This window comes from Nostoc sp. C057 (assembly GCF_013393925.1).
GTDB lineage: Bacteria > Cyanobacteriota > Cyanobacteriia > Cyanobacteriales > Nostocaceae > Nostoc > Nostoc muscorum_A.
Map to the genome: position 1 here is coordinate 7,424,973 of NZ_CP040281.1, position 57,671 is coordinate 7,482,643.

The window sequence follows — 57,671 nt, forward strand, 5'->3', positions numbered from 1 at the left end:
TCTCCTTCTTGTGGCGTATCGACAATATCGCTTAAACGTTCTAGAGATAAGGCTGTTTCTTGGAAGCTTTGCCAGAGTTGAGCTAAACGCAATATTGGGCTGGTGACGTAACCCGATATAATTCTAAAGGCAATTAGTTCGCCTAAAGTTAATTCTTGTTGCAGTACTAAATAAGCTCCTACCCACAAAACCAGTAAACTGCTGAGTTTGTTGAGAAAGTTACTGGTGGAGTTAGCAAGAGTAGAAGTTACAACTGTTTTAAAACCAGCAGCGACAAACCGAGCGTAACGCTCTTGCCAAGAAAAGCGCGATCGCAATTCGATATTTTGCGCTTTTACGGTTTGAATTCCTGACATCACCTCCACTAAATAAGATTGAGTTTCGGCGTTGCGTTCGGCTTTAGCACGTAACTGTCTACTAATGGTGGGAGAAGCAATTAAGGTAATCACGATAAACACAGGAATTGTGCTTAAGCCTACCAAGGTGAGTTGCCAACTGTAAATTAGCATTACACCGATATACACCACCGAGAACAGAGCATCTAATCCCACTGTTAAGGCAGTACCAGTTAAAAATTGGCGAATATTTTCTAATTCGTTGATGCGAGTGGAAAGTTCACCCACCGGTCGGCGTTCAAAATAACGCAGTGGTAAACGTAATAAGTGGTCAATAATTTGCGACCCTAAACCCATATCGATCCGGTTAGTGGTATCGACAAATAAGTAAGTTCGTAAGGTAGTCAGTACTGCTTCAAATAATCCGACTACTAATAGTAAAATCCCCAAAATATGTAATGTACCAATACTATTTTGAGTGATAACTTTGTCGATAATTAACTGAACTACCAGAGGATTTGCCAAAGCTGCCAACTGCACGAAAAAGGAGGCGATAAAAACCTCGATCAACACTCGACGGTGCTTTGACAAATATGGCAAAAACCACCTTAAACTAAAACGTTCTTGGGGCGTTTGGTTGGTAGCACTGAGCAGTAAGACTTTAGCTTGGGGCGGAAAGTTGGTTGGATCAACATCTAATTGTTCAACCAATTGAGCAGGTTTACAGCGCACAATTCCTTTGGATGGGACACCAACAACCACGGTATTTGCATCTGCCGCATATAAAACTGCAAAATTATCACCATAGCGAATCAATGCCGGTGTAGGAATACGGGTTACTGAGGAGACTGGTATTTCTATTAACTGCGCCTTAAGTCCGATTAATTCTGCCAGGTAAGCAGTAACTTGAAACGATATAAGACCCTGACGTTTGACTTGCTCAGTTAAGATGCGGCGAACCACTTCTCGACGAAACGGTATTTCTAGGTGCTTCGCGATCATTTGGAAGCAGGCGAAGGCTGTATTTAATTCTCCCTTACCACTAAAAAACGGGTATTTTTGTTTTGACGAACTCTTTGAGGTATCGGGGACTGTCTGGGGAACGATTTCGTCTGATGCGTAAGGGATATCTAATTCATCGTCATCTTGGCTATCTACTTGGGTGTTATTTACCGCCAGTACTATCTGATGACTGTCTTCTAATATTAAATCTGAGGGATGGATACCAACCAACCTGGAAGGGTTTTGACCTATGACCTGAATCTTGTCTCGATCGTCGTCTGCTTCTAGGCGATCGCCAGGTGATAAATTCGTGATTGTACCGCCGCCACTTACAAACCAGACCTTTGCGCTATCCAGTTGGTTAAATGCAGTTTTTCCTGGAGGTAAGTAATGGATTTTTGCCTGTGGTAAGGCTTTTTCTGTAAGTTCTCTGAGATTTAAAGTTGCGATCGCTTGCTTTTGCCAATAGGAGCCGAGAATATCAAAAACTTCTATCAAATAACTGCGATTCTTGCGAGCTTCGGCAAAAGCTGGGTAGGAAGCGAGAAAACTAAAATATGCCGATGCACTCAAGGTTAAACATACTACTTCGGTAGAGGCGATCGCAGTCTCGCAGGCAACATCACGCAACAAACTAATTTCGCCGATAATTTCTCCAGGTTGCAGCAATTTTAGGGTAATTGGCATTTGCGTCTGGGGATCGTATCCCAAGAGGCGCACTTGTCCCTCATAAATAATGGTGATGCGTTCCGGGAGACTTTCTTTACCAATGATTTTTTGACCTATGCGATAGCGCCAGGCTTGCAGTTGTTCTGATAGATTAGCGATCGCTCCATCGGGTAACTGTTCAAACCCTTCTATGGTAGTAAGAAATTCGGGAAAAGTGTTCTTAATATAAGTCATATAAAACAACTAAAAGTGAGGAATTAAGTCGAAAATATTAGGGAGTATCTCTTTTACTAACAGTGGTAGTGTTTGGTTTTATGCTAGTAGTGGCAAGACTTCTGTACAATTCAGGTGCCTAAATATGTAATAGTACAGAGGATAGTTTCGTCTAATTTCAGACCTATATTTATATCACACGGTTACGATTGTTATGCGTTTCTCAAACCAAAGCATAATGTAAATAGATCGAGGACAAGTTATCACTTGGTTAACAACACATAATTTATACAAACTTAAAATCAATACTTAAGCACCGCAAATATGCAAGATGGATACTCTACTCATCAAACCAAGACACATAAAGGTGGTTGTTAAATTTAGTGTCGCATATTTTAATTTATGATAATCAACATGAAAATATCACAGATGCCTTTCTAAGTAAATACCCTAGTTAAAAATCATGTAATAAAAAAAACTTTAAATTTATGAATTATTTTTTACATATTCAAATCACTAATGGCGAAGGATAGGAACCTTCCTTGTTAAACAGTGCCATACCCGAATTTATGAAAGAAGAATTATCTCTTACTTTTTTGGTAGCTTAATTTAATAAAAATTAACTACAAAATCAAAGGTGAAGATTTATTATGACCCTAGAGGAATCAACTATTAAATTTATGAAGGAAAGACAATAATTGCCTTCAGTAAATTCACTAGTTTAATCCATATTGAGTCTCGTTAATAGCTGTGCATAAAAAAACCTCATTTCGCAACTGGGATGAAGTTGTTTGATTTATCTAAGTAATCACTCGTGCTTAATATTAGACAGTAATGTCACTCAAATTTAACTGTACAATCATGCCGTTGTAATCTTTATCACCACCATTTAGTAGATCCTCAAAACCAAAGGTGTTATTCCCCAACAGGCGAAGGCCAGTGTAAGTTATTACCCGCAAATAAAACAACCCCATCCCGCAAGTGAGATGAGGTTGGAAAGCTATCACTACACAATTCAGAAAAAACTTTGAGCTGGTCAAAATAGCTTTTATATCTGGCTTAGAGACTTAAGTTTTGTACCTCGCTGAGTTACTTCTTTCCTATGGTTTCTGAAATAATTTGATCTATGCAAGACTTCATTTTTTCAGACACAGATCGTACATGGGGTTCTTTAAAAATGGAATTATGAATCCCAGAAATATCATAAATATCCACTCCCCCTAATGCCAATTTACCCCAACCCATTTTGGAATCAGCCTCTCGTTGTCCAACTACAAGACCATCTTCTGTTCGGAATACGGTTGCTTTACCTGAGTAAACTTGTAGAACATATTTTCTTAGCGCTTGTATAGTGGCATGTTCCACCATAAATTTCCGGTTGGAGTAAGGTAAGGGGCGACCGAGAATCAAGTGAAAGTGAAAGACAAAGCGCCAGAGTATCTCTTTGATTTGATACTTAAACCGTTCTGTATTTCCTTTTACCTGCTCAATAAGATAGTTAGATGCAATTGCTAAAAGACTCTTCCAATCACGAGAGGCTGGCTTTTGCAATGATAGAGATTCAGTATTTTTTGAGCCATAAGTATCAAATAGAACTAGTAAAGCTACTTCCTTACCTTGTATGGTCAATTGCCGAGCCATCTCGTAAGCAATTAAACCCCCAGAAGAGTATCCACCGATTAAATAAGGCTCACATGGCTGAATAGTCTGGATTTGTTGAATGTAGTGCGCTGCCATGTCTTCAATTCGGGTGTAAGGAAGCTGTTTTCCATCTAACCCTTGTGGTTGTAGTCCATAAAATGGTTGATCTGATCCTAAATGCACAGCCAATTCACGGAAACGTAGAACTTCTCCACCCAAACCATGTACACAGAAGAAAGGAGGCTTAGAACCGTTGGGCTGAATAGCTACTAAAGATGACCAAGGAATTGATGTTTCAGATTTGACATCAGCTGTTAGCACCGCCGCAATCCCAGGTTTTGAGCATATTTCTCGCTCAACAATATTAGCTAACTGCTCAATAGTTGGGGCTTGCAAAAGGATAGATAGAGCTAGATTTTTGCCCACTATCTTTTCAATCTGAGAAAATAGACGTACTGCCAGCAGTGAGTGTCCACCCAAATCAAAAAAGTTATCTGTTATTCCAATCGGATGAATTCCTAAAACATTTTCCCAGATTTCTGTTAATTGAAGTTGTAATGGATTTTCTGCTGTAGCAAATATTTTTTCTCTTACAGTATTAGTTGGATTGAGAGCAAGTAAAGCTTGACGATCAACTTGACCATTAGCATTCAACGGCAGAGAATCAACTATGACAAAGGTAGGCAACAAATGCTCCGGTAGCTTTTGCTGGAGAAAACTCAGTAGTTGCTCACTCCCAATTGTCTCGTCTTGTTTGGGAACAAGATAAGCAACTAAATGTTTGTCCCCAGAAACATCTTCTCTGGCAATCACCGCAGCGTTCTGCACGCCTGGATATTGAGCCAAAATTGTCTCAATTTCTGCCAACTCAATCCGAAAACCGCGAATTTTAGCCTGATTATCTCGGCGGCCAATAAACTCAATATTGCCGTCACTTAAGTAGCGTCCAAAGTCGCCACTTCTGTAAAGGTATGACCCGGATTCGCTGCTAAAGGGATTGGGGATAAATTTCTCAGATGTTAATTCGGAACGGTTAAAGTAGTCTTGTGCAACACCGATACCACTGATGTAGATTTCGCCAGTAACGCCAATAGGGAGGGGTTGCAATCGCCGATCAAGAATGTAGATTTGGGTATTAGCGATCGCTTTTCCTATAGGAATTTCTGGCCGAGTGTTACTGGCTTCACTGGCAGTTGCCGGATCGTAAACCGTGGCGGTTAAAGTCGTTTCTAGCGATCCATAGCCATTAAGCCAACGTACTTGCTTGCCAACTTTTTCTACCCAAGTTAAATAAGCATTGCGTGAGACTTTTTCACCACCAACCATGACTAAGCGCAAGCTGGCTGGCAAGGTTTGTGGAGATAGAGACGGCTCTTTAACTAACTGATGCCAAAAATACGTAGGTAGATTAACAACGGTAATCTGTTGTTGAGCAATGAATGGGAAAAACTGCGCTGTCGATTGTAACTCTTGAGACTGGATAATTGCAGTAGCACCAGCAATCCAAGTGGGGAACAATGATTCTATAAAAGAATTGCAAGTGATACTAGGTAAGAGTAAGAGGCGATCGCTCTGGGTCAATTCCCAAGTGTCACTGATTGCTAGGCTGTGGGTGACAAGATTACGGTGGGTAATGGCTATACCATTGGGTTTTCCATTGCCGCCGGACACATACATTACACAGGCGAGAGTCTGATTTGTGGTATAGTAATCTTGATTTTCTGTTGTGTGTAGTGCGATACCTTCCCAATTATTATCCAAACAGATAACTTGTACCTGATGCTCAGAGAACTTCTCAACCAATGAGCTTTGGGTTAACACTACGGATATTTGGGCATCTTTTAAAATCAAAGACAGACTATCTTGCCCAGATGTCGGAGCTATAGATACGTAAGTTCCCCCAGCTTTCAAAATACCCAACAGCCCCACAATCATCTCTAGCGAAGGTTCTACATAAAGACCGACAAGTACCCCCGATTTTACCCCTAGAGTTTGCAAATACTCGGCTAATTGATTTGCACGCTGGTTGAGTTCCTGATAGGTTACTTGCTGATTTTCAAAACTTACTGCAATATTATCTGGAGTTCGTTTAGCTTGAGCCTCAAACCACTGATGGATACAAGTATTCTGAGGATAATCAGCCTGTTTGCCATTCCAGTCAACCAATAATTGATGCTCAGGTGCTGTCAACAGAGGTAATTCAGATATCGGCTGATTGGGATTAGCAACAATACCTTCGAGTAAAGTTTTGAAGTGTCCCAACATTCGCTCTATGGTACTGGGATCAAACATCTCGGCATTGTAATCAAATACCATGCCCAGACCATTATCCTGTTCCCGCAAGACTAATGTCAGATCGTATTTGGTTTTACCATGATATATGTAACCAAATAGAGAAGTAATAGTCAAATCAGGTAGTTGCAATCCTCCCATCCCACGACCATTTGACCAAGGAGGATTGAGGGAGAACTTTACTTGAAATAAAGGCGAACTGTTCCGACTTTGTTGTTCTGGTCTAAGTTCTTCAATTAGTCTCTCAAATGGTAAGTCTTGATGGGTATAAGCCTCTAAGCAATCCTTACGCACGCGGTCTAACAATTGTCGAAAAGTTGGATTTCCTGCTAAGTTACCCCGCATTACAAGAGTATTAGAGAAAAATCCAATCAGCCGCTCGGTTTCTACTTGTCCCCGACTTGCACTTGCAAAGCTAATCAGTAGGTCTTCTTGCCCAGAATAACGGTAGAGCAATAGCTCAAACACTGTCAGTAGAGTCATGAACAGGGTAACACCCCATTTTTGACTCAGGTCTGTCAGGGCATGGTTCAGCGTCTTTGATAGCAGCAGGGCAGCGCGATCGCCTCGATATGTCTGCACACCATGAGGACGCGGATGATCGTAAGGTAACTCAATGATCGGTAAATTGCCTTCTAGCTTTTGCTTCCAGTAGTTTACCTGTGACTCTAAAACCTCTCCTTGGAGCCACTGATATTGCCAATTGGTAAAATCGGCATACTGCACTGGTAAAGGAGTTAAGGGAGAAGCCTGTCCTGCGGACAATGCTTTATAGATGGTAGTGAAGTCTTGATAAAATATATCGGAAGAAGCTCCATCACAAACTATGCAGTGCATATTCCAGATTAGCAGATGCTCGCGATCGCTCAATCGCAGCAGCAGCAACCGCAAAATCGGCCCATTGGCGAGATCAAAGGGTTGATGAGCTTCTTTAGTTGCCAGTAGGAGAGCTTCAGCCTCCCGTTGTTCATCTGGTATTTGCCGCAAGTCAATTATTGGCAGCGTCAAGGAAACATCGGTGGCAATAACTTGAGTAGGCTTGCCATTTACGGCTGGAAAAGTTGTCCGCAGAACTTCATGGCGGCGGACGACTTCTCTCAAACTTTCCTCTAAGAAAGCAACATTGAGATTCCCCGTAAAACGCACCACAACGGGCATATTATTGGAGGAACTATTAGGTTCAAATTGATGCAGGAACCATATCCGTTGCTGACCAAAGGAAAGCGGCAAGTTGCCATTCCGTTCACAAGCGACAATTGGGGGAATCTGTGAACTCGCGGCTGTAGTAATTTGTCGGAGAAAGTTGATGATTCCGGCTTTTTGAGTTTTTAACTCGGTGAGCAATTCCGGTGTGAGACTATCTTTTGCCGCCCGATAGCGTAAGCGTTCGCCCTCTAACCAAAGTTTGACATCGCGCTGACGTAGTTCAGAGAGTAGTTCATCTAATGTTTTCATAGCTCACCTTCCTCATAATCATCAGCGGTTTCACTATCAGCAGCCTGAATGCCTTGGGTTGCCCAACGCAGAGTTTCCACTCGTTCAGCCAAATCTGCTACCGTTGGTAATTCAAATAAATTGGACATGAGGATTTCTACCTGCAAAGCTTGGCGCAGTCGAGAAACCACTTGAATTCCTAGTAGAGAATATCCACCCAATTCAAAAAAGTTGTCGTAAATCCCAACCTGCCTGACATTTAAAACCTGTGTCCAGATATCTGCAATCTGCTGCTCAATTGGAGTGCGAGGCGCTACATAATTTGCTTCCAGTTCTGGACGGAAAGAATCAGGCTTTGGTAGTGCCCTACGATCAACTTTGCCGTTAGCATTTAGCGGCAAGGCTTCCAGTGCCATAAAAATTTTGGGCACCATATACTCAGGAAGCTGCTGTTTTAAGAATCGACGTAACTCGGAGATTATTTGCGGGCTATCTTGGCCAATTTCTGCTACAAAATAACCAACCAACACTTTCTCACCAGGAGCATCTTCTCTAACAATTACTACTGCTTCTTTTATTGCCGGATATTGCAAAAGTGCGATTTCAATTTCACCCAATTCTATGCGGAAACCGCTTACTTTTACCTGATTATCAATCCGGCCCAGGTATTCAATCTTTCCATCTGGCAAATAGCGAGCTAAGTCTCCACTTTTATATAACCGTGATTGAGTATCTGAGCTAAAGGGATTGGCAATAAATCTTTCAGCCGTCAGATCCGGGCGATTGAAATATTCTCGTGCTAAACCATCGCCACCAATATACAACTCACCTGTGATTCCAATTGGGACGGGTTGCAAATGGGAGTCTAATATATAAACTTGGGTATTAGCAATGGGGCGACCAATAGGAATAGAAGCCCCTGGCTTTAGTGGTGCTGTAATTTCATAACAGCAGGTAAAAGTTGTACTTTCTGTCGGCCCGTAACCATTAATTAGTTTACAGTTTTCTACTGTGTTGAGAAATTTCTGGACATGGGTAACGGATAAAACATCACCACCTGCTAACAGTTGACGTAAGGGTTTTAAAGCATCAATTTTTTCATCGACTATCAGATGGAATAAACCCGCCGTTAGCCATAAGGTTGTCACCTGGTATTGCTGAATAAATTGCCCTAATTCGTCTAAAGATGGCGTATGGGGAGGGAATATTATTAGTTTTCCACCATTAAGCAAACAACCCCAAATTTCAAAAGTTGAAGCATCAAAAGAGATAGGACTAATTTGTAGAAATACTTCTTTGTTAGTGAGGCTTACATAGTTAGTTTCTTTGACTAATCTAACTACGCCTTGATGGATAACACTAACACCTTTGGGCTGACCTGTAGAACCAGATGTGTACATTACATAAGCCAAGTTGTCAGCCTTGACATTACTAATTAAATTCTCTGGCGTTGGTTGGTTGATAGTATCCCAGTCAGTATCTAGACAAATTACACTTGCTGCGTGAGCAGGTAGTTTGTCAATTAGCTGTTTTTGGGTCAACAGTAATTTGATCTGGGTGTCTGAAAGCATGAAAGCCAAACGTTCTTGCGGATACCCAGGATCTAGGGGGATGTAAGCTCCACCTGCTTTCAGAATCCCTAAAAGACCTACTACCATTTCTAAGGAGCGATCGACGCAGATTCCCACAAGAACATCTGCACCTACTCCTAATGTTTGCAGGTATTGGGCTAATTGGTTGGCGCGAATATTTAACTCTCGATAAGTAAGTTGCTGTTCTTGAAATACCAACGCCACAGCATCAGGGGTGCGTTCTACCTGCTCCTCAAATAACTGATGAATGCATTTATGTTGGGGATAGTCTGTTTGTGTCTGGTTCCATGTTGCTAATAACTGTTGTTCTACTGCTGGTAAAATTGGCAATTTAGCAATACTTTGATTGGGGTTAGCAACTATACCCAATAACAAAGTTTCAAACTCTGCCATGCGGTGGCGAATAGTGTCAGCGTCAAATAAATTAGTGTTGTACTGACATTCCAGGGTCATCTGACCATGTAATTCTGTAGCATTGATGAACAGTTCAAAATTCTCGAAGGAACGGGGGTTAGAGAAAAATTCTACTTCTAACCCAGTGAAGGGGAGTTTATCACTGTCTAAACCCTGATCGATATTAAATGTAATTGGAACTAAGGGAATACGGCTAGAATCCCGTGCCAAAACTAATTTTTTGACCAGACTACCAAAGGTAAATTGTTGATGATCGTAAGCATCTAATACAGCCGATCGCCGCGATCGCAAATAGTCGCTGAAAGATTTTTCGCCATCAATCTGGCTACGCAATGGTAATAAGTTTACACAGTGTCCTACGAGATTATATTGCCCCAATGCAGCTTGTCCGGCGGCTGGAATACCAACAACCAAGTCGTTTTGTCCCGTCAGACGGTGCAGCCAAACCTCAAATCCTCCCAGGATAGTAGTCATAAAGCTACAACCGAGTTTTGTCCCTAGTTGTTTGAGGTTGGCAACTAGTTCGGGGCTTAAATGCCAATCTTCACGGGCGGCGTTAAAGGTTCTGAGTGGTGGACGGGGGCGATCGCTGGGGAAATCTACAACAGGTACAGAGTCAGCAAATTGTTCCAACCAATATTTTCCTGTGGCGATCGCTTCTGGACTATCCGCCTCTTCTTCCTGCAAAATCGCATATTCACTTAAATTGTCTGGTTCTTCTAATTCAGGAACAATACCCTGTTGCAAGCCAGAATAAAGTTTACCCAAATCTGGCATCAGCACTGCCCAAGACCAACCATCACAAATAATATGATGTGCTGTCAAAGTAGCTAGATGCTCCTGCGGCTGCAATTTGACAATTTTTGCCCGAAATAGCGGCCCATGTTCCAAATCAAAAGGTTGCTCTACCTCTTGCCGCAAGATACTAGCTAATTTTTCCTGTTGTTCTTGTGGTTCCAGGCTAGAAATATCAATAACAGGGATTTCAATTTGCCGAGAAGCAACAATGCAGAGTGTATTGCCATCGGTGCTAAAAGTTGTCCGTAGTGCTTCATGACGTTGTACTAACTTTTCCACCGCAGACTGGAAAACTTTGACATCAAGTTCGCCTTTTAGTCGCAGAGATTGGGACTCGTTATAAGCACAATTGGCAGCATCCCCCATTTGTACAGAAGCCCAGATTTCTTTTTGTGATTCTGTGGCAGGGGCGGTTAGAAGTAATTCTCCATCTGCAAATGGATCAAAATCAACCGCAGTTAAACTGGATTGGTAATCTACAGGTAATAAGCTCATAAAATTCTATTATTTTCTCAGTTTATTCAAAGTAAAATTTAATTTTTTCTTGGCAAAATATTGACATTTAAATTGATTGTTTAGCCAAAATTGTAGACTTTAAAAAATTACGCATTGGAACCTCTAAAAATCTATATGTCAATGATGCGACCAATATGATAATCATAAGAAATACTCCTAGAGATGTCAAGGCTTCAGATTCTGTGAATCCCTTGCCAAAAGCATGGTGGAATTTATAAATCCACAATGTTTTTAACAATTCTTGAACAAACCAATGAACCATGTAAATCGAGTAAGATATAGTCCCGAAATACAGCATCAAACGGGAATTTAAAATTTTTGATATTACACTATTGTTGTTGATAGATACCGCTAAAATTAGGATAGAAAAAGCTGGCAAAATTAGCCAATCATGAAGACTACGCCAATAATTCCAGTAGTAATTCATAATCAGAACTATCCAAGTTATAGCTATAATTGCTAGTAAATTAAGATTAAAATAATTTCTATAATTACCTCTGCGATAGACTTTATAAGTTATAATGCCGAGTATGCACTCTAGCCCGCACCTAGCTATGGAAGGTATGCCAATAATACTATCTAGATTTCCACGGGTAAAAGCGATTAGTAGTAATATACTGAAGAGAGCAAAAGCATAAATTTTTAAATCATTTTTCTCATTATTTCGTAATAATAAAAATAAGAGAAAGGGAAATATGCAATAAATAACAAACTCTACACTAATTGACCAAGCTGGCTCATTCCAATAAGTATCACACCAAAATAAAGGTGGACAATTTAAGTCGAATGCTTGGAGAATAAAAATATTAGCAAAAAGGGCAGTTAAGTTAAATTTGCCAGTAAAAGCAGAATTATTTAGTAAAAATATTTTTAAAATTTCTAGTCCGATAAATAGAGATAAAACAAATATATGTAGAGGATAAATTCTGGCAAAACGCGACAATAAATATGAACGATATTTAGATGAATTAACTTTTAATGAAAAATCTTCAATATAAACGTGGGTCATGATAAAACCACTCAGAATAAAGAAAAAATCAACCCACAAATATCCATTACGAAAAAAATTGCTATATGCTGATAAAGTTGAACCAGTTTTAGGTAAAGTGTAATATGAAAAATGATGTACAACAACAACCAAAGCTGCAATACCGCGCAGAGCAGTGAGCGAATTGATTTGGTTATACATTGATATTTTTGGCATTGAATTATCTCAAGAATATAAACAGTTAGATATTTTTAGGATAATATTGATGGGTTCATGGAATTTTTGAAATGCAAGTATGCTAAACATTGTTCACCAGATTATGGTTTTGGTGGGCATTGCCCGCGCTATTTATAAAAATTATTTTGCTATATCAAATCTGTCAAAACTTTAGCTTTTAATTTCTACTATGATCTAGTTAGGGCTTACTTGAACCAGGTTTAAGTAGATTATCAGTTAATATAAAAAGCCCTAATCGATGCGTATTTACTATTTGCAAACACAGTTAATTTTTGGTGTTGCTGAATTGGAGTAGGAATTGACATTTTTTGATATGGCTTCATACTTTCAATCAGCAACGCCAAATTTTTAAAGCATTTAGGAAACACTTGCTACTTGTAAATATTTCCCAGGTCGCTCGGTATCGGGGATATACCAGGCGGGGTTGCCTTGGGGATCTCGTCCTAATTTGGCATTAGGTTGCGGAGGACGATTACGTAGGCTGTTATTGGTAACTTCGCTGTTTGTTACTTCTATGGGCGGTGCAGATAAAAAACCAGCAGACTGCATTTCGGCAATACTTTCTTTAAAGGCTGCCATTACAAAAGCTAGATCGGCTTCGGAATGGGCTGTTGTCAAGAAGCAAGGACGGTGATCCCAAGTATGCACTCCCTTATCCCGCAGTAAATAAAATAGTAAGTCTCCATAAGGAAACTCTGGTGCAGATTTCACCATGAACAGGGAGCCGAAGTTATAAGCTGTAAACGGAGCCTGAACTTTCTGGAAATAGCCCATAAGTTCCGCTACAAATTTATCGGTTCTTGCATTAAGATTTTGCTGCAAGCTGGGGCCACTATGTTTTAAATGTTGAAGTACTGCTTTGGCGGCCGCTAGTGCTAAAGGATGACGGACAAAAGTGCCGGCAAAGTAAGTCACACCAACTTCTGGAACTGAGTCATCCCCAAACTGCCAAAATCCACCATCTAAAGCATCCATATATTGCGATTTGCCAGCAATGACTCCAATCGGTAGCCCACCGCCCACAATCTTGCCGTAGGTTGCTATATCAGCTTTGATACCAAAATGTGCCTGAGCGCCACCTGGATGAATTCTAAATCCGGTAACGATTTCATCAAAAATTAGAGCAATACCAGCTTCTTCTGTGAAATCACGCAATTGCTGAAGGAATTCCTTGGGCTGGTATTCAGGGCGACGGCTTTGCACAGATTCAACCATGACTGCTGCTAACTCATCAGCCCGACTTCTAAGAATTTCTAGAGACTCTGGCGAATCGTAGTCCACCACCAAAATGTTCTCTACCATTTCGGGTGGGATACCAGGAGCAGCCGGAATTGACCGGAGTTTTTTTGTCCCCCGAACAATTACTTCATCCAAAATACCGTGATAAGCTCCAGAAAAGATGGCGATTAAGTTACGCCCTGTGATGGTGCGTGCCATCCGCATCGCTCCCAAAACCGCTTCCGAACCTGTGTTGCAAAAGGCTGCTCGGTCAAAGTTGGTCAACTCACACATCAGCTTTGCCACTTCTCCAACTAAGGGAGTCTGCGGCCCAATTTCCATGCCTAGTTTCAGTTGTGCTTCAATTGCTTCGGTAATGAAAGGTGGCGACCAACCAAACAAATTCAAACCAAAACCATTGCTTAAATCGACATATTCATTGCCATCAAGATCCCAAAGTTTAGAACCTGATGAACGAGACACTACGATGGGATAAACCATCTCTTTCATCGTTGGATTAAAGCCAGAAACAGTTCTTGGATCTGCCAAATAAGGGCGATGAGATTGAGTATATTCTTTGGATTTTTTAGTCCGTTGTGTGTATCTTTGGATAATTTTGTCTAGATGAGTGCGTTGTTGCGTTGTCAGAGTTTTAGTCTGGGTTTTTTCAATTCGAGCCGCCGCACCAAATGCCTTTTTAGCACCATTTGATTCCGTGTCTACAGATGCAGCTGATTCTTTGCTCGTTTGAGTCGCTGGGATAGATACGGCGCTTTGTGGCTTGACACCATTATTTTGAGGTGTCGCCGCAGGTACAACTGGGATTGTTACAGGTTGACTGTTGTTACCCAATAGTGCCAATTGCTGACTCATGATTTGTAGCTGCTGATTAATCACATTTTCAAAGAAACTGGATGCAGCAGGTTGGGGAGAAATCTGAGGTGCAGATCCATTTGTATGAACTTCATGCACTACCAAAGTGGGTGATGTGGTTGCAGGTGCTGGTAATGGTACTTCTGGAGTGGGTTCTGCAACGGTTTCTGTTAATCCTAATGCGGATAAAGTTTCGGGAGACAAGGCTGGATTGATAAAGTCAGCCAGTGTTCCTAAATTGGGATAAATTTCTAATAACTGCCGAAGTGTTACCTTTACTTGAAATTTTTTCTTTAACGCTAGCCCCACTTGAGTCAGTGATAAAGAATCTAATCCCATTTCTAAAAATGTTGTCGAATCGTCAACACTAGCGATTTCCAATCCTGATGTTTCTTCGATAATTTCTTTTAGCAGAGGAATAAGCTTTTGCTGAGGAGATTTTGTCATATCTTGGGTCTTTTCTAACTGGGGATTTGAAGGTTTGGGAGTTGCTGCGCGATTGGGATGAGGTAAAGGATCAATCCAGAAGCGTTGGCGTTCAAAGGGATAGGTAGGCAGAGGAATTCGTTGTCGCGTTTCCCTTTGATAGAAGTTGCTCCAGTCAATAGATACTCCTGCTAGCCACAGTTGTCCTACTGCCTTGAGTAATGCTGTCCATTCGGCTTCGTTCTCAGCGTTATCGCCCAGAGAAGCGATCGCTATCTGTTGTTTAATATCTTTTGCTTGTTGGCGGGCTAAGGTCGTAGTTGTGATTCGCGGCCCAACTTCTAACAGTACGCGTTCTGGTTGCTGCCATAAGGTTTGTATACCCTCCGCAAATCGCACAGTCTGACGTAAATGTCTAGCCCAATACATCGGATCAGTTGCTTGCTGGGCTGTAATCCAGTCGGCGGTAACTGTGGAAACAAAGGGAATTTGAGGAGGTGATAATTTAACTTTCCTAACTACCTCAGCAAAGGGGGCTATGATGTCATCCATCATTGGGGAATGGAAAGCGTGGGAAGTGTGTAAACGGCGACAGACAACTTCTTCGCTTTCTAGTTGTTTTTGCAGAGCCGCGATCGCTTCTGTTGGCCCAGAAACTACACACAGGGAAGGGCCATTAATTGCTGCGATCGCTAATTCTGGACTCAATCGCGGCTCTACCTCTTTAGCTGGTAAGCGCACTGAGAGCATGGCCCCTTGTGGTAAGTCCCACATGAAGCGACCGCGATTTGCAACCAACATCAGCGCATCTTCTAAGGTGAATACACCCGCAATACAGGCGGCGACAAATTCGCCAATGCTGTGACCAATCATTGCTTGGGGCTTGACTCCCCAACTTTGCCACAGTTGCGCTAAAGCGTATTCAATGACGAATAATGCTGGTTGAGTAAAGCAGGTTTGCTTTAGGGCGATAGCCGCAGTTTCGCGATCGCTTGGCGCGGGATATATAATTTTTCGTAAATCACCGCCCAGTAATGGTTTAAGGATTTCTGCACATTCATCTACTACCTCCTGAAACACAGGTTCACGGTTGTAGAGATTCAGTCCCATATCCACATATTGCGACCCTTGTCCGGGGAACATGAAGGCAACGGCTGGATTACGGATTTCTGTATGGCGGGTATTTACTTGATTGGGATCTAAAGATTGTAACGCCGCGATCGCATCTGTGATGTCGTGACAAACTACACTACGTCGATAATTTAAGGCTTTGCGCCCTCGCTGTAGGGTATAAGCTACATCGGCTAAGTTAATTTCAGCATTGTACTGGAGATGTTGCTGCAAATTTGCTGTTGCAGCTTCTAAGGCTGTACTAGTTTTTGCCGAGAGCAACAATAACTGCTGTGGACGAGAAGATCCAGAATTTTGGATTTGTGGCGCTTCTTCCAGCACAATATGAGCATTAGTCCCGCCGACACCAAAAGAACTTACACCGGCTCGTCGCGGAATTTCACCTTCTGGCCATTCAGCTAGTTTGGTATTTACATAGAAGGGGCTATTGGCAAAGTCAATCTTGGGATTGGGAGCCTCAAAATTTAAGCTAGGTGGGATCTTTTTATAATGCAGGGCAAGAACGGTTTTAATTAATCCTGCTACCCCAGCAGCCGCAACTAAATGTCCGACATTGCTTTTCAGAGAGCCGATCGCACAAAATTGTTTAGCATCTGTATGCACACGAAATGCTTGCGTCAGCGCTTCAATTTCAATGGGGTCGCCTAAAGGTGTAGCTGTACCGTGAGCTTCAATATAAGAGATGGTTTCTGGGTGGAAGTTGGCATAAGCTTGCGCCATTGCAACGGCTTCTGCTTGTCCGTCTACGCTAGGAGCCGTAAAGCTTACTTTATCAGCGCCGTCATTATTAATACCTGAACCACGAATTACAGCATAGATGCGATCGCCTTCATTAAGTGCATCTTCTAAACGCTTGAGGACAACTATTCCTGCACCACTGTTGAACATCGTGCCCTGAGCGCTGGCATCAAAGGGACGACAATGACCATCTCCAGACAGCATACTGCCTTCTTGAGCCATATAACCGCTATTTTGAGGTGTAGTCATAGATACACCACCAGCTAAAGCCATATCGCACTGATAGCTGCTTAAGGCTTGACAAGCTTGAATAATTGCTACTAAAGAAGTAGAGCAAGCTGTATTAACACTGACAGCCGGGCCTTTAAGGTTGAGCTTGTAAGCAGCACGGGTGGTTAAAAAGTCTTTTTCATTTGCTAACATCGTTTGGAACTCGCCGATGCGATCGACAATTTCCATACGTCCAGAAATATGGTTGGCAAAATAAGTATTTTGACCACAACCAGCGTATAAACCAATCAAACCATCGAAAGATTCTGATTCATAACCAGCATTTTCTAGAGCTTCATAAACCAACTCTAGAAAAACTCTGGCTTGTGGGTCCATAACCACAGCTTCCAGTGGATTAATGCCAAAGAAGGCAGCATCAAAAGTCTCTCCCCCAGGAATGATGCCTCTAGCTTTTACATAACTGGGATCTTTGCAAAGGTTCGGGTCAATGCTGGGATCTAATTCCTCATCTTGAAAAAAAGTCGTTGACTCTACTCCCTCACACAGATTGCGCCAAAACTCATCGACATTGCCAGCGCCAGGAAATTTTCCTACCATGCCGATAATGGCAACACCATCAATAGGATCTTGGTTATCTGAGGTTTGCATATTTACCATTGCTTAAACACCTTGTTGATGATTACGGCGACGAGCTTGAGCTGCTTGTTGGCGTTGAGCGCGATTTTGCAGCTTGTCATGAGACGGTTGGCTGTTCTGGTTTGAATCCAAATATTTTGCTAAAGAGCCAATCGTTGAATACTGAAATAGCTTCACAGCAGGTAGTTCAATACCAAGTTCCTGTTTGACTCGTGCAGCAACTTGTAGAATTGAGATTGAAGTTCCTCCCAAATCAAAGAAATTATCATCAATCCCAACGCGATCGATTTTGAGCAGTTCAGACAAAATACCTGCAAGCAAACGTTCTAAATCGGTTTGGGGAGCAATGTACGCTTGTTCGAGTTGCGGACGTTCTCTACTTGGTGCTGGTAATTTATGTCTATCTACTTTGCCATTTGCGGTTAGAGGCAGTGATTCTAACATCACAAACGCTGATGGCACCATGTAATGAGGTAGTTGCTGCTGTAAAAAACTACGTAAATTATTGTGTGTATATTTGCTGTTATAGTGAGGAACAATGTAAGCAGTCAACTGCTTTTCACCAGTTTCATCCTGACGGGCTAAAACAACAATTTCCCGAACATCAGGATGTTGTGCAATCTCCCGCTCAATTTCCCCTAGTTCAATTCGAAAACCGCGAATTTTTACCTGATTGTCAATCCGACCTAAGAACTCGATATTGCCATCTGGAAGATAACGAGCTAAATCTCCAGTTTTGTAAAGGCGGGTTGCTAAATTGCTATCAAATGAATGAGAAATAAATTTTTCGGCAGTCAATTCGGGGCGATTCAAATAGCCTCTAGCTAATCCATCTCCAGCAATGTACAATTCGCCAACTTCTCCAATTGCTACTGCTTGGAAGTTGTTGTCTAATATATAAACTTGGGTATTAGCAATTGGGCGACCAATAGGAATAGATACACCTGGTTGCAGTGGAGCTGTTATAAGATGGCAGCAGGTAAAAGTTGTATTCTCAGTTGGCCCATAACCATTAATTAACCGACAGTTCTCTACTGTTTGGAGAAACTTCTGTACATGGGGAACAGATAAGACATCGCCACCTGCTAAAAGTTGACGCAAAGATTTTAACGCATCAATTTTTTCATCAACTATGAGATGGAATAAGCCGGCTGTCAGCCAAAGAGTAGTGACTTGATATTGTTGAATAATCTGCCCTAATTCTTCTAATGATGGTGTATGAGGAGGGCAAATTACTAGTTGTCCACCGTTAAGTAAGCAACCCCAAATTTCAAAAGTTGAAGCGTCGAAGGAAATAGGAGCAAGTTGCAGAATTATTTCTTCAGCCGTGAGGTGAGCATAATTAGTTTCTTTGACCAACCTAACTACACCACGATGGATAACGCTAACCCCTTTGGGTGTACCTGTAGAACCTGATGTATACATGACATAAGCCAAGTTTTCAGCAGTGACGTTAGTGCTTAGGTTCTCTTTTTTATTTTGGGCGATTGTATGCCAATCTGCATCTAGGCAAATTACAAATGTGGTATGAGTAGGTAATTTAGCAACTAGTTCTTTTTGAGTTAATAGTACTGATACCTGGGTATCTAATAGCATAAAAGCTAAACGTTCTTGTGGATACCCTGGATCTAGTGGTACATAAGCTCCACCCGCTTTTAGGATAGCTAAAAGTGCTACAACCATTTCTAAGGAGCGCTCTATGCAGATACCTACAAGAGTTTCTGCTCCTATACCTAGTGTTTGTAGATATTGTGCCAGTTGATTAGCACGACTATTCAAATCTCTATAGGTGAGATGCTGATTATTAAATATTAATGCTACAGCATCAGGTGTTTTCTCAACCTGTGCTTCAAACAACTGATGAATACACGCTTGCTGAGGATAATCCGTTTGAGTCTTATTCCACTCGATCAGTAGGTCTTTTTCAGATTCTTTCAAGATAGGTAATGTTAAATTATATCGTTCTAAGTTATTATCTGATGATAATGAGGTTTGACACTCAGTTACCAGAAATTGATTTTTATTTTTAGCTAATGAATCAGTTATTGCTTTCATATTTTATTTCCGCAAAAAATATATCTTTTTGCAAAACTTGTAGTTTTTAAGTATTGCTGCATTTTTAACTCAATAAATGTCAAGTTTAACGATGCAGCTAATGTTACTACTAAACTATACAAAATCAGAATTATTACTGAGTGAAAAATACTAAGGTTTGTTCTAAAATTCATATTGAGAGATACTTTTATATAGATATAGATTTTTGGATAAACCAGTAAACTATGTAAGTTGAGTACGATATTGTTTCGAGATAAATAAGTAACTATGAATTATGATGTCTGAAAACTAAATATAGCTCCAACACCACGCAAGTTTTGTTTAAACACTAGTATTTTTAATTACATTTTTTAGTCATATTTTTAATTTTTAAATTATATTTCAAGACTAATTTGACAAGAAATCATGCCGCAATCCTATAATGTTTATATGAAAGGGCACTGACTCTTAGATTTAGTTTTTTTATTTTGACCTATTTCCTCAAAATCTGAGTTATTTTCAATACATCTTCATTGAAAATTAAAACTTTAGAGGTGATTTGCAATGAGAGTATTAACTGTACGTTTGCTTATTTGAGAGGATAAGAAGAATCAATGCCTTGATGGGCAAGCAAGACAGCGATTTTAACAGCCGATAAACAAGCAATGGAATCCGTTTGGAGGTAGGTTGAACTCCAGGCTATGACCATCAGAATTTTTTGTGCCCTAATTCTACTTATTAATACTTACTATTTTCAATATTTTATAGTATAAAACAGTTAGGACTTATACAATTGGCATAAATCTTTGCAACGCATCAGTAGGTTGTAGGGGCGTACAGATGTACATCCATGTCTAAGTATTTGTATCAAGTAAGTTGTAAAATATTAAGCTGTTATATATTTAACTTGGATGATTAGGGCGGGCATCAATACTTTTCGGTTAAGGGGGAAAGGGGAAAGGGAAAGGGTTTGAATTTACTTTTCCCCCAAACCCAGTAACCTTTCCCCAGATCAAAAGAGAGATTGTTGGGTTTATCCGAAAAGTATTGGGGGGGCATAACTAGAACAGCTTTAAGAATCACAGGATAAAACAGGATATTAAAGGCGAGGGAGTATTACTCCCCCGCAATAGCCAACTTACTACAGCTTAATTGTTGAATTTAAAGCTGTAATCGTAATCATCATTTAGGTTAAATTACACTAGCTGAGAAAACGAAGTCATTTGCTGTTAGGCTTGTCGATGTAACTCCAACCAATGAAGCCAACTCTGTATTTCCGGCTTTCACCAGAGTATCGCCACCCTGTTGCAATAGAGTTAAGGCACTAAATTGAGTAACACCAATACCGCCCAGCCCGATTTTATCAATGCCGATCGCAAAATCAGTCACGATGTTCTTGCTAATTGGCAGACTAGCGTTAGCAATCCAGAATTGGTCAATACCAGCACCACCACTGAGGCGATTGCCACCTCCTTGACCGGCAAATAGCACATCATCGCCATCACCACCAAACAGCGAATCATTCACACTGGAGAAGAGTTTGTCATCTCCAGAACCACCATATAGACGGTTATTGCTACCGTTACTCTTGAGGGTATCGTTACCTGAGCCACCGAAGGACAGTTGACGCGAACCTTCAACTACTGTGAGAGTATCAGCACCTGCGCCTCCAAACAGATTATTACCACCATTGGCTTCAACTACGGTAATATCGTCATCACCAGCAGCACCATCAGCACTAGTGTTGTTAGCAGGGCCATTTACACCAATAAAAACTTGATCGTTACCATCTCCTGTGGACACTGAAGAGCCACTGCCGACTAGCACCGTATCTTCACCGTTACCAGTCACGATTGTGTTACCTTTAGTACCTTCTACAAAGTCTGCGCCGTCACCAGCAAATAAGGTTTGATTTGGCTTGAGGGTGACATCATCACTATTATTAGAACCAAATTGAAGGTCTAGTGTTGTTAGTCCAACAGTGCGACCATCAAACCCTGCGGCTGTAAAGTACTGAGTATTGCCTAGACTCTGATAATCTAGAGTTGTTGCTTGACCATTAGCAGTTTCTTCCGAAGTCAAGACTTCTTTAGTGGAGAGAACTGTATCCGGGCCTCCCACCAACGCTTCTGTAATGGCACGACCTTTCAAATCATCGCCATTACTGGGAATATCTAACCCTAAAATACGAGCAAGTGTAGGCGTTACATCAGCATTACTAACAGGTGCATAGTCCACATAGCCTTGTTTAAAATCAGGGCCAATAGCCTCCATGTTATTGAAGGTATCACCTCGACCAAAGCTGCCATGCATTCCCTGTCCTTGCTGCAAAGTTGTATCAGCAATTTCGACCTGAGTTTGAGGGTTGTTTGGGTTGCTTGGATCGGTGCTAAAGGTTTTGAAGTTGATAACTATAGATGGAACTGGTGTTTTAGCATCACCTTTTAGCCCGATCGCACTCAGAGGTAAAGCACCTGGGATGTTTCCATAAGCATCGTCTACAAAAATACCACTGATGTAGTCTTTCTGTGAGAGCAAATTCACTACCTGTTTAGCTAATTCAGCATTGCCATTGGGTAGATAAATTAAGTCAGAACCACCATTGGCAGCTACAACTATCTTTGCGCCTGGGTCGAGTTGACCATTAATTACCTGACCTGTACCACCAATTACACCATTCCCAGAAATAGGACGTTGACCTTGTGTGGCATCAACAGTTGCATATTGGATGTGGTTGAGGTCTGGGGGAAGGGTTGTAGGGTTAGGATCGTATAAGGGTAAACCTAGATCGTGAGCCAAATCAATTGCAACAAAACCTGCTGGTAGAAATCCCGGATTTACACCCTCATAAGTTTGAGTGGCAGCATAACTTGTAGTTTTTGTGCCTTGGCTATCAATAGCTTGTTTGCTGATGGTAGAAAAACCGTGGTCGGAAGTAATAAAGACATCAGTAGTCTTGTCTAAGCCAGTGCTTTTAAGATAGTCAAGAAGCTGCTTTAAATTATCATCAGCATTTTTGACCCCAGCTTTTGAAGTAGGGCCATTAATACCTGGTGTCAAGGTGTTTAAGCTATCACCCTGATTATGTTGAGTACCATCAGGATCTCTTGACCAGTAAACCAATGCAAATGGTTTACCATCTTCCTGAAACTTGGGTAAAATTACTTTGGTAGTGGCATCTGCAAAATATTGTTGTTGAGCCACATTGGCATTCAGAGTGCCAGGAGTTGTATTATTACCAGCTGGCTGGACTCGCGGTGTCGGTTTTACATCTAGACCAGCCGCTTGTAAACGAGCGACAATATCTGGATCGAGTGGAACACCAGAAGGTGAACCGACGGCTGTAGGCGGCGGGGTTGCACCATTTGTAGTGTCATCAATAATAATTGTATCGGGAGTAGGAATAGTACCTGTAGTACCACCTTCTCGGTTAACTTGGGTGACATCTTGGATGGCAACTGGGCCTAATTTACCGACTGCTGCTGTGTTGAAACCCTGCGATCGCGCGTAAGCTAGAAGTGACTCTTCATCTAAAAAGTTGTTACCGGGAAATTTTTCATCGATATCCCCCAGAACTGCATCATTTTCTATAAATGGCGTGACACTACCGTTGGCATTAGGACTTGGAAAACCAGTGTAAATAGTGTTGCTAAAGTCACCTGTATCACCAAGATAATGCCCCGTTGCGATCGCAGAAGCATTCGGGGTGGTAAATGTGGGAAATAATGAATGGCTATTGGCGAAACTAACTCCCTGCTGACGGACACTATATAAAGTTGGGGTATCAATAGGGTTTACAGAACCGTTACGCAATCCATCCGCAACAAAAATAATGACATTTCTACCGTTGCCATTTGTATCAGCCATGCTTACTATTCCTTAAGTATTGTGAGCTACGATTAATCGCAGCAATTGTGTATCTGTATGAGCAATTAATTACGCTCAACCCAAGCAAAAAATTCTTGGCTACAGAAACCTAAATAGTATTTGGCGACAAAATGCTTAGTGTCCACACAAAATGGTGCAGACAATTAAATGAACTTAACTTTGGTTACTGTCTCAAAAGATAGTTGTTCAATGTTTAAGGAAAGTTATAAACAAGTTAAGATTTTGGACAAAAAAATCCCCAACTCTTCAAGAAGTCGGGGATCTAATCCTTTAGATAGAGAGCAAATCAAAATATGATTGCAATATCACTCTTTAGAGTTAGCAAAGGCGCTACAGCTTAATTCATTTTGAACATTGAACCTAAGCTGTAAGTAAATCGGCGAAATTAAAGCTAACTGGCTAAGGCTGTCATTTGTCCTTTGTCATTGGTCATAAGTAAGGATTTTAAAGCAGTTTGCGTTTCGTAACATACTTAGTTTTTTTCACCTCAACTTACTTAATCATTTTTGAGCTAAATGACACTAGCAGAAAAAACGAAATCATTTGCTGTGAGGCTAGTTGATGTAATTCCAACTAATGAAGCCAACTCTGTATTTCCGGCTTTCACCAAAGTATCGCTACCCTGTTGTAATAGAGTTAAGGCACTAAATTGAGTAACACCAATACCGCCCAGCCCGATTTTATCAATGCCAACTGTAAAATCAGTCACAATGTTCTTGCTAGTTGGCAGACTGGCGTTAGCAATCCAGAATTGGTCAGCACCAGTACCACCAGTTAAGCGATTTCCGCCCTGTTGACCAGCAAATAGCACATCATCACCATCGCCACCAGACAAGGAATCATTGAAATTGGAGAAGAGTTTGTCATCGCCAGAACCACCGTAGAGACGGTTATTGCTACCGTTACTCTTAAGGGTGTCATTACCTGAGCCACCAAATAATGATTGACGAGAACCTTCAATTATTGTGAGAGTATCATCACCTGCCGCCCCAAGTAAATTATTACTACCACTAGCTTCCACTACGGTAATAACATCATTACCATTGCCACCATCAGCACTGGTATTTTGAGCCGGGCCATTTTGACCAATAAATATCTGATCGTTACCCTCTCCTGTGGATACTGAAGAGTCGCTGCCGGCTAGTACCGTGTCTTCACCGTTTCCAGTCTGGATTGTATTCCCTTTAGTACCTTCTACAAAGTCTGCTCCGTCACCTGTTAATAAGGTTTGATTTGGCTCAACGGTAATATCATCGCTGGTAGTAGAGCCAAAGTTAATTTCTTCAGCTTGAGGTTGACCTAAACCAGGAGCAAGGTTAAGGGGCTTCTCCAGTTTCAGCAGTAGAATTTCATTGTTGTCTATGACTGGATTTTGAGGATCATTTCCAGGACGACCTGTAGAGAAGGGATAATTGTTGTCATTAGCAACCAAAATGGTGTTTTTGTCAACAACTAAAACATTTTCAATTGTGACAAATGGGAAGTCGAAGGTGGTTTTGCCATCTCCATTCAGGTCGTTGGGGTCTTGGATGTTTAACAAGTCTGCAACTTCTTCCTTTGCTACATAACCATTAGAATCTGCTTTAGACAAGTCAATTTTGTAGATCCGCTTGAATTTAGCTGAGGCTCCTTGACCATTATCCCGCTCAATGACTAGATACTCATTATCGTTAATGACTGCTAAATCCCCGATCGCATTTGATGGATTATCCAATCTGTAGTACAGCTTTTTATCAGTGTACTTGTGGCTAGCAAGGTCAAATTCGTTAATCCGCAACGCACCAGGAGTATCGCCTTGAACTGTACCCTCTAGCAGCATATAGAGCTTGGTTTTGCTGGCGTTAATTGCTCCACCTTCAAAACCTTTGGAGCCACCCAAGTTAGCAAAGGCGTCTCCTGAAAGCACATCGGGGTTTTGTGGCGATCGCACTAAGTTATTCTGAGGATCACTCAAGAAATCTCGGACTTTATCCCCTGTCTCTGGAAAGTCTGTAAATAGTGCATCTACGCCTAATTGAAAGAACTGCTGAAATTCTAGTTCTGGATTGCCTTTGTAATCTGCTGCTAAATACAGGTCTTCATCGCGGAAGGTATAGGGATGAACCTGTAAACCTGCATTATGAGCATCTTGAACTAAGCTAGTGGGAGATACCAGCGTTCTGTCAGCATCATTGACTGTGCCGTCGTTGTTGACATCATCTGCCAAACCATCGTTATTAGCATCAGTACCTTTGACACTAACAATCATTCGCTTCCAAGGGCCAATGCCATCAGCATAGGTAGCGATTTCAGCCAAACCTTCTGGAGTCCGTAAATCACCATAAGTCCGAAGGTCGTCACTGACTTCAAAATCATAAGGCTGAGTTTCTATGAGCGTACCATTAAGCTCAATTCCAGCTGCATCTAGAAGTTGAACCAGGGGAATATCTACACCTGCATTAGGCATAATGCGATCGTGGAGATCCTTGAGATTACCGACTTCAAAGGATTGGATGAAAATCCGACTGGGATCGATGAAGTTCTCCGCCTTCAGTGTATCGATCAGGATTTCACTGATGTTTCGGTTAATTTTCTCCGTAGTGCCTACATAAGTAGCTTCTTCGGCAGAATAGGTGGGATGCTTAGTTTCGGGATAGATGCCAATCTTTTTACCTGTCTCGGCTTCTACTTCCTTAACCAAGTCGATGATTTCGGCAAGGGTGGGAATTTCAAATTGACCATTGAAGGATTGGTCGCGGAAAGGCACACGCTGTATAGCTCTTAAAGTCTTGATTTCTTCTAAAGTAAAGTCTTCAGCAAACCAACCTGTGATTTCTGTTCCATCTAGACTGACTGTTTTCTTGCGATCGGCGAACTGTGGATACTTGGTAATATCGTAAACGTCTGTGGTTGTATTGCTCAGATTGACAGTACCATCAGCGTTCAAAATTGCCAAAGCAGGTTCATGGCGAGCAATTAACACGCCATCTTTTGTAACTACTAAGTCTGGCTCAATAAAGTCAGCACCATCTTCAATTGCTCGTCTGTATGCCTCTAAGGTATGTTCTGGAAGATCGCCACTAGCGCCTCTGTGACCAATAACTTTAGGTGCTTCCCCATCTAGAGTTTTGAATTGGTCGGGTGTAGCAATGGGAGCTTCCAACAACTTACCACTGGCATCAAAATGTAGCAGGTAAGGGCCAAACTCATCTCCAACCCAGATTGTGCCGTCTTTATCAAAGACGAACGATTCTACATCAAAGTCTGCACCAGTCAGTAATCTTCCAGTAGTTCCTTCATTCACAATTTGGAAAGGAACCTTGTTATTAGGGTCAGACAGTTGAATGTAATCTAAAACTTTAACAGTGCCATCGCCATTTTCTGTTCCCTTAAAATTCGGGTCTACACGATTGATTCGTAACAGGAAGTCTTCACTATTATCTTTGCTACCGTAGCCATTATCTGACAGGAAGTACAAAGAGTTGCTGTTAGCAAATTGAACACCGCTAAAACCCTGAATTGGCTGTCCTGGGAAAGGCCCGGTTCTACCATTGGCTGAAATGTCTGCACCAGAAGCAGGCCCATCACTAAAGGTATCAGCAGGTAAAGAAGCAAAACCCACTAACTCAACTTTTGGCACTATTGAAGCAAACATTGTCTGGTAGATGTGGGTTTGATCATTTAAACCCGCAATTCCAGGAATCTCAGAACCGTAGGCGTTATAACCTTTACCTACTAAGCTATTTAATACTTCAGAACCAGCACCTTGGTAGTAAACAGGTACAGGACGGTTGGTGTGAGTTCCCCAACCATACTTGACATTGGGATCAGACCCCCAGTAATGTCCAACTTCTGCTGGAGTATCCAAATTGGTTAATGCTTCAGCACCTTGATTTTGTACTAAAGTCGGAAAATCACCGTCGAGAGTCAGATAGTGATCGTGGTCAGCAGTCACAATTAGTAGGTTTTCATCCCAACCACCATTGTTGTTGATCCAGTCAATCGTAGATCCAACTGCTTTATCAAAGTCCAAGGTGGTGCCAATCAAGTTGTCTATGTTGTTATCATGGGCAGACCAATCGATATCGCCACCTTCAACCATTAACCAGAAACCATCGGGATCTTTACCCAACACATCTAATGCAGCATTTGTCAAGTCATTGAGGGTTGGGTTTTCGTTAACCTCTTTGGCAATGAAAGATGCATCCGTCTCTCCGGGAAGCAGTGGACGTGTGGTGTCCACTTTGGCGTTATCACCTTGGTTAGCGAAAACACTGAACATATCTAAACCAGTAGTGCTGTAGTCGCCGTTAGCAGAACTTACAGGCAAGTTACCATTTTGACCACGCGCACCGTACAGACCGAAGAGGCGATCGCCTTTTTCTGGATCGATTGTCGCCGCAGTTTCAGCTAGTTTCTGGGCAGCATTCTCACCCCGCTCCAAAAAGGTGTAATCGTAGATGTTATTAGTTGGTTTAGTGCTAAGTTCTGTGTAAGTTGATTGACGAATGAATTCATTGCTCGTATTCGGCTCAACCCCTGCTGGTAATAAGTCTCCAGGAGCAGAGAGTGGGTGTCCACCACCAAGTAATACTGTGGGTTGATAGACACGGAGTTGCTGTTGCAAGATGTTGTCTAATGCCGGATAGTCAGCATCATACTTGCTGCGACGGTTAACGTTAGCAGCAGCAGCAGCAGGTGTGGCGTGGTCAATGGGAACTGAAGTTACTAAACCAGTAGATTTACCAACTTCATTTGCAGTTTTGAGAATTGTTTCTAGAGGATTCTCGAAAATATCAACGCCAACAGCGTTATTGTAGCTTTTAACGCCAGTGTACAGAGTTGTTGCGGTGTTTGCAGAGTCAGGATAACTGTACTTAATATATTCAGGGTCATTACCCGGAGTCCAAGGATTAACGCCGCCTCTGGTAGGGTCATAACCTACTAGGTTTCCAACAGTACCATCACTGACTTTTGCACCACCTGTTGGGGTATTACCTGGGTTAGAAGTTGGATCAAAGGTGAAACCAGGGCGAACCTGGCTCTCTCCTGTGATCGGATTAGTACCGTCAAGAGCCGAATTACCAGTGTTAAAAACTCCATTACTACCAGCGATCGTTGTCCCGTAGGTGGTTGCCAAACCGTAGCCTTGGAGTGTTTGAAAATTGAGTCCTTGACCCTTACCTTGTGTATAAAAATCACTTAGATTAGCACCTGTCTTACCATTTTGAATCTCTTTGTAGATGGATGCAGCACGAGCCATTTCCCAGCCCATACCATCCCCAATCATAATGATGACGTTCTTAGCCATGAAAGAGAATCTCCCTGTGTTTAATTGTTGAGATGGTCTTCGCTCTAGTGCAATCAAAAAAGTAATATGGTGAGGAAAAACTAATAGTTTTAGGCTGCAAATATGTAATTAACTTGTCAGCTTGTTGAGTCTGAACTATTAAATGTCAACTACCACTACAATTGACATATCACCAGAGCATTTAAGTATCAAAATTAACAATGCAATTGCATATTAATTAACATACATAGTAAAAGTTGTGAAAAAATTGTGGGCTGGTTAAGAAATCTTGTATTGCAATCTTGTACCTAATATGCAACAACAATTTCCTGCATATTTTTAATGATGTGAAAAATTATTTTTTATACACTGACATGATTCATCGTTTGTCACTTTCGTCAGATAATAATTTCTTTATAACCCTTATATTTAGATGCTTTTGCAATAAAAATTGAGTACAGCTTCATTCACTTTAGTTGTGTAATGAAGCTGTAACAATCACGCCAGGTGAACAATTTAAGCCACAATACTGGCAGAGAAAACGAAGTCATTTGCTGTGAGAATATTTGATGTAATTCCCAACAATGAAGCCAACTCTGTATTTCCGGTTTTCACTAAGGTGTCACTACCCTGTTGTAATAGTGTCAGGGCACTAAACTGAGTAACACCAATACCGCCAAGCCCAATTTTATCAATGCCAACTGTAAAATCAGTCACAATGTTCTTGCTAGTTGGCAAACTGGCGTTAGCAATCCAAAATTGGTCAGCACCAGTACCACCAGTTAAGCGATCGCCACCCTGTTGACCAGCAAATAGGACATCATCACCATCGCCACCAAATAGCGAATCACTGGCATTAGAAAAGAGTTTGTCATCTCCAGAACCACCGTAGAGACGGTTATTGCTACCGTTACTCGTGAGAGTGTCGTTACCTGAACCACCGAATAATGATTGACGAGAACCTTCAATTACTGTGAGAGTATCATCACCTGCTGCTCCAAACAAATTATTACTACCACTGGCTTCTACTACGGTAATAACATCATCACCACTGCCACCATCAGCACTGGTATTTTGAACTGGGCCATTTTGACCAATAAATATGCGATCGCTACCATCTTCCCCGGAAACTGAAGAGTTATTCCCTGCAAGCACTGTGTCATCTCCGTTTCCAGCCAGGATTGTGTTACCTTCAGCACCTTCTACAAAGTCTGCCCCATCACCTGCACTAAAGAATTGTCCTGGCTCAAGATTGACAGTATCGCTATTGCTAGAACCAAAACCGTTCGGAAAAGTAGGTATTTGGGCAACAGGATTACGGGGATCGTAACTAGTGGTGTCGATATTTAAAGAATCGGGGAAGGCATTGGCGATATTTTCCCAAGGCACCAGCTTAAAGTTAGAGTTGACGTTTTCGCCATCAATGGTTTTGGCAGGTTCATTGGAACCATCTTGAGTGACAAATAAACCAAATGGGAAGTTAGGCCCCAGTGGCACGTTAATCACATCTGCACCGTCTGACTCTTGTACGCTGTCAATTGACCCATTGTTACCAATAGCAAAGTTACCCACGTATTCGTTATTACCTTCACGAGTGTAGGCAACAAAGGTGCTATCGCCTTGGCTGGATGCTAGCAAGTAGCCTGTGCCGTTTTTGCCGTAGTAGATGGTCAACCCTTCTGCGTCGTCAGTAAGGTGAGAACCACCCTCAAAACGAACGCGATCAATTAATTTGCCTGTTGTGCTACCGTCCGGTTCTGCTTGGAATTTCCAGATGCCCACATCTTCTTGGGCTATGTAAAGAAAGCCGGTTTCTTGGTCAACCACCATACCCTCTGTTTGGGGAGAACGCCCTGCTGTGGTGGGTGAGGGTATGGTGAACTCCCGCACCAGTTCTGCTCCAATTTGGCCATTACCTTTGTCAATCAATTTGAACTGAGCTATATCTCCAGTTTGGCGGCGACTGGTAAAGACATAGTAATCATTAGTTACGGGGCTACGGTACAAGGTAAGTCCGTAAGAACTGCGAGTTGATGCAGAATAAGGAGGTTCAAAAGGTGATGCTTGGAAGATAGTACCAATATTGCTATCGGTGATATTTTCCAGATATTGACCAGGGTTACTGGGGTTGGGGTTAATTTTGAAGATTGCTAGTTTATCATTGTTGCGATCGCTAGCTACGGCAATATCGATAGATTCACTACCTAATTTGAAACCGTATTGCAGGTCAATGTTATTGTAGCGAATGCCACCAGGATTGACTGTTTGCAACAAATTACCAGACAAATCATAAACTCGCAGTCCAGCATTTTTGACTGAGGTTAGTACTAGACTATCGGCAGAGTTTGTGGCATTAACATAGATTGCAGGATCGTCAGCATCGGCATTCTGATCTACAGCAGGTAATGCTGGATCTTCATCGTCCAATAAATCGGGACGAGTTTCTACTGTAGGTGCAGCAGTTGGAACCAAGTCTGCACCCAAGGTGAGAATTTGGGTATATTGGGTGCTACCAAAGTTGTTGTCACTCACCAGCACAATGGATTGACGACCATCTGCTAGTTTAGAACCGAAGGCAAGACCTTCTATATTATCCACTCCTGTAATCGGGTGATTGGCATCGGTAGGTAAATTCAGATCGGTTAAATTCAACAGCAGACGTTTTTGAGCGGGTTTAATAGCTGCTAGTTGTTCCGCACTCAAATTATTGAGAGAATCGTAGAAACTGATGTCAGTTGCACCTTGCAAAGAAACTTCGTAGATTTTGATGGTGTTGCCTACACCTTGGGCAAAGGAGCGTTCCAACGCCAGGAAAGTACCACGATTATCTATTGCTAGCAAATCTGCCAAACCATTGTCAGCAGAGCCTGTGCTTGGGTTAGGTGCTTCGGGAATGGCATCAGTAATGTAAAGGTATTCTTTTTCTGGTTGTCCAGTAACCAGATTGTATTGCAGAATTCGGGATGGGCTACCACTGGTGAGTGAAGCTTTTAATCCATCTTGGGACAGTGCGTTTTCAGTGGCGGTGAATAAGGTTTTCTGGTCGGGTGTGATGGTGAGGCTTTCAAAGGCTAAGTTATTGTAAACACCTGATGTCTGCGTGTCACCTGCATCGACAATACCATTGTTGTTGGTATCTTCAACTACTGGTAGAAATTTTGTCGGGATAAGTAGTGATCGCACTTCTTGCCCAGTGGTTAGGGAAAATTCTTTAATAAAGGGATTAGTAACACGACCAACACTAGGATTTACTTCGCCTTCCGAAGAGATGAAAACAGTCCCATTGTTAGTTAAAGCAATACCTTCTGGGTCAAGGCTGTTGATTGCAAAGAAATTACTATTGCTATCTTTCAGTGGTGTGACGTTAGTAAAAGTCACCCCAGAATCGGCAGTAGTGAAGGTATAAAAACGGGCAGAGGCAACTTGAGAGCGATCGTCTGAGATTGCATAGTAGCGGTTGTTAACAGCATCGTAGGTGACACCAGATAATCCTCCCACTGGAGTTGGTATGCTGTTGACAGTTCCGGCCGCACCAGTAGGAATAAAGCCAGTAACGAAGGTAGTCTGCCTTTCAAAACCTACATTGGGAATGGTTTTACCTGCTTGAGTTGGTTTAGTTTGCACATCTGTGAACACCAAGCGATGGTCAGAACTGGGGAATGGAAAAGTACCAACTGGGGAGAATGTTGGGTCAGTATTTAGAGGCCAAAATACTCTTGAATTGGTAATTGTCAGGTCAGTGGAGGGTAGCACGTAATCAGTACGCAGGTTTCCGGGAGCCGTATCAGCAAAGTCGGCGGTATCAAAGCTAGGATTACCTTTTTGGCCAGCATTTGCACCACCTTGCAAGTCTGCTTGTTGGACACCACCAAGACTGGTAGGGATGACATTAGTATTGATATTGGGATTTTGCAACAGTTGGCGAATAGCGTTGTCAAAACTATCACCATCTAACGGATCTGCATTTTGATCGCCCACAATCACAAAGCTTGAACCAGAAGCAATCCCGCCCGTTTTTCCCTCATCATCGTAGATATAATTACTTTTACCAGGAGTAATATAGTCTGCCCAAAAGCGGATCTCGTCGTGGTTGCGCTTACCGTTGCGGTCTTCCGCACCATCAAAGGTTGGGGGTGTGGGGTGGCTAGCGAGGACATGAATTGTCTCGCCGTTTACTTGGATGGGTACATCCCAGTGGCTTTTAGAGGAGAGGCGTAGAACTGATAGTTCCTCCTGAGAATACCAATCATTTGGCCCTGGTGTATTGGGATCATCGGGAAGCAAGGCATTAGGCATATCCTTCCAGAGGAAGTTTTGGAAGGTGCGGACGTTGGCAGTGTCGATGGGATATTTGGATAACAGCAACATCCCGTATTGACCAGGAAAATCACCAAAGCCAAAGGCATCATCGCCATATCCTGATGTGCCTGGGGTTGTAACTACTGTGCCATTGTTGTTTAAGTCAAAGTCAGAGGCAATACCTGTGTTGGAGGGAGCGATATAGAAGTAGGGGTAGTCAACAGGAGTCGTACCGTTTTGACTTATGGCTAAATAATTTTGCTGGAATAGTTTAACTGCCTCTTGGGAGTAGTCAAACTCATTAATTAGCAGCACATCTGGGTTGTTACGCTGGATAATTTCTGCAACAGCTTTTGCCTGAGCATTATTGGGGGTTGACAAATCGGTCGCTAATTGACCTTGAGTGCTGCGGTTTAGAGAAGCATTGAATTGGGAAAAGCGGATTGTATTATTAATTACCATAATTTAGTGCTGGGGTAGATTCAAGTTTTGAGAAGATTAATGTTTATCTGGGGCAACCACAGAACGAAGTCGCTCAATCACATCACTGCAAAAATATGGAAATTTTGGAGTGTAGATGTCATTTATATTGCCAGTAAAATACCGTTAACTGCGAAGTGCGTCTTTGCAGTTTAGAGAGTTCGCAATATCAACATAGACAATATAAGATATGCCTTCTAAATCACTGTTATTAGAGATTGTTAGAAGACAAATACACAGTTTTTTGTATGAGTTTTCAATTGGGCAATCTCAAAGTATACTGTTCAGATTAAGAAACAGCTAGCAAAAGGTTAAGATAAAAACAATTGTAGGTTTAGAGATGTTTTTTCCACAGCAATTATTCTCAGTCATATATCCCAATAAAAAAGAACTAGGCTAAAACCCTTATACCTATTGACTGTAGCAAGATTGCCTATTGCTTTATCCCAACGATAATTATTTACGCTCACTTAATTAGGTTGGATTGAGGAACGAAACCCAACCTACATCTGATCCTGTATATATCTTTCTCTAATTAAGTTTCAAGTTGTTTGAAAATTGTTTCACTGTGACTTGAGGTACTTTTAAATTCACCTTAACCACCGTTAAATTTATCGGATAGCTTAGAGAATTTAAAATTTTTGATACCAATAATAAGACTTTTCAAACATCCTCTTAATGATAGATATTTCACCCAATATAAAATAAGGTGGGCTGTTTACCCACCTTATAATGTAAATCTGTATTTTAAGATTACCGCGACAGAAAAAACGATATCTTTTAGTTTTGGCGAAATTGTTCTGATATGTTGAGTAATTCAAACATTAGCGGAAATTACCAGGTTTTAAGCGAACAGAGTTAGGCTGAGACTGACGACGAACTGCTACTCCATTCCGCAAATTGTTTCCAGTACCGCCATCTTTGCGATCGAGGAAAGGTTTTAGATTAATGCCACTTCTAGATGAACTAATCCGATTATTGCCACTCCCTAGAAGTGTACGTCCTAAATTATATAATTCATTCCCTCCACTACTGCGATCGCCATAAGTGTTAACGGCTATAGTCTGCTGTCCGTTGTCAGCAGTAGTCAAGTTCTGAAAAATGCTATTGCGGATTACAACAGGATCTTTGCCACGCGGTACTGTCAGCACAATTCTACAGGTTGGGTTAGCTTCTGTTGTAACGCAGACAATATTTTCGTTATTTTCTACAGATGTCTGGAGTTCTTGTAAACCATCTGGACGATAAAGTTCTAAGCGACTAGCAATTGTTGCACAACGTCTCTGTGCATCCCAACCACCGCCCAAAGCCGCAGGTGCTGCCCAAGGAAAGAATTGTCCTGGTTGACTTTGTGGCTGATACATAACGGTATACTGACCGTTGTAACTCTGGCAGGTAAACCGAGTTGTACCGTCAGATGAGGGTGAAGGGGGTATACCTGTTGATGTGTCTATTGGGACTGGTGCTGATGATCCACCTGATGGGACTGTTGGTACTACTACACCGTCGCCAGTAGAGTCATATTGTGCCATTGCTGCCGAATTGCCCAGACACAAAGATAAGCCAATACTACCCAAAGATATCAATCGCAGTATTTGTGATGACATAAATCATCCTCCAGTAGAAATAAGTAGGGAATTGATAGTTTAAGTGACGAATAATTCTCTATTTTGATTCATTAAAAACGTTATTTTTTTTCTTCTCTTGCTTTTTTCTCTTCGAGTAGCTTTTTCACCCGTGCTTTAATTTCTAGATGACGCTCCACTCCTTCATAAGTGTAACGGTTGTAGCTATTACGGGTAATGAGGTTTTCTAAATAACTAACTCGCTCATTGCCGCCTGGGTGCGAAGATAACCAACTAGGAGGAGCATTTTTTTGCTGTTTTTCTAGCGTCACCATTAAGTTACGCAAGCCATCAGCAGCGTAGCCAGTGGCAACAATTAGGCGTGTGCCGAGATTATCTGCCTGACGTTCCATGTCGCGGCTGTAACTGAGTGCAAACAGTTGACCGATAGTGCCGCCCAGAGGTAGATATTGGGTAACGTTAGAGATCAGGTTGCCTTCGCTGACTAATTGAAAAGTGTGGGATAAAAGTACATGGGATAATTCATGACCCATTAACCCAGCTAATTCTGCTTCGGAATTAGCTTTAGCGATCGCACCTGCATTAATAAATATTTTACCCCCAGGTAATGCAAAGGCGTTAAGGCTTTCCTCTGGAATCACAAAGAATTCGTATTTAAACTCGTCCCGTCCTCCTACCTTCGCCAATTTCTGTCCAATTTCATTGACGTATGCCAAAATATCTTCGTCTATAATTACACCCAGCTGTTTTTTTGCCTGCTTTGCCACCGACTCACCTATGGCTCGTTCACCTTGTAGCAGCATGATGGTAGAGTCAAGGGCAGAAAATGGCCCAAGCAGACTGCCAGTAACGGCATAACCTAAAGCACCTGTAATAATATTACCGATGACATTGCCTCTAATTTCTCCTTGTGTATAAGATTTGTAACGGTTCAGATTTTCTTCTGCTAGTTTTGTAAACTCAGGCGCTTGGGGATTTTTCGGGTTGAGAATAGCAAATTGACGCGCTGCTAAAGACGCTTCCATCCATTTTTTCTCGCCAGCTAGGGCTGTAACTCTAGCTTTAATTAATTCTGGTTGATCTGGATACAGCGAAGAAGCTCGTTCTAATATATCTAATGCTTCATTAGTGCGATCGTATTGTTTCAACGCTTCAGCATATCGAATATGGCCAGGGATAAATTCAGGATATTGCTCAACTAATAGTTGCAGAGGTACTAAAGTTTTTGTTTGCAACTTTTGTGCTATGCCCGCCTCTGATTCTCGCCAGTAGACTTTACCTCCTGGGGATAGTTGCGTGGGATCGAGTATGGCAGCTTTACGCTGTTGATTATCTGATGTTTTACTAAAAGGCTGCTTAACTTCGCGGTAAATTTTTTCCGCCTCTGGGATTTGTCCCGCCAAATAAAGTTTATCCGCTTCTATAAATTTTAGCTGACGGGTGAGTTCTTCCGGGCTGAGTGGGGGTTCCTGTGGCGACTCTGGCTTTTTCGGTTCAGAAACTTCAGGCGTAGATTTTGGTGCTTCTGGCGTTGATGAACGTTGCAGCGCTTCCCGTAACTTTTGGACTTTAGTTGTTTCTGAATTGGGCTTTGTCGTTTCAATAGTGGTAGAAGCAGCAGGTTCTTGTGCCAGAAGGGGTGAAGTTGCCTGCGTTAGGATTATCAAAATTGATGTAGCAGCTGAAAGTAATACCCACTTCCAAGCTGGTAGTAAAGACTTCCAGATTCGTTTCATGCTTGGGGCCACGTATGCAAAAGGCTCTTTTTTAAATTTTATGAGCAATTAGAAAAATACGCATATAGTGATGTATTTTTTGTGAGGCAGTATGCCCAAGTGCGAACTGTTCGGTGATGCGGCGCAGCACTTATTTGCTTAAACTGAGTCACTCAAATACTTGAAAATTTTGCTTATAAGCTAATGAGCATTTAAGTTGCATAACACCAGGGCTGAAGCCCTTACTACAAGCGAATCAGTCTGGAAAAATGAATGACGATTAGCTTATATCAATACGGTTCATTTAAGGGCTACTGGCAAAAATTTTGGGGTTTTGAGACGCGATAAATAGCCGTCTCTACAAGTGTTTTGCTCATATCTGAACTGTATTGGCTTATATATGCTATTGCAGATTATTTGGGTGAATACCTTGAGATTGTAAATAGGCAATTAGCCGTTCTTTTTGCTGGCGTTCCTGTTCGGTACGCTGGCGTTCCTGTTCAATTTGTTCCACCGCCCAAAGCAACAAATTACCTGTCTCATCCCACCAGCGCAACCAGTAACCAGTTCTAGCTTCCTTTGTTCCTTGCCAAGTTCCCAGAAATAAACCCATTGAATCAATCCAATGACGACCATTTTCATCAGGTTGCTTTAACTCGTAGCGGCTGTTTTCGAGTTGGTAAAATTCTAACAAACCGCCATTTGGGTCAAAAATTACATAAATTGGAACTTGAAGAATCTGCTCATAAAAAAACCATTTTCCTGGTGGATAGGTTCGCTTAAAAGAGTATTCTCCACCCTCAGTGTCAGATAGAAATTCCATCACAATTGCCGGAATATCTCCATCTAAATTGGGTGTATAGCTTTTGCGTTCTCCTAAAACTTGATTTACCGATGGTACATAAACCCAGTCGGGTGCTTTAGCAACAAATTGCCCGTTTATCGTTGCACAAAGTCCAAAATTCGAGGCTATCAACATCTGCTGTTGGATGAAACCGCTTATCTCAAGGCTTTCGCGCAAAGCACCAGCTAATAGTGGCTGACCTGTATTTTCCACTGGTTCATCCTCTAACTGAAAATCTGCGGGCAACGCTTCCCAAGATATTATCAGTTCTGTTGAAGATTTAGCTTCACCAAGTTGGGTTGTCATAAACACCCCTTTTTATTGATTTGTCTTTATTTTACGAGCGATCGCAAGTATTCTACAACAACGTCGCAGTTTGAGATGCGATACCTCCGGTGGGCAAAGCCAACGCACAGCAGTAAAACACAAAAAACCCCGGCGAAACTAACCGGGGTAAGAGAGAGAGGTACGAATGACGATGAGATACAGCGATACCGAAATTGAAAATCTTAGCTAACGCTAAAACCAATTAAAACTAAAGTTGTAACAATTAAAGTAGCAAAAAGACTTTGTAAAACGTATTTACGTTGTTCCCAAATTGCTGGGTACTCGGCGTAGTAAACCTTGGGTTCAGCTGCGTAGTTATTGAGAATGCCGTCTTCATTTACAGTGGTGTACATATTTTTTTCTCTTCTTTTGTTTACTTATGTAACTAAATTTAACAAGATTGTTACGAAACGTCAAGAGGACTTGACAAAAAAGGGCTGATTATTTTAATAAAAATAACTTATCAGGCATAGGGAACTGAGGTGAAGCTACCCCAGCCGCCGAAAATGCCATATATTACGCAATTTTTTAAATTGCAAAATCTAAAATCCAAAATTGTATAAAAATAGAACTTACGCAAAACTACACGCGGTAGGGGCAATTCATGAATTACCCCTACCGGAAAATAACGGTTTGGGCTATTTTTGGCGTAAGTCCTGAAAGAGTAGAGACAATACGGTTCAGTTAAGGCAAGAGACGCGATAAATCGCCGTCTCTACAAAGGACTTACTTATTAGACATCTCCAGAAATTAATTATGCGTTACCTGAAACCCTTTTAGAGACGTTGCATTGCAACGTCTGTTCATTTTCGCCAAATGTCTATTGTAAAGACGGCGATTTATCGCGTCTCTCTAACCATCTAATTCTTCATCACTGCGTCCAAAAGCACATTGGCATCAAAGCGGACTACATCGGTGCAAGGTAGCCCGGTTTCTGCTGTTATTTGAGCGATACTTTCCTCAGCCGCAGATTCATCTAAATGTGCTGTGTTCAGCGCTATACCCACTACAGGCACACTTGCGAAAGCGCCACCTGCACTAGCAACGGTTTCATAAAGACGAATTACCTCTAGTAAAGGTGGAATTATTACATGGGGATGATTACGGACATGAACTTGTCCCGCCCGATGGACTAACACCATTTGAGTTGGTTGGGAACCACGAATCAGGGGTAGGGTTGCTGTTGAACCAGGGTGTAGCAGTGAACCTTGTCCTTCAATGTGCAAAATGTCATAGTTTTTGCCGTAGCGCATCACTACTTGTTCCACAGCACCAGCAGCAAAATCTACCCGCACGGCATCTAAAGGCACACCATCTCCTTCTAACATCACCCCAGTTTGACCTGTAGCGAGAAATTTAGAACGCCAGCCCCGCAGTTTTGATGCCCAATGTAACTGTAGGCTAGTTGACATTTTACCGATCGCCATATCGGTTCCCACTGTCAACACCCGCCGACACGGAAGCGTGCGTGCTATTCCACTAGCCACACCGATGTTAGGCGGCTCTTTGCGGACATCCCAAATTAGTTGCCCTGGTTTGAGCAGTGCATTTAAGTCGGGTATATTTGCCATTGGTGTATGCAAACCGTTCACCAAGGACATCCCAGCTTCTAGAGCATCTTTGATTTCTAGCCAATAATCATCTGGGATAGCACCACCACTTGGAGCAATGCCTATTACTAAAACTTCTGGCTTGTACTCTAGGGCTGCGGCTACCGATGCCACAATCGGAACATCACGCTTGATACCTGTTAATTCTGTCAGAGATTTGCCAGCGCATTCGCGATCAATGACGGCTACAATTGGTGCTTCGCTGTAACGTAAAATTGCGAGTCCGGTTTTGCCGTGAGTTCCAGTAGTTCCCTCATGAAGTAAGATAGCTACTCGTTGATTAAGTGGTAGACGCACTGTGTTTTACCCCCAAACCTGGTAAATCGTTTAGCAAAACTCTACCTTCTTTTAGCAATGCACCCGTAAAGGGATCATCGATTAAGTTGAGGTGACTGTCTAAATCTAAATAATCAGCTAGTGGCGCTAGCTGTAATGCTGCTGTATTAGCTAGGGAACTATCAGAATAGCAACCGAACATTACTTGCAACCCATAAGCTCGCGCTGTATGTACCATTCGCATCGCTTCTGTTAGTCCCCCTGATTTCATCAGTTTGATATTAATACCATCCACGTAATTTGCCAAATCCGGAATATCAGAACTTGTGAAGCAACTTTCATCAACAAAGATGGGTAGGGGAGAGTGTTCTTTGAGTTTTGCTAAACTTTTTTCCTGACCCCGTGGCAATGGCTGTTCTACATACTTTATACCCAATTCAGCTAGCCAATTGCACATTGCGATCGCATCTTCTAAACTCCAACCCCCGTTGGCATCAACAAAAAGCTCTGGTTCCGGTGCTTCTTCTCGCACTGCCAATAGCATTTTTTTATCTGCATCTATGCCATCTGGACTGCCTAACTTCACCTTGAAAAGGCGAACATCGGTAAATTGTAACCAGTCTCGCGCTCTTGCGATCGCACCTTCAGGCGAATTAATCCCAATTGTGACTGAAGTTGGGACTATTTGATTGCGATCGAGTCCCCAAATTTGCCACAAAGGTAAACCTACGCGCTTACCTAACCAGTCGTGCATTGCCATATCCAAGGCTGCTCTAGCAGCAGAAGGAAGCTGGTTTTGTATTAAAACTTGCTCAATTTGCTGTCGTTGTAAAGGGCTGAATGTTTGTAACAGTGGCACAACTTGCTGTAGGGCATTTTTGATTGTATCAGTTGATTGCCGATGATTACCCACACCGAATGGCGATGCTTCCCCCCAACCTTCGATACCATCGGCTGAAATTCTCACCCATACATTCGTTGTCTGTGCCGTTGTACCTCTACTAATGGTCAACGGAAATCTTTTATTTACAGTAAATAAATTTACATTTATTTGCATACTTATTCTGCATATTATGTTATTGCAAAAGCAAGTGTAAGTTCAAAGTTTAGATTATTTGATGTATCTGTTATACTTTTTTACATTCATTGCTTGATGACCAAATATTTTATATATTATTTTTATTTATGAATAACTTAAAAAAATGGAAGATTTTAAAATCAAAAATGGTTTTAGATCATCATTGGTGTCGGGTCAGGCAAGATGAAATAGAGTTACCCAATGGCAAAATTATAGATGATTATTTCGTCAGTATTAAGCCTGATGTTGCGATGGTTTTACCTCTTACTAGTAATAAAGAGATAATTTTTGTCCGGCAATACAGACACGCCGTAGGGGAATTTTTTTTGGAACTGCCAGCAGGAAATTTTGACCCGACAAAAGAGAGTGCAGAAGTAGCAGCAATTAGAGAATTTACAGAAGAAACTGGTTATATTGCCCAAGAATTTAGAAAAATCGGAACTCTATACGATAAGCCGAGTAAAGATACCAATAAAATACATTTATTTCTAGCAGAGAATGTGAGCAAAGTTGGAGAGCAACAACTAGATATTACAGAAGAGATTGAAATTGTCTTTATTCCTATAGAATCAGTTTTAGATAAAATTATTCAAGGAGAAATTTCTGTGGCGGGAACTGTCGCGGCTCTCTTTTTAGGTTTAACTTTTATTAATTATTAATAATTCTTGTCTTTCTCTTCTGTTGTGTAAAAATAACGCTTGAGACAAATTGTGTTGTGAAGCTTTTACAGCATTTTTTTTGGGAATTTTAGCATATAATAATATTAATAAACTTTCCATATAATGTACTTATAAACATTATGTGGAGAAAAACTCCGTATATCATTGTTGCTATTCTAAGGACAGAGAGCAATAGCTAAATTCAGATTGGCGGGTTCGTAACGTGGATGTTCTAATTGAGTCAACAAGCAGCTTTGAAAAGGATCTTGGCAGGTTGAGTGAAGACGAGAAAACCGCAGCGGTTCAAAAAATTAATAATTGCGCCAGCCTTTTCCCAACTCAAAAAGCTGACGTTTATCGCAAGTTGCGTCGTCTTCCCCTACCGTCAGATATTAATGGCTATGAATCTTCGCTCTACACACTCAGGGTTTCGCAGAAACTAAGGGTGATTTTGACAGTTGACGAAGATCCAATTTTTGGGCAAGTTATTTTTACTCTTTTTCGAGTGGTCAAACACGATGACCTCGATAAAGCGTATAAAGGTGTGGCTGAGTCCTTGTATCAAGAATTACTCCACCACGACCGAGAAGCTGCCCGGATCTCGTAAGTTGGTTTATGGCACAAACCCTTACTCTGTATGATGAATACGGCATCATTTATCAAGCGATGAAGATTTTGCCAGATGACGAGCTAAAAATTGCTTTTCTTGAAGCCTTGGCAGAGCTTGAAGATAACGAGTGTCACCGAACAAGAAAATTTCCAAAAACGAGGCTGCATAAAGTAAAAGGTGTAAAGCAGGCAATTTATCGTGCTGATATTGATAAAGTCTCAGGTTGGCGCATTCACATTCAATACATTAATGGGCAAATTCATCTCAAAGATATTATCGAGGGACAAAGACACGATGACGTAATTGAGGTGATTAAATCTAAAAAGTTACGCTATGAGTAACTCTCAGTCTTACAGGGCTTGTGCAAAACTATAGGCGGTAGGGGCGCGTAAGTGTTGTTTTAAATAGTACTCTATCCCAAAAAGTCTATGCACCAGAATGCCTCAATATGGTCGGTTGAGTTGCAGGGGTTGTCTGTATCCTGTGAGCTTGGTCTTTAGTTTTCGATAGCGAGTTTGAGTATCCACGCCACCTATATTTTTTAGTTTTTTATCTTGCCCATTGCTGCAAAATATAAGCATAAAAAGCCTCTTTATCTACTTTATCCATCGCATAAATTTTCCGCCCGCCAGAAACTACTTTAGTCCTTCCCTGACTGACTCCAGTGGTGATAATTTCTGTTTCCCATTCGCGCAATTGATAATATTCTGGGTGTCCCAGATAAGCTGTCGCCAGCACATCCCAAAAATAATAATCTTGGGGGATAACTAGCGCATAACATTGTCCTGCTAAATCAGAGATGGGATAGTGGCGTTGTCGTCCCATTTTGTATACTAACTCCGATGTAACTGGGACATTATTAGTTAAATCCAAAGGACACATAATAATTTCAATTTTGGTTTGCCATACCCGCGCTGCTGAAACCGCGTCCCAATAAACATTCCATTCGGCAGAACCATCTTGTCCAGGTTCTAAACTTTTTTCTACATTGCCACCAACATTCAAAGCACCTCCCATCCAAACAATTTTGTGAATCTTGGCTTCAATATCCGGTGCTTTGTCTAAAGCTACTGCAACGGTGGTCAACGGCCCAGTTACCATCAACGTTACGGGGTCTGATGCCTCGCGCAACACCTTAATCATGAAATCTTGACCTGTTTCGGCAACTAGAGGCGTAGTAATGGTTTCGCTTTGATTGAGAATGGGAAGATGATCAACGATAAAGGAATCACGGCGATAGAGAGTAGGAAATGGATTGATGCCGCGCACAGTGCTTTCTGCAACCGAGATATGAGAAAATCCCATCAAATCGAGAATTTTACGTGTGGCGCTAACAGCCGGTTGAATGTAGCAATCTGCTGGAGTGACGACAACACCAAGAAGTTCGATATGATCCATCGTCAAAAGCAGCATAGTTGCCAGATAGTCATCTACACCGCCATCGTGATCCATTAATACAAGTTGTTTTGACATAAAAGGAGATATTAATATGGATGAGTTTATGGAAGCTGCAATTCAAGAAGCAAAACAAGGCAGACAAGAAGGTGGAATTCCTATTGGTTCAGTTCTCGTCAAAGATGGCAAAATTCTCGGCAGAGGACACAATAAACGTGTGCAAGATGGCGATCCTGTCACGCACGCGGAAATCGATTGTCTCCGCAATGCTGGGAGAGTTGGCAGCTACAGAGGTACTACACTCTATTCAACTTTAATGCCGTGTTACTTGTGCGCTGGGGCTGTGGTGCAATTTGGTATTAAAAAAGTCATCGTCGGAGAATCCCAAACTTTTCCTGGTGCTAAAGAATTTATGGTATCTCACGGTGTGGAAGTAATTGATCTTAATCTTGACGATTGCGAACAAATGATGAGTGAGTTTATTGAAACGAATCCCGAACTTTGGAATGAAGATATTGGGAATTAGGAATTGGGAATTGGGAATTGGGAATTGGGAATTGGGAGTAGCCTTGTCAAGGTGACTTTCTTTTGATAGGAGAAGAAGGTAATTCACTACCAAGCATTCAACTCAGACAAAAAAGTTACCTTCACACGGATACTCATCACTCCTAACGCAGCAAAAGTGTGCTGTTATTATCAATCAGTGTAAGAGTTCCAGCAGTGGCCATGCCTGGGTTGGACTGTGCTGATGCACTATAAGTCTCAATATAGCGACGCACTTCTAATGGAAACTGGGGATAGTCTAATACTGCATCTCCATCGGCAATAGTTGCCCAGAAGTCTCGCAAACTAGGAGCTAATCTTTTCGCCTGTGATAGTGGTAAGTTTAATGGAGAATGAGTTAGTAGCTTGACTAAAAAGGGAAAAGAGCGATCGCCCATCCATTGCCGCGATGACTGTTGCAAGTCGGGGAAATCAGGTACTGACTCTACCCGATGGGATACAATTTGCAACGATTCTTTACCTTGGTTATCCCGATGAAACTCTAGCACCCGATAAGGGTGAGGATAACTCACTAAAGAACCAGTGGTAATATCATATACTCCATCTGAGTAAGCAATATCCTGAACGTGCAAGTGCCCCGTAAATACTAGCTTGACTCCGTAGTGCTTTAGCAATTGCAACAGTTCTGCTGAATTGGACAACATATAGCGATTTGCCAGTGGATGGTTCGCTTGATTGGGCAAATGTTCCACCACATTATGATGCACCATCACCAAAACTAATTCATCAACAGATGCCGCCAGTACCTCTTCTAACCACCGTAGCTGTTTGGCATCCAAACACCCCACCTGCTCACCCTGGTCATTAAAGAAGTTAGAATTCAGTCCAATCAGCTTAACTCCAGGGAGTAACTGACGAATGTAGTACATTTGCTGCGGATCTTTATAGCCAAACTTTGTGTAATAGTAGGGAAAATCCGCAAAAGCAATTGATTGTTGATCGGCCAACATCACGGGAACGTCATGATTACCAGGAACAACATAGACGGGAAAAGGTAGCTGGGTTAAACATTGTTGTAACCAGGCGTGGTTCTCTGGTTCGCCGTGCTGGGTTAAATCTCCTGGCAACAATAAGAAATCTAAATCGAGTTGTATTAAATGTTCCAGTACACTTTGAAACGCCGATATACTGACTTCTACCAGATGAAAACGGCTAGGATGATTCCAGATTGTGTGAGGAAGTGCCAGGTGTAAGTCGCTGACTACCGCAAAGCGAAAATTGAGAGTCATTGATTTATGAAAATGTTAAAAGCAGGGGTTAAAATAAGCCTTTTCCCAAAAGTATAACGCTTGCTTTGTTTCGCTGCTCAGGAGTACATCTACTTAATATTTGTATACATTAAACATAGATTACACGCTATGGTGACAATTAATTTCGAGGCTGAATATAACCATTAATCTGCAAAAACTATCGGAGATTTGATTTTAAAGATTTAATAATCAACGATTAAGTAACTGGGCGATCGCTTCTATCTGCACGCAAATAATTCAATATTGTTATACGGATTCTGTATGAAGATGCGCTAAACCATATTTAGGTATAAGAAAGAAAAACGAACCGCAAAGGACGCAAAGGACACGAAGAAAGAAAGAAGAAGTTAAAAGGGTTTGGCGTAATCTCATAAAGAAATGGTACTAGCAGCACGAAATCCGTAAGCGTAGCCCTTCTCCTGCCGGAGAAGCTGCGCGTAGCTTGCTTCCACGAAGTGGTACGGCTGCGCTGAGGAACCACTTGTCGTAGACATTGCTTTCTTTGTTGGCTTCTCTGCTACTCCCCTTTTCGGTAAAATAACTTAGCAGATCGCTAAGGAACAGGTTCAGAATCATGGCTCAAGCTAGTATTGGGATTATTGGTGGCAGTGGTCTGTATAAAATGGACGCGCTCAAAGATGTTGAAGAAGTGCATATCCAAACCCCCTTTGGTTCACCATCTGATGCTTTGATTCTGGGAACATTGGATGGTACAAGGGTAGCTTTTTTAGCGCGTCATGGCCGTAATCATACACTGTTACCCTCTGAGTTACCGTTTCGCGCTAATATCTACGCGATGAAGCAATTAGGTGTGGAGTATTTAATTTCAGCTAGTGCTGTGGGTTCCTTGAAGGAAGAGGCGAAACCACTGGATATGGTGGTGCCAGATCAGTTTATTGACAGAACAAAAAATCGGATTTCAACGTTTTTCGGTGAGGGAATTGTGGCTCACATTGCCTTCGGCGATCCGATTTGTAAGAATTTAGCTGCTGTGTTGGCAGATGCGATCGCATCTCTCAATTTACCAGAAGTTACTCTCCATCGCGGCGGTACTTATGTGTGCATGGAAGGGCCAGCTTTTTCCACTAAGGCAGAATCGAATCTTTACCGCAGTTGGGATGCCACAATCATTGGGATGACGAATTTACCAGAGGCGAAGTTGGCAAGGGAAGCAGAAATTGCTTATGCAACTTTAGCGCTGGTGACAGATTATGATTGTTGGCATCCAGACCATGACAGTGTGACGGTAGAATTGGTAATTGGCAATTTGCTGCGGAATGCTGTGAATGCTCAAAAGGTGATTCAAGAAACTGTGCGGCGCTTGAGTGAAAATCCCCCACCGAGTGAGGCGCATTCGGCGTTGCAGTATGCGATTTTGACTCAGTTGGATAAAGCACCAGCCGCGACGAAGGAAAAGTTAGGGTTATTGTTGCAGAAGTATTTGTAATATTAGTGATGAATTAGCGATCGCTACGACGTATTTTCTCAGATTACATCAAGAGCTAATACTGTTCGGTTAAGGCTAGAGACACGATTTATCACCATCTCTACGAAGGACTGATTATTGTAGAGACGGCGATTTATCGCGTCTTTGTGATGATTTATTACATCATTGCGATCTAGAATTTTCATTATTTCATTAAAAACCTTAACCGAACCATATTAGAGCAAAAGCGATCGCTACAACGGGTGATTCCTGAGCGCAGCCTCTCGTAGAGAAGGGCTACGCCTACGCACTATCAGATTCTTCGGTGAAGTACCATTATTATAAAATCATATAAGTGATAACACGTAAACTCATGCGTTTCATCAACAAACTCATGCGTTTCATCAACAAACTCATGCGTTTCATCAACAAACTCATGAGTTTCATCAACAAACTCATGCGTTTCATCAACAAACTCATGAGTTTCATCAACAAACGCATGAATTTCGTTATAAAGCTTTGCTTGTTCGTGGTGTCTGGTAGATTTATCGCACCATCATCATAAAATCGTACAGGCGATCGCACTTCCTCAAATTACAGCATCGCTACGACGGGCTATTCGGCATTGCAGTAAATCTTACCCCTTCCCAACTACTCGCCCCGCAACTTCTTCAACTCCTCTGGTGTAAACGGATTTTTGCCTGCATTTAGAGCATTAACCCAGCTTTGGCGTTGTGCTTTACCCTGAACATCATTATCAGTTGATTTAATATATGCTTCAAAATCTTCAACTGCGCCTTTGGTATTGCCAGTTAGCGCCCTAGCCAAACCACGGCTATCTTGAATCATGGTATCTTTGGGTGCAAGGATAACGCCTTTTTCACAAGCGAACATTACATCAGCAGCATGGTTATGCAGGCTACCTTCCCAACAGAGGCTATTCCAAGAATCGGCAAGGATTTGTGGTGTTGGTTGCACCTTTTCAATCTCTGCGTATTTCTTGATTGCTTGTTTAACATCACCCTGCTTTAAAAGTTCTGCACCTTGAGCAACAAGAGCTTCTCCTACAAGCTTTTTGGCAACAACTTCTGGATTATTTTGCAACCCTTCTGTATCTGGTTCCAGGTCAATTTTTGAGTCAAGTTGCTGTGCTTGTTTGAACTTTGCCACTGCACCCGGAAAATCACCATTGTTTGCGAGTTCCTGTCCTTGCTGTACTAAAACTGGGGTTGCAAGCTTTTTGGCAACAGCTTCTGGATTATTTTGCAACCCTTTTGTATCTGGTTCAAAGTCAATTTTCGAGTCAAGTTGCTGTGCTTGTTTGAACTTTGCCACTGCACCCGGAAAATCACCATTGTTTGCGAGTTCCTGTCCTTGCTGTACTAAAACTGGGGTTGCAAGCTTTTTGGCAACAGCTTCTGGATTATTTTGCAACCCTTTTGTATCTGGTTCAAAGTCAATTTTCGAGTCAAGTTGCTGTGCTTGTTTGAACTTTGCCACTGCACCCGGAAAATCACCATTGTTTGCGAGTTCCTGTCCTTGCTGTACTAAAACTGGGGTTACAAGCTTTTTGGCAACAGCTTCTGGATTATTTTGCAACCCTTTTGTATCTGGTTCCAGATCAATTTTTGAGTCAAGTTGTTGTGCTTGTTTGAACTTTGCCACCGCACCCGGAATATCACCATCTCTTGCTTTTTCTTCACCTTGAGCAACATAGGCGGGTGCTGCTTTTATCTCTGGGTTAAGTACTAATTTGGGTTTCCAGGAATTGGCTTTTTTGAATTTTTCTATAGCCCGCTCAAAATCACCAGCCTGAGCTAATTTTTCCCCTTGGGTAACAAAAGAGTCTGCTGCTGCTAACAACAGAGTTGGTGTTTGACATGGCTCTAGTTCTTCTAAACTCTCTGGATGGAAGCGCAAATAATCTTGTAGCCACTCGCACCCCAAGGTGAGGAGATTTTCTAAATCTAAATTCCACAATTTGATTGTGTTGTCTTCACTGCCAGAGGCGATGGTTTTGCCATCGGGGCTGAATGCCACGCTTGTGACAGAACTGCTATGCCCTTTGAGGGTTTTCAACTCTTGCCCGGCTAAATTCCACAAGCGGACTGTCTTGTCAGCACTGCCAGAGGCGATGGTTTTGCCATCGGGGCTGAATGCCACGCTTGTGACAGAACTGCTATGCCCTTTGAGGGTTTTCAACTCTTGCCCGGCTAAATTCCACAAGCGGACTGTCTTGTCAGCACTGCCAGAGGCGATGGTTTTGCCATCGGGGCTGAATGCCACGCTTGTGACAGAACTGCTATGCCCTTTGAGGGTTTTCAACTCTTGCCCGGCTAAATTCCACAAGCGGACTGTCTTGTCAGCACTGCCAGAGGCGATGGTTTTGCCATCGGGGCTGAATGCCACGCTTGTGACAGAACTGCTATGCCCTTTGAGGGTTTTCAACTCTTGCCCGGCTAAATTCCACAAGCGGACTGTCTTGTCAGCACTGCCAGAGGCGATGGTTTTGCCATCGGGGCTGAATGCCACGCTTGTGACATAACTGCTATGCCCTTTGAGGGTTTTCAACTCTTGCCCGGCTAAATTCCACAAGCGGACTGTCTTGTCAGCACTGCCAGAGGCGATGGTTTTGCCATCGGGGCTGAATGCCACGCTTGTGACAGGACTGCTATACCCTTCCAGTCGGTTGTGTTCTCTGATGCTGTAAAATGACTTTTGTAGGGTCGCGATCGCCCGCATTCGAGTTTCTGGATCTACATCTTTGCCTAATTTCTTCACTTGTTGCCCGATCTTCAAACCCTCTATTAACGCTTCAATATTTAAATCGGAAGCTTGCATACTGTCTGTTGTTAAAGCTTTGGCGATAATATCGGCATTTTCTTTCTGTTTTTCTGCCTCATGGGTGCGGTCAAAAGCGTACCACGTCAATCCTGCCATTGCCAGGGAAAATAGGGACAGGGTAGCAATTAAAGGCAAAGCAGGCTGGAGACGCTGCCAGAGATTTTCTGGAAAGTGTTCCTGAATCCAGCGCTGATCAAACACCTGCCGATAAATGGGATTGCGGACAGCTAAAGCGTTTCCTTCTCGACGCACTGCACCAGACAACTTCAGGTGAGATTTGGCTAAAGACTGCTCCTCATCAACAACCTTGCGCTTACCACGGCGGATGTCGCGGTAAATAGACAACACCTCCTTCTCTAAACCATGAGGCGCGCGTTTAGTCAACATATCCCGCACAAACTGCAAGTTATTATCTTGCTCACTCATCACGCCAAAGAACGTCTTGCTAACTATCTGATTTATATCCGCTTCCCCAAGAGAAAGAGATTCACCTTTCCTCTTTTCGCGTTCCCCCTTACTCTCTGCTAATAAAGCACCGCACAAACGCTGTGATAAATATGGATGCCCCCCCGTCCACTTCAGCACCCACGGTAATACCTGCTTTGCCTCCTGGGCGGATAGTCCCAAACCATCAGCCAAGGGTAAGGCTTCCTCAAAGGTAAAATCAGTTAAATCTACCCGTTGTCCGATATTAAACGGCGTGCGCTTGGCATCCCGGATTAAATCGCCGGGAGTCGCTACCCCCATTAAGACAAAAGAGAGACGGTGAAACTCAGGATTAGTCGCACGGGCAACGTAGAGATAGCGAATCGCTGTATAAAAATCATCAGTAAAATCTAAGCTAAGGGTAGAGTCAATTTCATCCACAAAAATCACAACTTGCCCCTCAACCTCAGCCAGCAAAACCTGCTCAAAAAACAGCGTTAGCCGTTGCGATACTCCTAAATGCTCGTGTTGTTGCCACCAACTCACCACATCTGTATCAAACATGAGTTGGTCATCTAGCTTAACCAAAAAGCCAAAATACCACTGTTCGGCTGTGACATTTGCCCCCAATTCTTGAAGGTCAACAATTACTGAGCGAATTCCCTCGTCTGTTAGTGTTTGCGCCGTGCGTACCATCAGGCTAGATTTACCCATTTGGCGAGGTGTGAGGACATAGGAAAATATTGCTGACTGACATAAACCGAGTAATTCTTCATCGGCTTGGCGGGGAATGTAAATACCACCGCCAGCTTGTACCGTCCCGCCAACTGTGTAAATGCTTGGATTAGCCACGAAGATGCTCCCGGAAATAATCGGTGTAAAGTTGACAACGCGGAAACACTACACGCCCTTCCCGGCGCACTAAACCTGCACCCCGCAAGCGGAAAAAGATGCGTTCATCTTCACAGGTATTCTGGCGAATTATTTGGAACATACCCTGAACCAACTCCTGTTTGTTATGCAGCCGGAAAAGGTGGTTACGCAGATGATTGCCAAAGGGGCCATTATCTGCGATCGCACTGGCAAATAATTCGGTAGGATGGAAGCGATCGCTAGCAACTGAGTAAAGTGCAAGCCTTACTAAGTAAGGATGTCCACCTAGCAACGCTATTAATTGCTTTTCTTCGCTGGCATTAAAGGGTGAACCATGACGGCGGTTTAAATCAGCAACCTGTGCTGCTGTAAAATCTTCTAAATCAATTACTAGCCCAACATTAAAAGGGGATTGGTTGAGATTATCAATTAGCTGGTAGGGTTCCGTGGAAGTAACCAGCGCTAAATCTAGTTGCTTCCAGATGGGATTAGTGGCGCGGCTATTGTGCCAACTTCGCAGCATTCCAAAGAAATCAGAGCGAAAATCAGTATCAAAAACCCTTTCAACTTCATCCATCGCTAAGACAATGGGGTTGCCAAACTCCTTAAGCAAATAGCGCCCAACATAGCGAGTACAACGCTGACTATTGCCCAAAGGCATATTCCAATACTCATCAACTTTGTCAGTCATTTCCAGTTCATCGGTTAACCAAGTACAGAACTGGTGAAAGAAAAGGTCAGCATTAGTTAAGGCGGCTTTGTCAAACAATTGGAAATCCAGCAAAGCAACCCGCTTCCCTGCATTCACAGCAGTATTAATTGTGCGGATTAACAGCGAACTTTTGCCCATTTGCCGGGGGCCTTTAATTGTAATTGTCACACCCTGCCGCTCAATAGTCTCTAAGGTAAGTGCATCAGATGAGCGTTCCACGTAAAAAGCAGATTGCGATTCCATTGTTCCTTCCGGCATTTCCAGGGAGACAGGTTGTGCTGAAGGAAAGGGATGGGGTAGGAGTGATGGCTGACTTATCTGGAGTAAGTCTGCTTTTGATTTTTCTTCACTGATAGCCAATGCACCGCCAGAGAGAGCCTGTAACAACTCTGCAATTAGTCGCGGCGTATCTTCTGCATCTTTCCAGAACGCCCAGTTAATCCCATTTAAGTAAGCACTCAAGGGATACAGGAACGGTTCTTGATACGCCAGACGCACCGGGAGAATTATCGGTCGTCCTGATTGTGATTTTGCCAAGTGGTGTGCTGTCTCTATTTCTGCCACCACCATCTCGCTGCTAGTTGACAAAGCAGAAAGAAAAGTAATCAAAAAATCAGCTTGGCGAATTTCTGCTTCAATACATTCAGCCCAGCGTGTACCAACAGACATGGTTTGGTCGATGAAGACTTTGTGCTGCTGCGATAGCGCCTGGAAGACTTGCACCGCTACTGGTTCATCGGGGCTAGCATTACGCTTGTAGCTGATGAAGATGCGTTTAGCCTGTGAGTTTAACATTACTATTAACCTTGTCTTCCTTCAGCTTTTTGAGTGGAAAAGCTTATCTAATTGCGTGTCAATTTTGTACAGAAGTTGGGTAATTCTGTGCTTTGTCATCCAAGGGCATTTTTTCCCTATTTTGAGGATTAGCGGAACAAATTAGGATTTTATTCACAGCGCTATCAATTAGTTACACTCTACTACAGCGCAGTTGCAGGCAATTACCTACAGCATAAAAAAATCGCTCACGGAGTTCAAAGGCTCGTTAACAGAGCTAAAAGACTCGACGACGGAGTTCAAACACTCATTAACGGAGTTCAAAGACTCATTAACGGAGCTAAAAGACTCATTAACGGAGTTCAAACACTCGTTAATGGAGTTCAAAGACTCATTAACGGAGTTCAAAGACTCATTAACGGAGTTCAAAGACTCATTAACGGAGTTCAAATACTCGTTAACGGAGTTCAAAGGCTCATTAACGGAGCTAAAAGACTCATTAGAGATATTAAAAATAATGTAGAGACATAGCAATGCTACGTCTCTACAAGGGTTTTGGATAACGCATATTTAATTTCTAGAGATATCTATTAATAAAGTTTAAGGGAATTAAACCCCACCTCAAACCAAAACAAAGCCTGTCTATGCAGGCTTTGTTTTAGTAGCACCAGACTATAAGTCTGTGGGCGCTTTCAAATTTTTACGAGAATTAAATGACTAATTTCAATCAACCGCTCTCTTCACTGCATTGCCTGCATCATCAGCTGTACGCCGAACATTTCTACCAGCATCCTCAGCCCCACGCTGAACATTTGTTGTCACATCTTCGGCAGCATTCTGGGTATTTCCCTTGATATTTTCAATTCCTCGCTGAGTTCCCTTAACAACACCTTTGCGAACTTCTTCAGCTGAACTGCCGATATCTTCACCCAAGTTCTTCACTCTTTCACCAAGGGGTGTACCTTGTTTGTAATTTTCACCATACTGCCTTGGGCTGTCAACTGATTTCTGGTCAATATTTCTTTGAGCATTTTTGGCCAGTGCATCAGCTCTGTCATTAGCTGCCTTTTCATCTCTCGCTCTGGGATCTACATCACTAAAGTTATTCATCCCACCAGCAGGAGAATTCAGAGGATAATCTTTTGTAGGATCGTATCGCTTGACGTTAGGTGCTTGGGAACCTGGCTGTGGTGGCTGTGTTGCTATTCCTGGGGCACCACAAGCTTGTGTCAGAAATAAGAATATTCCTGCCAAAAAAACAGTTAAAACTTTTAAGGGACGAATGCTTTTGAGCCAATTCATTGCTTTTTTCATAGTGCTAAACTCCTTGCATTTTTGTGACTAAGTTAAACTTCAACCAAGATGGCATTCGGAATGAATTTTGCATTCCAAGGATTCAGATAAAATAAGGATTCTATCTGCCTACTGCTGGATTTCTTTGTAATTCAGGTCTGCGACTTGCTTCATCTGCCTTATTTTTCAAAAAGCCGGAAGCTTCTTCAACAGTCTCTTTTACCGTCTCAAGCCGATCTTGAACCCGATCTCCAACATTTGGTTCATTCTGAATCAAACCACCGGGTTCAGGCTGGCGGAAGTCTTTATCTGTGATGAGTGGCAACTCTGCTTCTTTATTGATTCGACCTGCTGGTGTTTCAGCACCAGGATAAAGTATCTTAGATTCTCTATCTGCTGTAGCAATCAAAAATTCCAAACTTGGTTGTAAGCTAGCTTGGTCGCGTCCCTGACTGGCTTTTGGGTTTGCTATTTTCGGATCGGTAGACATTCTGTAGTTGCCATACTTGTCTCCACCATTCTTATAAGGATTGTTTGCTCCACCAGCTTGCACAGCAGGGTTTTGTGGATTTGCACCTTGAGCATTTGCCCCACTACAAGCAGTGCTAACTATCAACAATAGTCCAGCTAAAAAGATAGTTAATATCTGGCGCAATCTTATTTGTTTCAAGAATACTCTCACAGCGTTCACGTAGTCCTCCTTACCAAAATATTAATAAGTTAAGTGTTTGCTGAATCATTGAATTGGTCAGCAAGTTATTGTGCTTGTTTTGGTTCGCTCAGTTTCGATAACCTCTATCAAGGATATGAATAATAAAAGGCTCTTTACCTCTAGCGCAGGCTACATTTTAATTAGTACATGAATAATATTTTTATCTAACTCTAGAGAGATATAAAATAAAGTAATATACTTTTCGTAAAAAGCACTATATCAAGCTGTTTTATACTTCAAAAGCTTTGAATAGGTAGCTAATGTACTGCAATCGTAGAGGCATTGGCCCCTTGTTGCTCAACCGTTAAATTACTAAATTCATGAAGCAATTTTTACGCTGGATAATTTTGGGCGGAACGCTGTTTTTTTTAGCGAAAGCCTTGAAGGATAATTGGATTGGGGTCACTGCTATTCGCATTGATGGGGTAGGATGGGCAATTATAGCGATCGCTACAGGCGTAACTTTACTAGCGCATACTTGGGCAGGCTGGATTTGGACTTGGATTCTGCAAGAGTTAAATCAACCTGTATCATCTCCCCAGTTCATCCAAGTTTACCTAAAAACGAACATCGCTAAGTATTTACCAGGTAATATCTGGCATCACTACGGGCGAATTGTCGCCGCCAAAAAAGCCAATGTTTCTGCTGGTGCAGCCACCTTAAGCGTTTTGCTAGAACCCCTACTCATGCTAGCGGCTGCTTTAATCATCATTGTCTTATGCAGTAGCCAATTTGCGGCAGCTAATACTACCCTTGCTATTCAATTACTGCAATTATTGAGTTTAGCTCTAGTTCTTTGTGCAATTCATCCCCGGTTTTTAAACCCAGTTATTCGCTTTTTATACAGATTAAAAGCAAAAAAGTCTGCTGCTACAACTCAACCAACTGTTCCCTTCAGTCTGAAAAGCTACCCTTTACGCCCTTTATTAGGAGAGTTGGGCTTTATGGCACTACGCGCCACTGGGTTTATATTAACTATGTCCGCGCTGGGTTCGTTGAACGTAAATCAAATTCCTTTGTTGCTAGGGGCTTTTAGTTGCGCTTGGCTGTTAGGTTTTGTGATTCCGGGTGCGCCTGGTGGGTTAGGTGTATTTGAAGCGACTGCATATCAACTTTTGCAACATCACTTTCCAGCGGCCCTAGTATTTAGTGCGATCGCTCTATATCGCCTCATTAGTATTCTAGCTGAAACTGCGGGCGCTACCCTCGCTTACTTAGACGAACGCCTTCCTAAATAATAAATTAGGCAAAACTCATTTGGGTCTATCTACTTTCATCTGTGAAAACACACGATAACCATCTAGATTCAACTGCGGATTACTGCTTTGTTCTTCCATCTTAATCAAGTTATATTCTACGTTTTCTGCATAAATTGCAAACGTGATATTAAAAATCTCCATAAAATTGATTACACCTTTACATTCATCTTCAGAATAGTTTTCGTAAAAACGAATCAGATGAGCAATCCGAGTTTCTAAATGACGACGGGAATTATTACAAATTAGAATTATTTTCAAAAGTATAATTACCAACGTTAGAGCATGACCTTGACTAATTAATAAGATAAATAATGACGAAGGTTCTTTGCTGTTTTCTATTGTCAAGTAATCGATGACTCGATTACAAGTTCTCAAAAACAATTCTTTAGTAATAACTTCCTGATTATAATCCTTCTTCCATGCTGATAAAACATCTATAAACTGCTGCTTCCAAGTCTCAACTGATTCTTGTTTGCCTACAGAAAGAAATAGATATTTTTCGAGATTAATTTTAAATTGTTCTAGAGTTTGATTTTGAGTTTGTTTGAGAAATATATGAGCAATATTCTCATGACTAAAAACCCCTCTTTTTAAAACAATTGCTTTAATTAAACGTAGAGCCTGGTCTCCCAAAACACTAGGATTTTTATAGCGTGCTGTGCTAGAAACGGTAGATTGAGAACGAGCAATATACATTGCCAGTTCAAACTTAAATTTTTCTTTTATCTGTTTAGAAAGCTTTCTAGCAGCCTCTTGCTGCTCTATGGGATTATTTTTATTAACAGATTGATCGATTAATAAATAAGAACTATAGCGATTAGCCCAATGACCTTTAGATGATTCATCATATTTATCAGCAAACAATTTCAATTCTTGGTAGTCTTTGCTGTTGACAAAATTCTCTAACCAAGTCTTACAAATCTTTACTACTGGATCGTTATTGTCTTTGATCTTGAGATTTTCGTTAACAAATAAATTAACTAATTCTTGGATATATTTATCTTTTCGATTAGTCTTCCAATTATTAACTATGATGTAGCAACACCGCTTGAGTGTATTACATAGTTCTTGCTCATTATCATCTAAAAAAATACTATATATCCCAGGAATATAATCTGACTCTTCTGAATCAAGACCGTCTATAAATAAACCTTTGAATTCTCGCAAAACATCATCTGGGGACAGTTTTTTGACAATTTCCACGAAGAAGCTATAAACCTCTTCTTGTGCAATTTGCATATTTATCTGTCTAGAGTTAGACGTAACACTATGGGGATTTTCCTGACTAATTGATAAACTATTAGCGTTCATTCCAGTTATCAGGACAAAAAGGCTTCCTGTTCATATTATTACCAGCTTAACCTTGGTGAACACTAGCATCAATCTATTCTTCTGAAATTCAGTGATCTTTTTACACAAATTTGATAAAATTCGACCATAAATAAAGTATTAAATCTAAATTGTTTAATACTTCATCAAAAATCCTAGTGAAATTACTTAGTCTCAATAATTAGAAGAGTATCCCTTGGACGGCAAACTACTTTACAGCCAAGCATTATATGAACTTTACTATGAAGATTATGAGATCCGGCTACAAACCTTCCTTGATGAGCAAGCATTGTTAGACGAAGAGTAGGGCATTACGGATAAATCTATTTGTGTAAAACAAAGTGCAGCAGGGATTTTTCTATATGAAAGTGTGCGAGTCATCCAATCCAGGAGTTTCCCCACAATGATCGCAGCCAAAGGCAACACCCCCCACCTCACCCCAGACGAGTACTTTGCCTGGGAAGCAACCCAACTGGAAAAGCACGAGTATATCAACGGCGAAGTTTACGCCATGACTGGCGGCAGCGTCAATCACGGTCGTATCGCCATCCGCTTCACCGCCATGTTCGACAGCCACTTAGAAAATACAGGTTGCATCACCGGAAATTCTGATGTCAAAGTCAATATCTTTGGCAGTAATAACTATACTTACCCAGATGCCACCGTTACCTGCGACGATCGCGATAAAACCACAACCCAATATATTACCTACCCCTGCCTCATTGTCGAAGTCCTTTCCGCCAGCACCGAAGCCT

The 57,671-nt window shown here is 41.9% G+C and carries 33 protein-coding genes (2 of these 33 cut by a window edge); 8 read left to right on the plus strand and 25 right to left on the minus strand.

Going from position 1 to position 57,671, the window contains the following annotated elements; translation table 11 throughout:
• From FD724_RS31335 to FD724_RS31415, 16 genes are all read right to left on the minus strand, one after another.
• On the minus strand, positions 1–2,240 hold the 5' portion of the coding sequence (locus tag FD724_RS31335) for a peptidase domain-containing ABC transporter (RefSeq protein ID WP_179075320.1). It extends 769 nt beyond the left edge of the window; only the first 2,240 of its 3,009 coding nucleotides appear in the window; the start codon lies at positions 2,238–2,240; the stop codon falls past the left edge of the window.
• Between the two features lie 803 nt (positions 2,241–3,043).
• Positions 3,044–3,226, minus strand: a complete 183-nt coding sequence (locus FD724_RS31340; protein WP_179075321.1) for a DUF4114 domain-containing protein — start codon at positions 3,224–3,226, stop codon at positions 3,044–3,046.
• Positions 3,227–3,308: 82 nt separating this feature from the next.
• Positions 3,309–7,607: a non-ribosomal peptide synthetase gene (locus tag FD724_RS31345; RefSeq protein ID WP_179075322.1), complete on the minus strand. Its 4,299-nt coding sequence runs from the start codon at positions 7,605–7,607 to the stop codon at positions 3,309–3,311.
• Positions 7,604–10,885 carry a non-ribosomal peptide synthetase gene (locus FD724_RS31350; protein WP_179075323.1) on the minus strand — a complete coding sequence of 1,094 codons (3,282 nt, stop codon included), beginning with the start codon at positions 10,883–10,885 and terminating at the stop codon, positions 7,604–7,606. The genes FD724_RS31345 and FD724_RS31350 overlap by 4 nt, the downstream gene beginning before the upstream one ends.
• Before the next feature lie 67 nt (positions 10,886–10,952).
• A complete protein-coding gene (locus FD724_RS31355) occupies positions 10,953–12,110 on the minus strand; it encodes an acyltransferase (RefSeq protein ID WP_179075324.1) in 1,158 nt (385 codons plus the stop codon).
• Positions 12,111–12,488: 378 nt separating this feature from the next.
• Positions 12,489–17,405 carry a type I polyketide synthase gene (locus FD724_RS31360; protein WP_179075325.1) on the minus strand — a complete coding sequence of 1,639 codons (4,917 nt, stop codon included), beginning with the start codon at positions 17,403–17,405 and terminating at the stop codon, positions 12,489–12,491.
• 3 nt (positions 17,406–17,408) lie between these two features.
• On the minus strand, positions 17,409–19,439 hold the full coding sequence (locus FD724_RS31365) for an amino acid adenylation domain-containing protein (protein WP_179075326.1): 2,031 nt from the start codon (positions 19,437–19,439) through the stop codon (positions 17,409–17,411).
• A gap of 1,170 nt (positions 19,440–20,609) precedes the next feature.
• Entirely contained in the window at positions 20,610–23,285 is a 2,676-nt protein-coding gene (locus FD724_RS31370; RefSeq protein ID WP_179075327.1) for an alkaline phosphatase family protein, read from the minus strand.
• 532 nt (positions 23,286–23,817) lie between these two features.
• Positions 23,818–28,596, minus strand: coding sequence for an esterase-like activity of phytase family protein (locus FD724_RS31375; protein ID WP_256874407.1), 4,779 nt, complete (start codon positions 28,594–28,596; stop codon positions 23,818–23,820).
• Positions 28,597–29,091: 495 nt separating this feature from the next.
• Entirely contained in the window at positions 29,092–33,336 is a 4,245-nt protein-coding gene (locus FD724_RS31385; protein ID WP_179075328.1) for a phytase, read from the minus strand.
• 842 nt (positions 33,337–34,178) lie between these two features.
• A complete protein-coding gene (locus tag FD724_RS31390; RefSeq protein WP_179075329.1) occupies positions 34,179–34,961 on the minus strand; it encodes a COP23 domain-containing protein in 783 nt (260 codons plus the stop codon).
• 80 nt (positions 34,962–35,041) lie between these two features.
• Entirely contained in the window at positions 35,042–36,676 is a 1,635-nt protein-coding gene (locus FD724_RS31395) for a M48 family metallopeptidase (RefSeq protein ID WP_179075330.1), read from the minus strand.
• 382 nt (positions 36,677–37,058) lie between these two features.
• Positions 37,059–37,805 (minus strand): Uma2 family endonuclease, encoded by a 747-nt coding sequence (locus FD724_RS31400; RefSeq protein ID WP_179075331.1) that lies wholly within the window; start codon positions 37,803–37,805, stop codon positions 37,059–37,061.
• Positions 37,806–38,008: 203 nt separating this feature from the next.
• On the minus strand, positions 38,009–38,179 hold the full coding sequence (gene psb34 / locus FD724_RS31405; protein WP_114080334.1) for a photosystem II assembly protein Psb34: 171 nt from the start codon (positions 38,177–38,179) through the stop codon (positions 38,009–38,011).
• 507 nt (positions 38,180–38,686) lie between these two features.
• A complete protein-coding gene (locus tag FD724_RS31410; protein ID WP_179075332.1) occupies positions 38,687–39,733 on the minus strand; it encodes a DUF1611 domain-containing protein in 1,047 nt (348 codons plus the stop codon).
• The gene (locus FD724_RS31415; protein WP_179075333.1) at positions 39,717–40,769 is read right to left on the minus strand and encodes a dipeptide epimerase; all 1,053 of its coding nucleotides are present in this window, start codon (positions 40,767–40,769) and stop codon (positions 39,717–39,719) included. Before FD724_RS31415 ends, FD724_RS31410 begins: the two co-directional genes overlap by 17 nt.
• 128 nt (positions 40,770–40,897) lie before the next feature.
• Here FD724_RS31415 and FD724_RS31420 point away from each other — a divergent pair, with 128 nt between their 5' ends.
• From FD724_RS31420 to FD724_RS31430, 3 genes are all read left to right on the plus strand, one after another.
• Positions 40,898–41,449 (plus strand): NUDIX hydrolase, encoded by a 552-nt coding sequence (locus tag FD724_RS31420; RefSeq protein ID WP_179075687.1) that lies wholly within the window; start codon positions 40,898–40,900, stop codon positions 41,447–41,449.
• Between the two features lie 223 nt (positions 41,450–41,672).
• On the plus strand, positions 41,673–42,056 hold the full coding sequence (locus tag FD724_RS31425; RefSeq protein ID WP_179075334.1) for a hypothetical protein: 384 nt from the start codon (positions 41,673–41,675) through the stop codon (positions 42,054–42,056).
• A gap of 8 nt (positions 42,057–42,064) precedes the next feature.
• Positions 42,065–42,400 (plus strand): hypothetical protein, encoded by a 336-nt coding sequence (locus tag FD724_RS31430; RefSeq protein WP_179075335.1) that lies wholly within the window; start codon positions 42,065–42,067, stop codon positions 42,398–42,400.
• A gap of 208 nt (positions 42,401–42,608) precedes the next feature.
• Here the strand turns inward: FD724_RS31430 and FD724_RS31435 are convergent, their stop codons facing one another.
• Positions 42,609–43,532: a nucleoside hydrolase gene (locus tag FD724_RS31435; RefSeq protein WP_179075336.1), complete on the minus strand. Its 924-nt coding sequence runs from the start codon at positions 43,530–43,532 to the stop codon at positions 42,609–42,611.
• A 16-nt stretch (positions 43,533–43,548) separates the two neighbouring features.
• Here FD724_RS31435 and FD724_RS31440 point away from each other — a divergent pair, with 16 nt between their 5' ends.
• Entirely contained in the window at positions 43,549–43,980 is a 432-nt protein-coding gene (locus FD724_RS31440; protein ID WP_114080326.1) for a nucleoside deaminase, read from the plus strand.
• A gap of 142 nt (positions 43,981–44,122) precedes the next feature.
• Here FD724_RS31440 and FD724_RS31445 read toward each other — a convergent pair whose 3' ends face one another.
• Positions 44,123–45,247, minus strand: coding sequence for a metallophosphoesterase (locus tag FD724_RS31445; RefSeq protein WP_179075337.1), 1,125 nt, complete (start codon positions 45,245–45,247; stop codon positions 44,123–44,125).
• Positions 45,248–45,842: 595 nt separating this feature from the next.
• Between FD724_RS31445 and FD724_RS31450 the strand changes: the two genes are divergently transcribed.
• Positions 45,843–46,715 carry an S-methyl-5'-thioadenosine phosphorylase gene (locus FD724_RS31450; RefSeq protein ID WP_179075338.1) on the plus strand — a complete coding sequence of 291 codons (873 nt, stop codon included), beginning with the start codon at positions 45,843–45,845 and terminating at the stop codon, positions 46,713–46,715.
• A 38-nt stretch (positions 46,716–46,753) separates the two neighbouring features.
• On the opposite strand, the gene FD724_RS31455 is transcribed toward FD724_RS31450, so the two are convergent.
• From FD724_RS31455 to FD724_RS31470, 4 genes are all read right to left on the minus strand, one after another.
• Positions 46,754–46,900 (minus strand): hypothetical protein, encoded by a 147-nt coding sequence (locus FD724_RS31455; RefSeq protein WP_179075339.1) that lies wholly within the window; start codon positions 46,898–46,900, stop codon positions 46,754–46,756.
• A 133-nt stretch (positions 46,901–47,033) separates the two neighbouring features.
• Positions 47,034–47,279 carry a hypothetical protein gene (locus FD724_RS31460; protein WP_179075340.1) on the minus strand — a complete coding sequence of 82 codons (246 nt, stop codon included), beginning with the start codon at positions 47,277–47,279 and terminating at the stop codon, positions 47,034–47,036.
• Positions 47,280–47,345: 66 nt separating this feature from the next.
• A complete protein-coding gene (locus FD724_RS31465; protein ID WP_179075341.1) occupies positions 47,346–50,816 on the minus strand; it encodes an AAA-like domain-containing protein in 3,471 nt (1,156 codons plus the stop codon).
• Positions 50,809–52,344 (minus strand): AAA-like domain-containing protein, encoded by a 1,536-nt coding sequence (locus FD724_RS31470; protein WP_179075342.1) that lies wholly within the window; start codon positions 52,342–52,344, stop codon positions 50,809–50,811. The genes FD724_RS31465 and FD724_RS31470 overlap by 8 nt, the downstream gene beginning before the upstream one ends.
• 330 nt (positions 52,345–52,674) lie before the next feature.
• Here FD724_RS31470 and FD724_RS42190 point away from each other — a divergent pair, with 330 nt between their 5' ends.
• Positions 52,675–52,854 (plus strand): hypothetical protein, encoded by a 180-nt coding sequence (locus FD724_RS42190; protein ID WP_372726537.1) that lies wholly within the window; start codon positions 52,675–52,677, stop codon positions 52,852–52,854.
• A gap of 192 nt (positions 52,855–53,046) precedes the next feature.
• On the opposite strand, the gene FD724_RS31480 is transcribed toward FD724_RS42190, so the two are convergent.
• Both FD724_RS31480 and FD724_RS31485 read right to left on the minus strand, forming a co-directional pair.
• Entirely contained in the window at positions 53,047–53,637 is a 591-nt protein-coding gene (locus FD724_RS31480; protein ID WP_179075343.1) for a hypothetical protein, read from the minus strand.
• A 100-nt stretch (positions 53,638–53,737) separates the two neighbouring features.
• On the minus strand, positions 53,738–54,307 hold the full coding sequence (locus FD724_RS31485; protein WP_179075344.1) for a DUF6658 family protein: 570 nt from the start codon (positions 54,305–54,307) through the stop codon (positions 53,738–53,740).
• Positions 54,308–54,648: 341 nt separating this feature from the next.
• On the opposite strand from FD724_RS31485, the gene FD724_RS31490 reads away from it, so the two are divergent.
• Entirely contained in the window at positions 54,649–55,566 is a 918-nt protein-coding gene (locus tag FD724_RS31490) for a lysylphosphatidylglycerol synthase domain-containing protein (RefSeq protein WP_179075345.1), read from the plus strand.
• Between the two features lie 15 nt (positions 55,567–55,581).
• Here the strand turns inward: FD724_RS31490 and FD724_RS31495 are convergent, their stop codons facing one another.
• Entirely contained in the window at positions 55,582–56,898 is a 1,317-nt protein-coding gene (locus FD724_RS31495) for a hypothetical protein (RefSeq protein WP_179075346.1), read from the minus strand.
• A 421-nt stretch (positions 56,899–57,319) separates the two neighbouring features.
• Between FD724_RS31495 and FD724_RS31500 the strand changes: the two genes are divergently transcribed.
• Positions 57,320–57,671 carry the 5' portion of a Uma2 family endonuclease gene (locus FD724_RS31500; RefSeq protein WP_179075689.1) on the plus strand. It continues 245 nt past the right edge of the window, so the window shows 352 of its 597 coding nt (coding positions 1–352); its start codon is at positions 57,320–57,322; its stop codon lies beyond the right edge, outside the window.

Bases quoted from the DNA above. Each gene is read 5' to 3' on its own strand.
- FD724_RS31345 (WP_179075322.1), bottom strand. From the start codon at position 7,607: ATGAAAACATTAGATGAACTACTCTCTGAACTACGTCAGCGCGATGTC.
- FD724_RS31350 (WP_179075323.1), bottom strand. From the start codon at position 10,885: ATGAGCTTATTACCTGTAGATTACCAATCCAGTTTAACTGCGGTTGAT.
- FD724_RS31355 (WP_179075324.1), bottom strand. From the start codon at position 12,110: ATGCCAAAAATATCAATGTATAACCAAATCAATTCGCTCACTGCTCTG.
- FD724_RS31360 (WP_179075325.1), bottom strand. From the start codon at position 17,405: ATGGTAAATATGCAAACCTCAGATAACCAAGATCCTATTGATGGTGTT.
- FD724_RS31365 (WP_179075326.1), bottom strand. From the start codon at position 19,439: ATGAAAGCAATAACTGATTCATTAGCTAAAAATAAAAATCAATTTCTG.
- FD724_RS31370 (WP_179075327.1), bottom strand. From the start codon at position 23,285: ATGGCTGATACAAATGGCAACGGTAGAAATGTCATTATTTTTGTTGCG.
- FD724_RS31375 (WP_256874407.1), bottom strand. From the start codon at position 28,596: ATGGCTAAGAACGTCATCATTATGATTGGGGATGGTATGGGCTGGGAA.
- FD724_RS31385 (WP_179075328.1), bottom strand. From the start codon at position 33,336: ATGGTAATTAATAATACAATCCGCTTTTCCCAATTCAATGCTTCTCTA.
- FD724_RS31390 (WP_179075329.1), bottom strand. From the start codon at position 34,961: ATGTCATCACAAATACTGCGATTGATATCTTTGGGTAGTATTGGCTTA.
- FD724_RS31395 (WP_179075330.1), bottom strand. From the start codon at position 36,676: ATGAAACGAATCTGGAAGTCTTTACTACCAGCTTGGAAGTGGGTATTA.
- FD724_RS31400 (WP_179075331.1), bottom strand. From the start codon at position 37,805: ATGACAACCCAACTTGGTGAAGCTAAATCTTCAACAGAACTGATAATA.
- psb34 (WP_114080334.1), bottom strand. From the start codon at position 38,179: ATGTACACCACTGTAAATGAAGACGGCATTCTCAATAACTACGCAGCT.
- FD724_RS31415 (WP_179075333.1), bottom strand. From the start codon at position 40,769: ATGCAAATAAATGTAAATTTATTTACTGTAAATAAAAGATTTCCGTTG.
- FD724_RS31420 (WP_179075687.1), top strand. From the start codon at position 40,898: ATGAATAACTTAAAAAAATGGAAGATTTTAAAATCAAAAATGGTTTTA.
- FD724_RS31430 (WP_179075335.1), top strand. From the start codon at position 42,065: ATGGCACAAACCCTTACTCTGTATGATGAATACGGCATCATTTATCAA.
- FD724_RS31435 (WP_179075336.1), bottom strand. From the start codon at position 43,532: ATGTCAAAACAACTTGTATTAATGGATCACGATGGCGGTGTAGATGAC.
- FD724_RS31440 (WP_114080326.1), top strand. From the start codon at position 43,549: ATGGATGAGTTTATGGAAGCTGCAATTCAAGAAGCAAAACAAGGCAGA.
- FD724_RS31445 (WP_179075337.1), bottom strand. From the start codon at position 45,247: ATGACTCTCAATTTTCGCTTTGCGGTAGTCAGCGACTTACACCTGGCA.
- FD724_RS31450 (WP_179075338.1), top strand. From the start codon at position 45,843: ATGGCTCAAGCTAGTATTGGGATTATTGGTGGCAGTGGTCTGTATAAA.
- FD724_RS31455 (WP_179075339.1), bottom strand. From the start codon at position 46,900: ATGAAAATTCTAGATCGCAATGATGTAATAAATCATCACAAAGACGCG.
- FD724_RS31470 (WP_179075342.1), bottom strand. From the start codon at position 52,344: ATGTTAAACTCACAGGCTAAACGCATCTTCATCAGCTACAAGCGTAAT.
- FD724_RS31480 (WP_179075343.1), bottom strand. From the start codon at position 53,637: ATGAAAAAAGCAATGAATTGGCTCAAAAGCATTCGTCCCTTAAAAGTT.
- FD724_RS31490 (WP_179075345.1), top strand. From the start codon at position 54,649: ATGAAGCAATTTTTACGCTGGATAATTTTGGGCGGAACGCTGTTTTTT.
- FD724_RS31495 (WP_179075346.1), bottom strand. From the start codon at position 56,898: ATGAACGCTAATAGTTTATCAATTAGTCAGGAAAATCCCCATAGTGTT.